Source organism: Nonomuraea sp. KM90 (genome assembly GCF_052246675.1).
GTDB lineage: Bacteria > Actinomycetota > Actinomycetes > Streptosporangiales > Streptosporangiaceae > Nonomuraea.
Window position 1 is genome coordinate 1 of the sequence record NZ_JBQQCB010000012.1, and the last position, 54,425, is coordinate 54,425.

Annotated in this window: 54 protein-coding genes and 1 pseudogene (1 of these 55 running past the window's edge); 31 read left to right on the top strand and 24 right to left on the bottom strand. The window is 72.7% G+C overall.

Features of this window, described 5'->3' with window-relative positions; translation table 11 throughout:
* Positions 1 to 646, top strand: a 646-nt coding sequence (locus ACTWPW_RS15735; RefSeq protein ID WP_443169111.1) for an alpha/beta fold hydrolase, incomplete at its 5' end; no start/stop codon positions are given.
* On the opposite strand, the gene ACTWPW_RS15740 is transcribed toward ACTWPW_RS15735, so the two are convergent.
* Positions 595 to 1,419 (bottom strand): patatin-like phospholipase family protein, encoded by an 825-nt coding sequence (locus ACTWPW_RS15740; RefSeq protein ID WP_443169112.1) that lies wholly within the window; start codon positions 1,417 to 1,419, stop codon positions 595 to 597. The genes ACTWPW_RS15735 and ACTWPW_RS15740 overlap by 52 nt on opposite strands.
* Before the next feature lie 161 nt (positions 1,420 to 1,580).
* On the opposite strand from ACTWPW_RS15740, the gene ACTWPW_RS15745 reads away from it, so the two are divergent.
* The 5 genes from ACTWPW_RS15745 to ACTWPW_RS15765 all read left to right on the top strand — a co-directional run bounded on the left by ACTWPW_RS15745 (position 1,581) and on the right by ACTWPW_RS15765 (position 6,072).
* Entirely contained in the window at positions 1,581 to 1,730 is a 150-nt protein-coding gene (locus ACTWPW_RS15745) for a putative ATP-grasp target RiPP (protein WP_375110579.1), read from the top strand.
* A 73-nt stretch (positions 1,731 to 1,803) separates the two neighbouring features.
* Positions 1,804 to 2,796: a hypothetical protein gene (locus ACTWPW_RS15750; protein ID WP_443169113.1), complete on the top strand. Its 993-nt coding sequence runs from the start codon at positions 1,804 to 1,806 to the stop codon at positions 2,794 to 2,796.
* Complete coding sequence (locus ACTWPW_RS15755) at positions 2,793 to 3,752, top strand: TIGR04500 family putative peptide maturation system protein (RefSeq protein ID WP_443169114.1); 960 nt, start codon at positions 2,793 to 2,795, stop codon at positions 3,750 to 3,752. Before ACTWPW_RS15750 ends, ACTWPW_RS15755 begins: the two co-directional genes overlap by 4 nt.
* Positions 3,749 to 3,931, top strand: coding sequence for a hypothetical protein (locus tag ACTWPW_RS15760; protein ID WP_443169115.1), 183 nt, complete (start codon positions 3,749 to 3,751; stop codon positions 3,929 to 3,931). The genes ACTWPW_RS15755 and ACTWPW_RS15760 overlap by 4 nt, the downstream gene beginning before the upstream one ends.
* Positions 3,928 to 6,072 (top strand): peptidase domain-containing ABC transporter, encoded by a 2,145-nt coding sequence (locus tag ACTWPW_RS15765; protein ID WP_443169116.1) that lies wholly within the window; start codon positions 3,928 to 3,930, stop codon positions 6,070 to 6,072. The genes ACTWPW_RS15760 and ACTWPW_RS15765 overlap by 4 nt, the downstream gene beginning before the upstream one ends.
* Here ACTWPW_RS15765 and ACTWPW_RS15770 read toward each other — a convergent pair whose 3' ends face one another.
* From ACTWPW_RS15770 to ACTWPW_RS15780, 3 genes are all read right to left on the bottom strand, one after another.
* The gene (locus ACTWPW_RS15770; RefSeq protein ID WP_443169117.1) at positions 6,073 to 8,283 is read right to left on the bottom strand and encodes a polysaccharide lyase 8 family protein; all 2,211 of its coding nucleotides are present in this window, start codon (positions 8,281 to 8,283) and stop codon (positions 6,073 to 6,075) included. It abuts the gene before it with no gap.
* A 23-nt stretch (positions 8,284 to 8,306) separates the two neighbouring features.
* Positions 8,307 to 9,530: a hypothetical protein gene (locus tag ACTWPW_RS15775; protein ID WP_443169118.1), complete on the bottom strand. Its 1,224-nt coding sequence runs from the start codon at positions 9,528 to 9,530 to the stop codon at positions 8,307 to 8,309.
* 78 nt (positions 9,531 to 9,608) lie between these two features.
* Entirely contained in the window at positions 9,609 to 10,589 is a 981-nt protein-coding gene (locus ACTWPW_RS15780; RefSeq protein ID WP_375110571.1) for an Lrp/AsnC family transcriptional regulator, read from the bottom strand.
* An 85-nt stretch (positions 10,590 to 10,674) separates the two neighbouring features.
* Here ACTWPW_RS15780 and ACTWPW_RS15785 point away from each other — a divergent pair, with 85 nt between their 5' ends.
* Complete coding sequence (locus tag ACTWPW_RS15785; protein WP_443169119.1) at positions 10,675 to 12,075, top strand: MFS transporter; 1,401 nt, start codon at positions 10,675 to 10,677, stop codon at positions 12,073 to 12,075.
* Here the strand turns inward: ACTWPW_RS15785 and ACTWPW_RS15790 are convergent.
* The gene (locus tag ACTWPW_RS15790; RefSeq protein WP_443169120.1) at positions 12,038 to 12,175 is read right to left on the bottom strand and encodes a hypothetical protein; all 138 of its coding nucleotides are present in this window, start codon (positions 12,173 to 12,175) and stop codon (positions 12,038 to 12,040) included. The two genes, ACTWPW_RS15785 and ACTWPW_RS15790, sit on opposite strands and share 38 nt — an antisense overlap.
* Positions 12,176 to 12,177: 2 nt before the next feature.
* A complete protein-coding gene (locus ACTWPW_RS15795; RefSeq protein ID WP_443169121.1) occupies positions 12,178 to 12,684 on the bottom strand; it encodes an ATP-binding protein in 507 nt (168 codons plus the stop codon).
* 156 nt (positions 12,685 to 12,840) lie between these two features.
* Between ACTWPW_RS15795 and ACTWPW_RS15800 the strand changes: the two genes are divergently transcribed.
* Both ACTWPW_RS15800 and ACTWPW_RS15805 read left to right on the top strand, forming a co-directional pair.
* A complete protein-coding gene (locus ACTWPW_RS15800) occupies positions 12,841 to 13,023 on the top strand; it encodes a hypothetical protein (protein WP_375110567.1) in 183 nt (60 codons plus the stop codon).
* Entirely contained in the window at positions 13,020 to 13,325 is a 306-nt protein-coding gene (locus tag ACTWPW_RS15805) for a DUF2795 domain-containing protein (RefSeq protein ID WP_375110565.1), read from the top strand. The genes ACTWPW_RS15800 and ACTWPW_RS15805 overlap by 4 nt, the downstream gene beginning before the upstream one ends.
* 84 nt (positions 13,326 to 13,409) lie before the next feature.
* Here ACTWPW_RS15805 and ACTWPW_RS15810 read toward each other — a convergent pair whose 3' ends face one another.
* Positions 13,410 to 14,111, bottom strand: a complete 702-nt coding sequence (locus tag ACTWPW_RS15810) for a DUF2267 domain-containing protein (protein ID WP_443169122.1) — start codon at positions 14,109 to 14,111, stop codon at positions 13,410 to 13,412.
* Positions 14,112 to 14,179: 68 nt separating this feature from the next.
* Positions 14,180 to 16,456: a xanthine dehydrogenase family protein molybdopterin-binding subunit gene (locus ACTWPW_RS15815; protein WP_443169123.1), complete on the bottom strand. Its 2,277-nt coding sequence runs from the start codon at positions 16,454 to 16,456 to the stop codon at positions 14,180 to 14,182.
* A 73-nt stretch (positions 16,457 to 16,529) separates the two neighbouring features.
* On the opposite strand from ACTWPW_RS15815, the gene ACTWPW_RS15820 reads away from it, so the two are divergent.
* Positions 16,530 to 17,000: an MSMEG_6728 family protein gene (locus ACTWPW_RS15820; protein ID WP_443169124.1), complete on the top strand. Its 471-nt coding sequence runs from the start codon at positions 16,530 to 16,532 to the stop codon at positions 16,998 to 17,000.
* 62 nt (positions 17,001 to 17,062) lie between these two features.
* On the opposite strand, the gene ACTWPW_RS15825 is transcribed toward ACTWPW_RS15820, so the two are convergent.
* From ACTWPW_RS15825 to ACTWPW_RS15835, 3 genes are read right to left on the bottom strand one after another with little or no spacing between them, the layout of a single operon-like run.
* Positions 17,063 to 18,523 carry a multicopper oxidase family protein gene (locus tag ACTWPW_RS15825; RefSeq protein WP_443169125.1) on the bottom strand — a complete coding sequence of 487 codons (1,461 nt, stop codon included), beginning with the start codon at positions 18,521 to 18,523 and terminating at the stop codon, positions 17,063 to 17,065.
* Positions 18,520 to 18,924 carry a hypothetical protein gene (locus ACTWPW_RS15830; RefSeq protein ID WP_375110560.1) on the bottom strand — a complete coding sequence of 135 codons (405 nt, stop codon included), beginning with the start codon at positions 18,922 to 18,924 and terminating at the stop codon, positions 18,520 to 18,522. The genes ACTWPW_RS15825 and ACTWPW_RS15830 overlap by 4 nt, the downstream gene beginning before the upstream one ends.
* A complete protein-coding gene (locus ACTWPW_RS15835; protein WP_443169126.1) occupies positions 18,921 to 19,967 on the bottom strand; it encodes a carboxymuconolactone decarboxylase family protein in 1,047 nt (348 codons plus the stop codon). Before ACTWPW_RS15835 ends, ACTWPW_RS15830 begins: the two co-directional genes overlap by 4 nt.
* Positions 19,968 to 20,159: 192 nt before the next feature.
* Between ACTWPW_RS15835 and ACTWPW_RS15840 the strand changes: the two genes are divergently transcribed.
* The 6 genes from ACTWPW_RS15840 (at position 20,160) to ACTWPW_RS15865 (ending at position 25,354) form a co-directional block, all read left to right on the top strand.
* A complete protein-coding gene (locus tag ACTWPW_RS15840) occupies positions 20,160 to 21,362 on the top strand; it encodes a sensor histidine kinase (RefSeq protein ID WP_443169127.1) in 1,203 nt (400 codons plus the stop codon).
* A complete protein-coding gene (locus tag ACTWPW_RS15845) occupies positions 21,359 to 22,021 on the top strand; it encodes a response regulator (protein WP_375110557.1) in 663 nt (220 codons plus the stop codon). The genes ACTWPW_RS15840 and ACTWPW_RS15845 overlap by 4 nt, the downstream gene beginning before the upstream one ends.
* A gap of 146 nt (positions 22,022 to 22,167) precedes the next feature.
* A complete protein-coding gene (locus ACTWPW_RS15850) occupies positions 22,168 to 22,767 on the top strand; it encodes a sulfite oxidase-like oxidoreductase (RefSeq protein WP_375110556.1) in 600 nt (199 codons plus the stop codon).
* Complete coding sequence (locus ACTWPW_RS15855) at positions 22,768 to 23,493, top strand: ferredoxin reductase (RefSeq protein ID WP_375110555.1); 726 nt, start codon at positions 22,768 to 22,770, stop codon at positions 23,491 to 23,493. It begins immediately after the preceding gene.
* Between the two features lies 1 nt (position 23,494).
* Positions 23,495 to 23,761: a DUF6510 family protein gene (locus ACTWPW_RS15860; RefSeq protein WP_375110554.1), complete on the top strand. Its 267-nt coding sequence runs from the start codon at positions 23,495 to 23,497 to the stop codon at positions 23,759 to 23,761.
* 189 nt (positions 23,762 to 23,950) lie between these two features.
* Positions 23,951 to 25,354 (top strand): LCP family protein, encoded by a 1,404-nt coding sequence (locus tag ACTWPW_RS15865; protein WP_375110553.1) that lies wholly within the window; start codon positions 23,951 to 23,953, stop codon positions 25,352 to 25,354.
* 3 nt (positions 25,355 to 25,357) lie between these two features.
* Here the strand turns inward: ACTWPW_RS15865 and ACTWPW_RS15870 are convergent, their stop codons facing one another.
* Positions 25,358 to 25,924, bottom strand: coding sequence for an NADPH-dependent F420 reductase (locus ACTWPW_RS15870; protein WP_364111822.1), 567 nt, complete (start codon positions 25,922 to 25,924; stop codon positions 25,358 to 25,360).
* 141 nt (positions 25,925 to 26,065) lie between these two features.
* Positions 26,066 to 26,662, bottom strand: a complete 597-nt coding sequence (locus ACTWPW_RS15875) for a TetR/AcrR family transcriptional regulator (protein WP_375110552.1) — start codon at positions 26,660 to 26,662, stop codon at positions 26,066 to 26,068.
* 65 nt (positions 26,663 to 26,727) lie between these two features.
* On the opposite strand from ACTWPW_RS15875, the gene ACTWPW_RS15880 reads away from it, so the two are divergent.
* The gene (locus ACTWPW_RS15880) at positions 26,728 to 28,008 is read left to right on the top strand and encodes a cytochrome P450 (RefSeq protein WP_443169128.1); all 1,281 of its coding nucleotides are present in this window, start codon (positions 26,728 to 26,730) and stop codon (positions 28,006 to 28,008) included.
* Here ACTWPW_RS15880 and ACTWPW_RS15885 read toward each other — a convergent pair.
* Positions 27,971 to 28,141 carry a DUF3073 domain-containing protein gene (locus tag ACTWPW_RS15885; RefSeq protein WP_375110548.1) on the bottom strand — a complete coding sequence of 57 codons (171 nt, stop codon included), beginning with the start codon at positions 28,139 to 28,141 and terminating at the stop codon, positions 27,971 to 27,973. The genes ACTWPW_RS15880 and ACTWPW_RS15885 overlap by 38 nt on opposite strands.
* A gap of 88 nt (positions 28,142 to 28,229) precedes the next feature.
* On the opposite strand from ACTWPW_RS15885, the gene ACTWPW_RS15890 reads away from it, so the two are divergent.
* Together ACTWPW_RS15890 and ACTWPW_RS15895 are read left to right on the top strand one after the other, a co-directional pair.
* Entirely contained in the window at positions 28,230 to 28,562 is a 333-nt protein-coding gene (locus ACTWPW_RS15890) for an ArsR/SmtB family transcription factor (RefSeq protein WP_090938046.1), read from the top strand.
* 130 nt (positions 28,563 to 28,692) lie between these two features.
* Positions 28,693 to 29,571: a 1,4-dihydroxy-2-naphthoyl-CoA synthase gene (locus ACTWPW_RS15895; protein ID WP_375110547.1), complete on the top strand. Its 879-nt coding sequence runs from the start codon at positions 28,693 to 28,695 to the stop codon at positions 29,569 to 29,571.
* Positions 29,572 to 29,600: 29 nt separating this feature from the next.
* On the opposite strand, the gene ACTWPW_RS15900 is transcribed toward ACTWPW_RS15895, so the two are convergent.
* A complete protein-coding gene (locus ACTWPW_RS15900) occupies positions 29,601 to 30,443 on the bottom strand; it encodes a hypothetical protein (RefSeq protein ID WP_443169129.1) in 843 nt (280 codons plus the stop codon).
* Between the two features lie 112 nt (positions 30,444 to 30,555).
* Between ACTWPW_RS15900 and ACTWPW_RS15905 the strand changes: the two genes are divergently transcribed.
* A complete protein-coding gene (locus tag ACTWPW_RS15905) occupies positions 30,556 to 31,470 on the top strand; it encodes an aminoglycoside phosphotransferase family protein (protein ID WP_443169130.1) in 915 nt (304 codons plus the stop codon).
* Here the strand turns inward: ACTWPW_RS15905 and ACTWPW_RS15910 are convergent.
* Positions 31,460 to 32,383 (bottom strand): NADP-dependent oxidoreductase, encoded by a 924-nt coding sequence (locus ACTWPW_RS15910; protein WP_443169131.1) that lies wholly within the window; start codon positions 32,381 to 32,383, stop codon positions 31,460 to 31,462. The genes ACTWPW_RS15905 and ACTWPW_RS15910 overlap by 11 nt on opposite strands.
* A 196-nt stretch (positions 32,384 to 32,579) precedes the next feature.
* On the opposite strand from ACTWPW_RS15910, the gene ACTWPW_RS15915 reads away from it, so the two are divergent.
* The 3 genes from ACTWPW_RS15915 to ACTWPW_RS15925 are packed head-to-tail and all read left to right on the top strand — an operon-like array spanning position 32,580 to position 39,984.
* A complete protein-coding gene (locus tag ACTWPW_RS15915) occupies positions 32,580 to 33,068 on the top strand; it encodes a hypothetical protein (RefSeq protein ID WP_375110543.1) in 489 nt (162 codons plus the stop codon).
* Positions 33,068 to 35,161, top strand: coding sequence for a flotillin family protein (locus ACTWPW_RS15920; RefSeq protein ID WP_375110541.1), 2,094 nt, complete (start codon positions 33,068 to 33,070; stop codon positions 35,159 to 35,161). Before ACTWPW_RS15915 ends, ACTWPW_RS15920 begins: the two co-directional genes overlap by 1 nt.
* Before the next feature lie 5 nt (positions 35,162 to 35,166).
* Positions 35,167 to 39,984 carry a DNA repair ATPase gene (locus ACTWPW_RS15925; RefSeq protein ID WP_443169132.1) on the top strand — a complete coding sequence of 1,606 codons (4,818 nt, stop codon included), beginning with the start codon at positions 35,167 to 35,169 and terminating at the stop codon, positions 39,982 to 39,984.
* A gap of 103 nt (positions 39,985 to 40,087) precedes the next feature.
* Here ACTWPW_RS15925 and ACTWPW_RS15930 read toward each other — a convergent pair whose 3' ends face one another.
* From ACTWPW_RS15930 to ACTWPW_RS15940, 3 genes are all read right to left on the bottom strand, one after another.
* Positions 40,088 to 41,695 carry a TlrC/CarA/OleB/SrmB family ABC-F type ribosomal protection protein gene (locus ACTWPW_RS15930; protein ID WP_443169133.1) on the bottom strand — a complete coding sequence of 536 codons (1,608 nt, stop codon included), beginning with the start codon at positions 41,693 to 41,695 and terminating at the stop codon, positions 40,088 to 40,090.
* Positions 41,696 to 41,852: 157 nt separating this feature from the next.
* Positions 41,853 to 42,323 carry a MarR family winged helix-turn-helix transcriptional regulator gene (locus ACTWPW_RS15935; RefSeq protein WP_443169134.1) on the bottom strand — a complete coding sequence of 157 codons (471 nt, stop codon included), beginning with the start codon at positions 42,321 to 42,323 and terminating at the stop codon, positions 41,853 to 41,855.
* 66 nt (positions 42,324 to 42,389) lie between these two features.
* Positions 42,390 to 43,250, bottom strand: coding sequence for a 4-hydroxy-tetrahydrodipicolinate synthase family protein (locus ACTWPW_RS15940; protein WP_375110537.1), 861 nt, complete (start codon positions 43,248 to 43,250; stop codon positions 42,390 to 42,392).
* 71 nt (positions 43,251 to 43,321) lie between these two features.
* Here ACTWPW_RS15940 and ACTWPW_RS15945 point away from each other — a divergent pair, with 71 nt between their 5' ends.
* Positions 43,322 to 44,191 (top strand): LysR family transcriptional regulator, encoded by an 870-nt coding sequence (locus ACTWPW_RS15945; RefSeq protein WP_443169135.1) that lies wholly within the window; start codon positions 43,322 to 43,324, stop codon positions 44,189 to 44,191.
* Between the two features lie 93 nt (positions 44,192 to 44,284).
* Here ACTWPW_RS15945 and ACTWPW_RS15950 read toward each other — a convergent pair whose 3' ends face one another.
* Positions 44,285 to 44,881 (bottom strand): TetR/AcrR family transcriptional regulator, encoded by a 597-nt coding sequence (locus tag ACTWPW_RS15950; protein ID WP_443169136.1) that lies wholly within the window; start codon positions 44,879 to 44,881, stop codon positions 44,285 to 44,287.
* Between the two features lie 81 nt (positions 44,882 to 44,962).
* On the opposite strand from ACTWPW_RS15950, the gene ACTWPW_RS15955 reads away from it, so the two are divergent.
* Entirely contained in the window at positions 44,963 to 45,916 is a 954-nt protein-coding gene (locus ACTWPW_RS15955) for a quinone oxidoreductase family protein (protein WP_375110534.1), read from the top strand.
* Between the two features lie 9 nt (positions 45,917 to 45,925).
* Here the strand turns inward: ACTWPW_RS15955 and ACTWPW_RS15960 are convergent, their stop codons facing one another.
* Together ACTWPW_RS15960 and ACTWPW_RS15965 are read right to left on the bottom strand one after the other, a co-directional pair.
* A complete protein-coding gene (locus ACTWPW_RS15960; protein WP_443169192.1) occupies positions 45,926 to 46,870 on the bottom strand; it encodes a serine hydrolase domain-containing protein in 945 nt (314 codons plus the stop codon).
* Positions 46,871 to 46,939: 69 nt separating this feature from the next.
* Positions 46,940 to 47,455: a flavoprotein gene (locus ACTWPW_RS15965; protein WP_443169137.1), complete on the bottom strand. Its 516-nt coding sequence runs from the start codon at positions 47,453 to 47,455 to the stop codon at positions 46,940 to 46,942.
* 240 nt (positions 47,456 to 47,695) lie between these two features.
* Here ACTWPW_RS15965 and ACTWPW_RS15970 point away from each other — a divergent pair, with 240 nt between their 5' ends.
* The 5 genes from ACTWPW_RS15970 to ACTWPW_RS15990 all read left to right on the top strand — a co-directional run bounded on the left by ACTWPW_RS15970 (position 47,696) and on the right by ACTWPW_RS15990 (position 50,956).
* Positions 47,696 to 48,247: an RNA polymerase sigma factor gene (locus tag ACTWPW_RS15970; RefSeq protein WP_443169138.1), complete on the top strand. Its 552-nt coding sequence runs from the start codon at positions 47,696 to 47,698 to the stop codon at positions 48,245 to 48,247.
* Positions 48,240 to 48,515: a hypothetical protein gene (locus ACTWPW_RS15975; protein ID WP_443169139.1), complete on the top strand. Its 276-nt coding sequence runs from the start codon at positions 48,240 to 48,242 to the stop codon at positions 48,513 to 48,515. Before ACTWPW_RS15970 ends, ACTWPW_RS15975 begins: the two co-directional genes overlap by 8 nt.
* Before the next feature lie 85 nt (positions 48,516 to 48,600).
* Positions 48,601 to 49,581, top strand: a complete 981-nt coding sequence (locus ACTWPW_RS15980; RefSeq protein ID WP_375110530.1) for a polyprenyl synthetase family protein — start codon at positions 48,601 to 48,603, stop codon at positions 49,579 to 49,581.
* 85 nt (positions 49,582 to 49,666) lie between these two features.
* Positions 49,667 to 50,338: a hypothetical protein gene (locus ACTWPW_RS15985; protein WP_364111782.1), complete on the top strand. Its 672-nt coding sequence runs from the start codon at positions 49,667 to 49,669 to the stop codon at positions 50,336 to 50,338.
* Between the two features lie 51 nt (positions 50,339 to 50,389).
* Positions 50,390 to 50,956 carry a hypothetical protein gene (locus ACTWPW_RS15990; RefSeq protein ID WP_443169140.1) on the top strand — a complete coding sequence of 189 codons (567 nt, stop codon included), beginning with the start codon at positions 50,390 to 50,392 and terminating at the stop codon, positions 50,954 to 50,956.
* On the opposite strand, the pseudogene ACTWPW_RS15995 reads toward ACTWPW_RS15990, so the two are convergent.
* Positions 50,925 to 52,367 (bottom strand): annotated as a pseudogene (locus tag ACTWPW_RS15995) (MFS transporter). The gene ACTWPW_RS15990 and the pseudogene ACTWPW_RS15995 overlap by 32 nt on opposite strands.
* Before the next feature lie 37 nt (positions 52,368 to 52,404).
* Positions 52,405 to 53,136 carry a class I SAM-dependent methyltransferase gene (locus ACTWPW_RS16000; RefSeq protein WP_443169141.1) on the bottom strand — a complete coding sequence of 244 codons (732 nt, stop codon included), beginning with the start codon at positions 53,134 to 53,136 and terminating at the stop codon, positions 52,405 to 52,407.
* Positions 53,137 to 53,286: 150 nt separating this feature from the next.
* Between ACTWPW_RS16000 and ACTWPW_RS16005 the strand changes: the two genes are divergently transcribed.
* Positions 53,287 to 54,425, top strand: partial view of an LCP family protein gene (locus ACTWPW_RS16005; protein ID WP_375110527.1) — the 5' portion only. It continues 241 nt past the right edge of the window; only the first 1,139 of its 1,380 coding nucleotides appear in the window; its start codon is at positions 53,287 to 53,289; its stop codon lies off the right edge, out of view.

A 54,425-nucleotide genomic window follows, 5' to 3' on the forward strand; every position in this document is an offset into this window, starting at 1 on the left:
GGGCATCTCGGGCAGCGTCCTGGACGACCCCACGCAGGACTCCACCCCCGAGCTGCGCGCCGACGACGTCGCCGCCATCCTCGACGCGATGGGGGCGGAGTCCGCCGACCTCTTCGGCAGCAGCGGCGGCGCGGTGACGGGGCTGGCCCTGGTCGCGCGGCACCCCGGCCGGGTGCGTACGCTCGTCGCGCACGAGCCGCCCTCGGTGGAGCTGCTGCCCGACGCCGCCGAGCAGCGGGCCGCGGTGGACGACATGATCGAGACCTTCCACCGTGCGGGGCTGGAGGCGGCCTTCGCGAAGTTCATGGGGAACGCGGGGTTCGGCGAGGGTGACGAGGGTGCTCCCGCCGAGCCGCCCGGGGAGCCTTCGGAGCAGGACCTGCTCGACGGCGCCCAACGCTGGCCGAGCTGCTCGGCACGGTGCCGGCGGAGTTCCCCGGGGATCACGGCGGGTTCATGGGGCAGCCCGAGGAGTTCGCGGAGGCGCTGCGGAAGGTCCTCGCCGGCGGGTGAGCCCGAAGGTCGTCGGGCGACGCGAAGGCCGCCCGACGACGCCGCCCCAGTGCCGCCCCCGGGTGCCGCCTCAGTGCCGCCTCAGTGCCACATCCTGGCGACCCGGGCCGCCGCGGCGCGGCCCTGGGCGTAGCCGGCCTCGGCGCTGGGCGTGCGGACCTCCGGCGCGAGCGGGTTGTCGCCGAACGCGCCCAGCGAGACCGCGTCCGGCTCGATCACCTCGACCGTGCCCTTCAGCCGCGTCCAGGACGGCTCCCCCAGCTCGGGCATGGGGGCCAGCACCAGCACGCGGTCGAACCCGGCCGCGAGGTCGGCGTTCGTGCTCGTACGCACCCCGCCGTCCATGTAGCGCGCCCCGTCGATGGTCACGCACGGCCACACGCCCGGGACCGCGCAGCTCGCCGCGACCGCGTCCACCAGCCCCACTCCCGAGCCGGGTCCGAACAGGCGCGGCTCGCCGGTGCGGGCGTCCACGGCCACGATCACCAGGTCCCGGGCGGGCCACTCGTGCACGGGCAGCCGGGCCTCGATCACCGTGCGCCGTCTGGCCTCGCTGACCGTGGACGCGGCCAGCGCCATCGCGCCGACCTCGCGCCGCTTCACGACGGGATCGAGCGGGCCCTCGTTGATCTGCAGGAGCATGGCCCACAGCTCGTCCATCGGCACCCCGCTGGGCAGCTCGGGAGTCTGCAGCGCGGGGTCGGCCTGCCGGGCCAGCAGGTCGGGCAGCGGCAGGCCGCTGGTGATCTGGGCGGCCACGGTGGAGCCCGCCGACGTGCCGATGATCCGGTCGGCGCCGGTGACGTCCACGCCGCCGTCCGCGAGCGCGGCCAGCACGCCCGTCTCCCAGGCGATCCCGGCGACTCCCCCGCCGCCCAGCACCAGTGCCCGCACGCTCTCGCTCATCAGCCCTCCACGTCGCCGCGACCTCTGCTCTCACGATCCCACCGAGGACGGGCCGATGGTGCGTTGCCTGTGGGTCCCAAGTGACTTCCAAGAGATCGTTCCTAGATTTCTCGTCGCGAGTCCATGAGCGCCGCCGCACGGGCGGCCGGAAGGAATGACGAATGTCGAAGATCTTGATTGACGACCTGCCCTTCGAGGGTGCCGAGCTCACGGACGCCGAGCTGGGCGCGGTGTCCGGCAGCGCCCGGAAGGAGTGGCAGGCCAGCGCCTGGACGCTCAACGACGTGCCCTACGAGTGGTGGCTGATCTAACGGGCGACCCGGCCGGGGTGAGCCGACAGGGCCCGCCCCGGCCCTTTTTTTGGAGTGGGCAGTGATTCTGATCATGAGCGAGCGTGGCGACGGGGCCGCCGAGCGGGTGCTGGCCGCGCTGCGGCGGCGCGGCGCCCACCTGGTGGGCTCCGGCGACGCGGCGGGCCGGTGGCCCGTGTTGTGGTGGGACAACGGCGACTTCCCCGGGCACAGCCGGATCACCGCCGCGTTCGCGGGGGGCGAGCGGCGGCTGCTGCTGGACACCGGCACCGAGCTGGTCGACCTGTCGCGGGTGACCGCCGTCTGGCGCAGCCGCCCCAGCGGGCCCCGCGCGAACGCCGTGGCCGACGCCACCCAGCGGGCGCACGCGGAGCTGCAGGCCGAGGTGCTGCTCGACGGCGTGTGGAGCCTGCTGGACGCCCGATGGCTGCCCGGGCGCCGCGCGGACGAGCTGCGCGCGCACAACAAGGTCTTCCACCTCGCGCGGGCGATCGAACTCGGCTTCACCGTGCCCGACACCACCTACACGAACGATCCCGAACGCCTGGCCACCGCCTTCGACGCGGCCGGGGGACGGCTGGTGGCCAAGCAGATCGCCGCCGAGCGGTTCGAGGTGGACGGGGCGCCGCACCGGGCGTACACGACCGTGATCAACCGCCGCCACCTCACCTCCCGGCACCGGCTCCGGCACGAGCCGGTCATCCTCCAGCCGTACGTGGACAAGGCCGTCGAACTGCGGGTGATCGTCGTCGGGGAGCGGGTGCTCGCGGCGGAGATCGACGCCTCCGACTCTCCGTCGGCGCATGAGGACTGGCGGCACTACGACAACGACCGCGTCAGGTACGGGCCGCACCGGCTGCCCGCCGAGGTGGCCCGGCGCTGCACCCGGCTGGTCGCCGCCGTCGGCCTCACCTACGCCGCCCTGGACCTCATCGTCACGCCCGGCGGCGAGTACGTGTTCCTGGAGCTGAACTCCAACGGAGCGTGGGGGTTCGTCGAACTCTGGGCCGGGCTGCCCGTCAGCGACGCGATAGCGGCCTGGCTCATGGACGGAGAAGAACGTTGACCCGATTCGCCGACGCCCTGGAGTCGGGAACCGAGCTGCTGCGCTCGCTGCCGCGCCGCCGCGCCGGCGTGCCCGACGCGCGCCGGGCCGCCGACGCGTACGCCCGGCGGTATCCGGACGTGCGGGCCCAGCTGATCGTGGATCGGCGGCCCGGCACCCAGGTCGTGGACTACGACCTGGTCCTTGACCATCCCGGCGGCGGCACGGTGGCGTTGACGGCGCCGCCGGAGGACGGGGTGCCGTTCCTGGTCGACCACTCCACGCACTGGGCGGCCGGGCACCTGGTCAGCGTGGACGACGTGGACCTGTCGGTGTCCCAGGCACTGACCATGCTGCGGTCGTTGTCGCGCGGGGGCGCCTCGCCATACCAGGAGATCGTGGACCAGTGCCTGCTGGCCGCGGCGGTGGACGAGGAGGCGCCGGTGGACCCGGCGGATCTGCAGGCCACGGCGGACGAGTTCCGGCGGGGGCGGGGGTTGCACGGCCGGGCCGCGACGCTGGCCTGGATGGCGGCGGCGGGCATGTCGGGGGAGCGGTTCGAGACGTACATCGCGGGAATCGCCCGGCGGCGGCGGTTCCGGCTGGACAAGGAGGCGGAGCTGGCGGGCGCGCATCTGGCCGCCCATCGGGCGGACTTCGCCAGGGTGCGGGCGGTCTGGGCGACCGGGCCGGAGAAGGTGGACCTGGACGGGGAGCCCTCGTCGTACGGGGAGGCGGTGGTGACCGTCGGCACCCGGTGGGAGGGCGAGCTGCCCGAGGCGCTGCGCGGCGCACCGGTCGGCCGGGTGGTCGGGCCCGAGGAGCTGCCCCGGGGCGGGTTCCTGACCGGGCGCGTGCTGTCCAGGAGCCCGGCCGAGGCGGACGCGGAGACGCTGGCCGCCGCGGGGCGGGCGGCGTTCGCCGGCTGGCTGGCCGGACGCCGCGCCGCGGCCCGGGTCGAGTGGCACTGGTCATGACCGGGCGCAGGCGGATCTACCGGGAGGAGGCGCTGCGCGGGCGGGAGCGGGCGCGTACCGGGGCGCGGATGCCACTGGTGATCAGCGGGCCGTCGTTCCTCGCGCTGTGGATCGCGGTGGCGATCGTGCTCGCGGCCGGGATCGCGGCGGTCGTGCCGGCGCTGGGGGCGCTGCGATGATGCGCCGCGTCCCGGTCCTGCTGCAGAACACCGACACCGAGTGCGGCGCGGCCTGCCTGGCCATGGTGCTGTGCCACCACGGCCACCGCACCACCCTGCACCAGGTCTCCGACCGGCTCCAGGTCGGCCGGGACGGGCTGACGGCGAAGGCCGTCGTGGACGGCGCCCGCGAGCACGGGCTCAAGGCGCGGGCCTTCTCCCTGGCGCCGGAGGACCTGGCGCGCGTGCCGCTGCCGGCGGTCGCGCACTGGGAGTTCGGCCACTTCCTGGTCGTCGAGCGCTGGTCGCCCGACCGGGTGGACGTCGTGGACCCGGCGCAGGGGCGGCGCCGGCTCACCGCCGAGGAGTTCGGCGCGGGCTTCACCGGCGTGCTGCTGGTGTTCGAGCCCGGTGAGGGGTTCCAGCGCGGGTCGTCGTCGATGGCGAGCGCGTGGCGGCGGGAGTTCGTCCAGACGTTGTTCCGGCGGCGCAGGGGGCTGCTGGCGCAGATCGTGGCCGCCTCGCTGCTGTTGCAGCTGCTCGGGCTGGCGCTGCCGCTGTTCTCCGGGCTGCTCGTGGACACGATCGTCCCGTCGCGCGGGGCCGAGGTGCTGTCGCTGCTGGGCATCGCGGTGCTGCTGGCGGGGGCGGCCCAGTTCGTGATCGGGTATCTGCGGGCGGCGCTGCTGGTCGCGGTGCGGGCCAGGGCCGACCAGGAGCTCACCGAGGGGGTGGTCGGTCATCTGGTGGCGCTGCCGTACCGGTATTTCACCCGGCGCGGCAAGGGCGACCTGATGACGCGGGCCGCCAGCGTGTCCCTGCTCGGCGACATCCTCACCGGGCAGGTCGTCGCGGCGCTGCTGGACGGGCCGCTCGCCGTGGGCTACCTCGTGCTGGTTTACCTCTGGGACCCCGTCTTCGGGCTGGCGCTGACCGGGGTGGCCGCGGTGCAGACGGTCCTGCTGCTGGGCACCACGCGCCGAATCGCCTCGCTCACCCAGCAGGAGCTGACCGCGCTGTCCGCCTCGCAGAGCAGCCTCATCCAGACGATCAGCGGGATCGAGACGCTGAAGGCGTCGGGGGCCGAGCGGCGGGCCGTGGAGCAGTGGTCGGCGCACTTCACCAGGCAGCTCAACGCCGACGTGCGGAGCGGGCTCACCAGGGGGCTGCTGGAGGCGGCGCTGTCGGCGATCCGGGTGATGGCGCCGCTCGGGCTGCTGTGGCTGGGCGCCTGGCGGGTGCTGGACGGGCAGCTCACGCTGGGCACGCTGATCGCGCTCAACGCCGTCGCGCTCGGCGCGCTGACCCCGCTGGGCTCGCTGATGACGGGACTGCAGAGCCTGCAGCAGGCGGGCGCGCACTTCGACCGCCTGTCGGACATCCTGGCCTCCGAACCGGAGCCGAGCGACGGCATCGAGGTGCTGCGGCTGCGCGGCGCGGTCGAGTTGCGCGACGTGAGCTTCCGCCACGACCCCCGGGGGCCGTGGACGGTGCGGAACGTCTCGGTCGCCATCCGGCCGGGGCAGAAGGTCGCGCTGGTGGGGGCGTCCGGCTCGGGCAAGAGCACGCTCGCCCGCCTGCTGCTCGCGCTGCACACCCCCGTCGAGGGCGAGATCAGGTACGACGGCGTCCCGGCTGCCGAGCTGAACCTGCGTACGCTGCGCCGCCAGTTCGGCGTGGTCACCCAGGACCCCTCGCTGTTCAACGGCTCGATCAGGGACAACATCGCGCTGAACGACCCCGGCGCCTCCCTGGACCGGGTGGTCTCCGCGGCCCGGCTGGCGGCCCTGCACGAGGAGATCATGGCGATGCCCATGGGGTACGAGACGATGCTCACCGACGGCGGCGGCCTGTCCGGCGGCCAGCGGCAGCGCCTCGCCCTGGCCCGCGCGGTGCTGTCGCGGCCCAAGGTCCTGCTGCTGGACGAGGCCACCAGCAACCTCGACAGCGCCACCGAGGCGGTCATCGAGGCCAACCTCGGCGCGCTCGTGCAGACCAGGATAGTGATCGCCCACCGGCTGAGCACGGTCAGGGACGCCGACCTGATCCTGGTGGTGGACTCGGGCCGGATCGTGCAGCGCGGCACCCATGACGAGCTGATGGCCGGAGGCGGCGCGTACGCCGAGCTCGTCGCCGCCCAGACCGTGCTCAGAGCGGGCTGATCAGAGGCCGAGCCGCACGGTGACCGTCACCGAGGCGCCCTCCAGACCGGCCGTCCGCCCGAACCTGAGCGTGCCGCCGGCCAGGAGGGCGTCGCCGTCCAGCACCTCCGCCACCGGCCGGGCCCAGGTCACGGCCAACTCGTCGAGGTCGCACCGGGGGTCGGCGACGGTCAGCTTGGCGGTCCCGCCGGGCCGCTCGCGGAGCAGGACCGCGCACGGGGCGGAGGCGGTCAGGTCGCCGGCCGTCCCCGCGGTCCAGAAGCAGGCCGCCGTGAGTCCCAGCGCGGGCACGTGGACGGCCTGCAGGCGTGCGGTGTTGGCCAGCACCCGCACCCGGCCGGGATCGGCGGCGCGGGCCCGCGTCTCCTCGCGGCTCGCGCCGGGCAGCAGGACGTAGGAGTAGCCCGCCGAGCGCGGATCGACCCCGTGCTCCAGCCAGAGCGTCACGTAGTCGCGGGTCACCCCGCCGCCGGTCCGGCTCTCCCTGAGCGTGCGCAGGGCCTGCCCGCCGGGCACCAGGTAGCCGCCGTGACCCTCGACGTGCGCCCACCCCGCCTCCACGGTGAGCTCCGCCCCGGTCCTGCGGTTGTCCACGACCGTCTCGACGGCCGCGCCGTCCCCGCCGGTGATGCCCGCGCCCAGGCAGACCACCGCGTCGTCCAGGAAGAACCACGACTTGAACGCCTCCATCGTGCTCTCCAGACCGCTCAGGTGCTGGCCGACGGCCGCGTACGTGCCGTCGGTCGCGCCGCCCACCCAGCGCCACGGCGTGCGGGTGTCGCCCCAGGCCGCGCCCGCCCCGTCGGGCAGCCGCCGGGTCGAGACCGTCGTGCCCGGCAGCCGGTAGGGGTCCACGGTCGGCCAGAAGGAGTCGGAGTAGTGGTCGCCGTGGCCCTCGGCCCACCAGTAGAGCATTCCCGAGCCGGTGTGCCAGCCGCGCAGGTTCTCGCCGTTGCCGTGCTCGTAGTGGCCGATCCGGTGCGAGGCCATGCTGAGCGCCGCGCACCAGCCCGGACCGCGGTGCACGGCCCTGGCGCTCATCGGCAGCAGCCGGTGCCCGAGCGGCTCGGCCGCCGCGGGCACGGCGTCGTCGTCCATGATCGCCGCCAGGCGGGTGTGGAAGGCGGGCCCCGCCTGCGCCGGCATCGACCGGTACGTGCCGCGCGCCGCCCACCCCTTGACCATGGCGTGCCAGCGCGCCCGCTGGACCGGCGGGGCGCTCTCCCCCAGCAGCAGCACCGCGGCGGCGATCTCCCGCCCGCGCTCGTGGTCGCCGAAGGGCCGCCGGCCGATCCCCCTCCCGCGTACGAGGTCCATGCAGGCCCCGTCGCGGACGAAGGGCGCGAACGACCGCTCGACCAGGTCGAAGACGCTCCGGTCCGCGATCTCCCACGGCGAGCCGCGCAGCACCGCGTACAGCGTGGCCAGCCCCGACAGCAGCGTCACCCCGTAGGCCCCCTGGTAGGGCACGTAGGAGTGCTGGATGAACGACCCGTCCCGGTAGAAACCGTCGCCCTCGGAGACCGTCGGGAACACCGGCGACAGCGCCGACACCGCCAGCGCGGCCTTGCCGTGGTCGTCGTCGAGCATGGCCCGCAGCAGCGTCACCACGCACAGGTCCACGCGGTTGGCGGCGGTGCTGTTGCCGCCGTAGCGGCCGAGACGGTTCTCCGGCACGAAGTGGTCGACGGCCTCCGCCAGGGCCGCGCTCCGGCTCCCGCCGAGGTCCGTCAGCACGGCGGCGTCGAGCAGCGCCTTCGGCACGCCGATCTCCCAGTGCCACCAGTTGCCCGGCGCGCCGGCGCCGGCCGGGTAGACGTGCCGCCGGTAGTGGTCCACGCCCTCGGCGACGGCCTCGGCGAGACCCGCGTCGCCGGTCACCCCGGTCCCCTCCAGCGCGTACGCCTGTGCCATGGTGCGTAACCGCCGCGGCGTGGCCACGAACGACGGGAACGCCTGGTCGGGCCAGAGCGAGGCGGGCCGGGGCGCCATGGTGTCGCGGTAGCGGGCGGCGGCCCGGCCCAGCGCGAGGTGCGGCGCCGCCGCGGGGCCGGGCGCGGGCCCCGCCGTCACTTCCCGCCAGCGGCGGCGCAGCAGCACGAAGGTGTCGTCGGGCGTGTACGCCGCCCGCGCGGGGGCCAGCGCCCCGACGGTCCCGGCCGCGGCCACGCCGCCGAGCCGGAGGAACGATCGCCTGGATGGCCGGCGCACGCCTCGATTATCACGTACGCCCGTCACCCACGGCGCAGGCCCGTGAACCAGTCGAGCACCTGTGGCAGCGAGCGGGACGCCGAGGTCATGTGATCGACGTCGCCGACATCGGTGAGCGACGCCTTGACCCCGCTCACCCGCAGGTCGCGCAGGCAGAGTCGGGAGTTGGCGATCGCCACGTCCTTGTCGCCGCGCCCGGCGAACAGCCGTACCGGCACGCCGGCCCGCCAGCCCGCGCAGGTGGCGTCGTTGGCCTCCGTCGCCCGCAGCACCGCCCCGGACGGCTTGGCGATCCGCTCCAGGTACGCGGCGGTGACCAGGTCGCGCGGCGTGGCGGGCAGCCCGGCCGCGATCTGGTCGAAGCTGTGGTGGCCGTCGAACAACTTCTCCACCCCCGGGTCGCGGAACACCTCCGACGGAGAGTCGTAGAAGTGGTGCAGCCGGTTCATCGAGACCGTCCAGTAGGCCAGGTAGAACGTCGCGCTGTGCGGGTCGAGGCGGCCGGCGAGCAACGCGGGGAGCTCGGCCCTGCGCACGTGGCACGGCCCCGCGATCGGCGCCGCCGCCCGCAGCCGGTACTCCGGGTCGTCACGCAGCGACTTGCCCAGTGCCATGGCCGCGTGCCCGCCCTGGGAGAAGCCGGTGACCAGCACGTCGCCGCTCAGCGTCCGTCCCTGCCGCCGGGCCAGCTCCCCCGCGGCCCGCAGCAGGTCGGCGGAGGCCGACGCCTCGGTGGCCGCGTCCATGTACGGGTGGAAGCCGGGCCCCGTGCCCAGACCGAGGTAGTCGGGCGCCACCCCGGTGAACCCCGCGGCGGCGAACATCAGCGGCACCGCCCGCCCGTCCCCGTCCGCCACCGACCCGGCGCCCGCCTTGGTGGGCAGCGTGCCGTGCCCGTAGCTGACCGTCCACAGCCCCTTCCTGGACCTGGCGGGCAGCGCGACGACGCCGCTGGCCGTGGTCGGCGTCCCGTCCACCCCGATGGTGCGGTAGACGACGGCGTACAGGTCGGCGCCCTGCGGCCGGGCGGGCACGGGGAACTTCGCGCCGGTCAGGTAGGCGGTGACCTGCTCGGCCGATAACCGGGCCAGCAGGTTCGCCGAGACGATCGAGCCCCTGTCGTCGATCGTCACGGTGTGCGCGGCGGGAGCGCCGGTCGCCGCCAGCGCCGCCGGGGCGGTCGCGGTGGCCAGCACGAGCCCGGCGCAGGCCAGGGCGAGCAGCCGGGTCTTCATGGAAGTCTTCATGGCTCGAAACGCTACGAATTCCGGCGATCGGCCCCCAGCCTGTGCTCCGCCCAACCGCCGGTAGTGCCTGCCCCACCGTCAGACGGGCAGCACGGCCCCCGCCCGCTTGATGGTCCTGATGATCGGCCCGGTCTCGATGTGCCGGATCGCGGGCAGCGCGCCCAGGCTGTCGGTCAGGTAGCGGTAGAGCTCCGCGTCGTCACGGCACACGATGCTGGCCGTCAGGTTGGTCGGCCCGGTCGTCGCGCCGGCGAACGCCACCTCCGGATGCCCGGCCAGCGCCCGCCCGGTCGCGTCGAGCTCGGCCGGCGGCACCGACATCCACAGCTGTGCCTCCACCCGGTAACCGAGCAGCGTGGGCAGCACGTCCATGTCGAAGAAGAGCGCGCCCGCGGAGCAGAGCTGCTCCATGCGCCGCTTGACCGTCGACTCCGACCAGCCCGTCACCGCCGCCAGGTCCGCGTAGCCGGTCCGGCCGTCCACCGAGAGCGCGTCCAGCAGCGCCTGGTCGCCGGAGCCGAGCACGACCCGCTCGCCCTCGCCCCGCCGCCGGTAGAGCCGCGCGCCCGCCAGGTGCGCCACCTGGTCCGGTGAGAGCGCGGCCAGGCCCGCCCAGCCGATCCGCCCGCCCACGAACAGGTGCAGGGTCCGGTGCGCCGACACCGACAGCACCCGGTTGGTCCGGGCCAGCTTGTGCAGCAGCAACGACTCGCGCTCCCGCGGCGTGCGCTGCAGCGTGCCGCAGGAGATCTCCGTGCCGCCGGACAGCAGGTGCACCCAGAACGTGTCGGGCCGCCTCCCGAGGGCCTCGGCGATCGCCGGCGCGGCGTCGGGGGTGCAGCGCAGCCTGATCGCCCACGACTCGTAGCCGAGCCGCCGCCCGTCCACGACGCCGACCACCCGCATCATGCCGCTGGAGCGCAGCCGCCGGTAGCGGCGGGCCACTCGCTGGTCGGACACCCCGAGCACCTCGCCGATACGGCTGAACGGGGCCCGCCCGTCCACCTGCAGCGCGTGCAGCAGTCCCCGATCCACCTCGTCCAGCTCGATGTTTTCCACCACCATAGGCTATGCCGTACGGAAATCCACCAGAATCCGGGCTTCGACTGGTGAATATCCGCCGTCAGGCCCGACCGTGGTCGCCATGACTCGAACGTACGCACCCGAGACCGGAACCGTCCCCTGGTCACCCCTGGTGGCCGCCTGCCTGGGCGCGTTCATGCTCCTCGTGGACGTGACCATCGTCATGGTCGCCCTGCCCGGCATCACCACCGACCTGGGCATGTCCTTCACCGGCGGGCAGTGGCTGCTGGACGGCTACGCGCTGGCCCTGGCCGCCCTGCTGCTGGCCGCCGGGTCGTTCGCCGACCACACGGGCCGGCGCAAGGTGTACCTGGCGGCGCTGGCGGTCTTCGCGCTGGCCTCGCTCGCCTGCGGCCTGGCGCCCAACGGCGGCCTGCTGCTGGCCGCCCGCGTGCTGCAGGGCGCCGCCGCCGCGGCCATGATGGCCACGACCCTCGCCCTCATCAGCGCCACCTACCACGGCAGGCAGCGCGGCATCGCGTTCGGCGTGTGGGGCGGCGTGAACGGGGCCGCCGCGGCCGTCGCTCCCGTGCTCGGCGGCCTGCTCACCGAGCACCTGCACTGGCGGGCCATCTTCCTGGTGAACCTGCCCCTCAGCCTGGTCGCCGCCTGGCTGACCCTGCGCGGTGTCGAGGAGTCGCGCCTGCCCGGCGGGGCCCGGCTCGACCGGGCCGGGATGGTCACGTTCACGGTGGCGGCGGGCGCGCTCACGTACGGGCTCATCGAGGCCGGCCAGCATGGCTGGGCGGCGGGTCAGACGCTGGTGCCGCTGGCCGTGGCGGCGGTGGCGCTCGCGGCCTTCCTCGTCGCGGAGACGCGCGGCGCGAACCCCATGCTGGACCTGAGGTTGTTCGCCGGGCGGTCGTTCAGCGGCATCATGGCGGGGGCCGCGCTGCTCATGCCGGCCGCGTTCGCCTGCCTGGCCTTCACCTCGATCTGGCTGCAGCAGGACCTGCGGCTCGGCCCCGTGATGGCCGGGCTGGCGCTGTCGCCGATGGCCGCCTCCTCCCTCGTGGTCTCCGTGGCCTCGGCCCGCCTGCTCCCCCGGCTGTCCCCGCGCGGCGCCGTCGGCGGCGGGCTGCTGCTGATCGGCGCGGGCGCGTTCCTGCAGGGCCTGCTCGGGGCGCACTCCGCCTGGACCGCGCTGGTGCCCGGCCTGGTCGTCACCGGCGTGGGCGTCGGCCTGGCCGTCCCGGCGCTCAGCTCGGCCGCCATGGCGTACGCGCCGCCGCAGCGCGCGGGCATGGCCGCGGGCACCGTCAACACGGTCAGGCAACTCGGGTACGCGCTCGGCATCGCCGGGCTCGGCATCCTGTACCAGGACGGCCCGGAGCAGGGCATGGCCGCGTACGCCGCGCTCAACGACGTCTACCGGGCCAGTGCGATCACCGGAATCGTGGCGGGCCTGCTGGTCCTAGTGGCCGTCACCCCGAGGGGGCGCCCGGCGGCGCCGCGCGCGTGACCTGGCGGGGCAGCTCGATCGCCACGCCGGGGTGCCGGTCGGAGACGCCGACCACGTCGTCGCGGATGTCGAGCCAGGAGATGGAGGACAGCGGCGACAAACCTAGACGCCGGCTCTGATCGGCACCACGTTGCCGGGCGTGCCCTGGCGCGGCAGCGCGAACCACGTGGCCTTCCCGACCAGGTCGGGCTGGGTGACGTAGCGCTGGGGGTGGCAGCCGTAGAAGCCGTCGGAGAGCCTGGCGATGATGCGCAGCCCGCGCCCGTGCTCGGCCGCCAGGTCGGGAGGCGCCGGGGCGGGCAGCAGCGGGCTGCTGTCGACCACCACGCACATGATCTCTTTCGCGTCCACGTGAAGACCGAGTTCGTACGGGCTGTCACCGTACATGAGGGCATTGGTGATCAATTCGCTCACCATGAGGACGGCGTCGTCCACGAGTTCGGAAGAAAGGGCGAGTTCCGACAATTCCGCGCGAATGATGGCTCGTGCGTGACGGACTGTCCGTGCGTCCTCGCGCAGCGGCCACGCGTACTGCTTCCGGCTCCGGTGAGTCGATCGCAGCCTGCTCATGGCTTCTCTCTCCTGGGCTGAGGGGCAGCGAATGCGCATTTCGCTCAACAAGAGGACCTACCTATGGGTTGACGTACACCGCTGTCGAAACGTGTACGTACGGGAAGGCGTTTTGGGTCGATTTTTCGGCGAGAAATCATCATTCTTTTGCCAGCCGCTCGAAACGGCAGCATCGGGCCGGGTACGGACACCCGCATGAGCAGTCCTGACGAGAACGCACCCAAGACCGACTCCAAGCCCCGCCAAGACGCCGCCCGCAGACCGGCCGAGCGCGGCCCGCGGCCCGCACCGCCCAAGCCCGCCGGGCGCATGGCGCTGGAGCAGGCGCTGTCGGAGGCGGGCAAGGACCTCGAAGACCTCACCAGGGGGTCAACATGAAGCTGCACGACACGCGTCCCGTCGCCGACGCGCTGAACAGTCTCGACTTCCCGGCCGACAAGGAGAGCATCGTGGCGCACGCCCGCTCCCACGGGGCCGTCGAGGTCGCGGAGCGGGCCCTGCGGTCACTGCCGCTCGGCGACTACGCGAGCATGGCGGAGGTGCTGCGCTCGGTGCCCGTCGACCCGGCGCCGGACCGTACCGTGAACGAGCGCGTCCAGCAGCACCGCCGGCAGGGCCGCAGGGCGGGGCTGGCCGAGAGCATGCGCCCGTCCCGGCCCAAGCCCATAGATGAGGTGTGACCTCCTGGGCCGTCCGAGCGACGACGGCCAGGGAGGTCGGAAGAGCGGGCGGCCGGTCAGGGCCGCCCCCATCAGCGCCGCCGGTCAGGGGCGGCCGATGCCGGCGCCGATCTCCTCGATCAGCGCGTCCACCCTCCTGGCCAGCGCCACGTCCAGCGCCGTGACCGCCCCGACCGACACCGTGCGCACCAGGATGGCCAGCCCGTCGGCGGTGTCGTGGAGCTGCGGCTGCCGGCCGTAGGTGACCTTGAGCCGGTCGAGCGCGCGCCGGACCGCGCGCAGGTTCTCCCGCGGCAGCGCGATGACCCGGCGCAGCCCGGACCGGTCGCCGCTCCACATCGGCAGTGAGCGCAGCGCCGAGTCGATCTCGGACGAAGTCAGCGGGGCGCTGTGCCCCTTGGGGCCGGTGATGCCGCCACCGCTCTCGGGCGGCGCGAAGAGCCCTCGTACCTGCTCGGGGATGTGCAGCCGGGCCACGAGCTCGGGGTCCTGCTCGGCCAGCGCCGCGAGCACGGCCTGCGCCCTGGTCCTGGCCTGCTCGGGCGGGCGGCGGCCGAGCAGGGCGGCCTGCCGGACGAAGCCCTCCTCCGTGCCGTCGTTGCCCGGGCGGTCCATGGGGAAGTCGTTGGTCAGCTCGGGCGGCAGCGCGTCGATGAGCTCACGCCGGTCCTCCTCGTCCAGCGTGCGGGCCAGCGTGGTCAGCGTGGCCTCGGCGGCCGCCCTGGCCGGTCCGGACCCCAGACCCGTCATGCGGCCGATCGAAGCCAGCAGCTCCTGGTATTCCATGGTGTCCCCCGATCCGGCGTTCAGGCTCCTCGTTCCCAGGTCAGGGCCCTCGACACCTGGACCCGCGGCTACAGCAGGGACCACACGACGGCCGGGGTCAGGGGCACGTCGGTGACCCTGCCGGCGGCCTCCGGGAGGGCGGCGGCGACCGCGTTGGCGATGGCCGCGGGCGGGCCGATCGTGCCGGACTCCCCGACGCCCTTCATGCCGCCCGGCGTGACCGGCGAGGGCGTCTCCATCAGCACGACCTCGATGTCGGGCACCTCCCGCGTGGTCGGCGGGTAGTAGTCGACGATCGGCTGGCCGTCGTCGGTGTAGACGATCTCCTCGGTCAGCGCCTCGCCGATCCCCTGGGCCACGCCGCCGCGAATCTGCCCCTCCACCACGGCCGGGTTGACCAGCACGCCGGAGTCGTTGACCACCCAGTAGCCCTCCACCTCGACGGCCCCGGTATCGGGATCGACGGCCACGGCCGCCGCGTGCGCCCCGTACGCGAACGTGTAGCCCGGCGGGTCGTAGCTCACCCGCTCCTCCAGGCCCGGGGCGACGCCCTCGGGCAGGTCCCAGCCGCGCCACGCGGACGTGGCCAGCTCCCGCAGCGTCACCGAGGCCCGCGGGTCGCCCTTCACCCGCACGGCCCCGTCGGCGATCTCCAGGTCGCCGGCCGCCGCCTCCAGCCGGTGCGCGGCGATGGCCAGCAGCTTGTCGCGCAGCCGCTCGGCGGCCCGGACGAGCGCCCCGCCGCCGAGCGGCAGCGAGCGGCTCGCGATCGACCCGACCGACGAGTACGGCGTCGCCGCCGTGTCGCCCAGCACCACCCGCACCCGTTCGATGGGCACCCCCACCCGGTCCGCCGCGAGCTGGGCCAGCGTCGTCTCGATGCCCTGCCCGATCGCGACCACGCCCGAGGACACGACCACCGACGCGTCCTGGTCCATGCGCAGGACCGCCGTCTCGTAGCCGCCCGCCGCCATGCCGATGGCCTTCATGTCCATCGAGGGCCCCATGCCGGTCGACTCGACGTGACAGGCGTAGCCCACGCCGCGCCGGCGCCCGTCGTCCTTGGTGACCGGCCGCACCAGGTCGCGCAGGGTGAGCAGGGCACGGGGGTAGTCGCCGGAGTCGTACGTCTGGTACACCCGCGTCGTGTACGGCAGCTCGTCCGGCCGCAACATGTTGCGCAGCCGCAGCTCGACCCGGTCGATCCCGAGCCTGCGCGCCGCCTCGTCGATCAGCCGCTCCCTGGTCAGGGTGCCCTCCGGCTGGCCGAAGCCGCGGTAGGAGCCGGTCGGGGTGGTCGTGGTGACGACACCGCGCACGCGCACCGCGAAGCGGTCGAACCGGTAGGGACCCGGCAGCAGCGTGGCCGTGACCGCGAACGTCGAGCCGCCGGAGTTCGAGGGGTGGGCGCCGAGATCGCCGAGCACGTCCACGTACATCGCCACGAACCGCCCGTCGCCGTCCAGCGCCAGCCGCGCCCGGTGCACCGCCTGCCGCGCCGGCAGCGTGGCGACCAGCCGGTCGCCCGGCGACTCCGTCCAGCTCACGGGACGGCCCGAGCGCATCGCGGCCAGGCAGACGAGCGCCTCGTCGGGGTAGACGTGCTCCTTGGCGCCGAACCCGCCGCCGGTGTCTCGGCTGATCACGCGTACCCGGTCGTGGGTGAGCCCGAGCGCGTCCGCCAGGTGCTCGCGCACGTGGTGCGGGGCCTGGGAGGAGATGTGCACGGTCAGCTCCTCGTCGGCGTAGGCCGCCACCACCCCGCGCGGCTCCAGCGGGTACGGCGAGACCCGGCCCGTCCTGAACGTCATCTCGACGACGTGCTCGGCCCCCTCCACGGCGGCCAGGCAGTCGTCGTCCCCCATCGTGTAGTCGGAGATCAGGTTGCTGCCCAGGTCGGGGTAGAGCAGGGGGGCGTCGCCGGCCAGCGCCCGCTCGGCGCCGACGGTCGCGGGCAGCTCGTCCAGCTCCAGGTCGAGCACGTCGGCGGCGTCCCTGGCGGCCTGCGGCGTGCGGGCGACGACGAGGACGAGCGGCTGGCCGACGTACCTGATCGCCTCGTCCAGCACCGGGTAGGAGGTGAGGCTCTGGCCGGGCATCACGTTGACGCACGGCAGGCGGAGGCCGGCGGCCTCAGCGGGGGTGATGACGTCGAGCACCCCGTCGACGGCCCAGGCCGCCTTGGCGTCGCAGCCGATCAGCCGGCCGTGCGCGATAGGGCTGCGTACGACGTACGCGTGGGCCATGTCCGGCAGCCGGACCCCTCCGACGTACCTGCCCTTACCGATCAGCAGTCTGGCGTCTTCCCGTCGCGGCGTCCGCGCGCCGACATACGCGTCTCCCATGGCCTGATTGTGAGCGCCACCTGCCAGGCGGTCTATACGATCCGCGAGAAGGAGCACGTCAGCGGGGGTACTGATGCAGACTTTCCTGCCATATCCGGACTTTGCGGCCACAGCTGCGGTCCTCGACCCGCTGCGGCTGGGCAAGCAGCGGGTCGAGACCCTGCAGATCCTGCGCGCCCTCACCGTCCCCGGGTACGGCTGGCGCCACCATCCCGTCGTCAAGATGTGGACCGGTTACGAGGAGGCGCTCGTACGCTACGGCCTGGAGATGTGCGGCCACTGGTGCTCCCTGGGCCGGGCCGACACCTGCGCCGCCACGATGACGGCGGACCTGGCCGCGCACCGGGGCACGGCCGGCGTGCGCCCGCAGGCCGAGCTGGCGGCGGCCGGCGAGCTGCCGCCCTGGCTGGGCGACGAGAAGCTGCACCTCAGCCACCGCTCGGCGCTCCTGCGCAAGGACCCGGGCTTCTACCGGCCGATCTTCGGCGACGAGCCGGACGACCTGGACTACGTCTGGCCGCGCTCCGACCGCCTCCCCGGCTGACCGCTCCGACCGGCTGACAGGCCGGCCGCTCTGACCTGCTGACCGGCTGACCGGCTGGCCGCTCACACCACCTCGAAGGCGGCCATCATGGCCATGTCCTCGTGTTCGAGGTTGTGGCAGTGCAGGACGTACCGGCCCCGGTAGTCGGTGAAGCGGGTGACGATCTCGACGGTCTGCGCGTCGCGCAGCTCGACGGTGTCCTTCCACTCGGGTGGCCCCTGCGGGCGCTCGCCGCTGACCGACAGCACCTGGAAGGCGTCGAGGTGCAGGTGCACCGGGTGCGCGACGTCGCTGGTCAGCCGCCAGACCTCGATGTCGCCGAGCTTGGGCCTGGCCTCCATCCGCTTGGCGTCGAACGGCCTGCCGTTGATCAGCCAGCCGGTCCCCCCGTGCATGCTGCCGCTGCTGAAATCGAAGTCCCGCGTCACCGTCGCCTTCGCCGGGTCGAGCGCCTCGACGGTGGACAGCCGCCCCGGCACGGCCGAGTCGTCGGCCTCGTCGCGGTCCACCGCGAACCGCATCACCCTGGCCTGCGCGCCCTCCCCCGCCAGGTTCCGCAGCTCGACCTGCTGGCCCACCTTGTACGCGGAGAAGTCCACGACCACGTCGGCCCGCTCGCCCGGCGCCAGCCTGAGCTGCCGCACGGTGCGCGGCGCGGCCAGCAGCCCGCCGTCGCTGCCGATCCGCACCATCGCCCCGCCGGTGGACAGCTCGTACGCCCGCGCGTTGGAGGCGTTGCACAGTCGCAGCCGGTAACGCGCCCTGGCCACCCGCAGCTCCGGCCACGGCGCCCCGTTGACCAGGATCACGTCGCCGAGCACGCCCCCCATGTACGCCTCCCGCACCCCCGGCCGCCCCTCCTGCGCCGGGTACACCATGGTGCCGTCGGCCGCGAACGACCGGTCGCAGATCAGCAGGGGCAGGTCGCGCTCCCCGGCGGGCAGCGGCAGCGCCGCCTCCTCCGCGTCTCCGATCAGGAACATCCCCGCCAGCCCCCGCCAGACCTGCGGGCCGGTGTAGTCCATGCGGTGGTCGTGGTACCAGAGCGTGGCCGCCCGCTGCTCCAGCGGGAACACGTACTCCCGGGAGGCGCCCGGCGCCACCAGGTCCGTGGGGTAGCCGTCGGACTCGGGCGGGGTGTGACCGCCGTGCAGGTGCAGGACGGTCGGCTCGCCGAGCTGGTTGATCAGCTTCACGACCGTGCGCCGCCCGCTGCGGGCCTGGATGGTGGGGCCGGGGAACGTGCCGCCGTACCCCCAGATCGGCGTCCGCAGCCCCGGCAGCAGCTCCGCCTCGGCCGCCCGCTCGGTCAGCTCGTAGAAGTCCACCCCGCCCGAGCTGCGGACGGGCTTGGCGACCTCGGGGACCGGCAGCGGCACCGCGTACGGCTTGGGCAGCGGCGCCGCGCTGGTCAGGAGCTGCGGCTGCGGGGTGCCGGCGATCAGCGAGCACCCCTGGGCCGCGGTCGCCGTCAGGGCGCCGAGCCCGAGCAGCCGTAGCATGTCGCGCCTGGTGGGGGTCATGCCGTTCCCGGCCGGGCCATGACCCGGAAGAGCTGGGCCACGCCGCCGCCGAACAGCAGCACCCCGAGAGGCAGGTGAACGGTCTTCACATGCATCTCGCCGAGGATCGCCGCCACCACCGTGAACAGCAGCAGCAGCGCGGCCGGCGCGATGAACCTGCCGGACCCGCGGCCCGGGCGCCAGACCAGGATGGCGGCCACCAGGTGGAGCACTCCGATGACGGCCAGGGCCATGCCCGAGGCGGCGTGCAGCGCGCGCCCGCCGGGCGTGGACAGGAGCATGCCCGCCGTCACGGCCTGGAACAGCAGGGCGACGACGTGCAGGACCACCACGGCCTTGAGCGTCTGTACGGTCCAGGACGTCGGTGCGGGCCGGGCGGCGAAGGTGTGTTGCGCGGTCATGATCGGTCTCCCAACGGTGCTTCGGTGCTTGCGGTAAGGCGGGGCTCCGCGTGCGTGGTGGCCGTGATGGCGCCGAACGCGCAGAGCCGTACGAGGTCCTCGTCCGGGCGGGTGCCAGGCCAGGCGGCCACGTCCTCGTCCGGGCGGGCGCCGCGCCAGGCGGCCACGTCGGCGTCCGTCACCCGGTACGGGGCGAGCGCGGCGAGCAGGGCGAGCCTGGCCCCTGCCCGGCCGTCGGGCAGGGCGGCCAGCGGCCCGTCCAGCCAGGCGTTCCCCATCGGCGGATGCTCCCCGTCCCAGTCCGCCACCGTCTCCCGCACGAGAGCCCGCGCGGCGTCGGTGAGCAGCTCGCCGCCGGACTCCGCGACGGCCCGGAGGGCGGCGTAGGCGGTCCCGGCCGGAGCACCCGCGGCCCAGGCCGGCTCGGGCCCGGCGGGCAGGCCCGAGATCAGCGGCAGGCTCGCGCCCGGAGGCAGCCGCCTGCGCACCAAGCGGGCCATCGCCCGGCCGCCCACGCTCCTGACCAGGCGTGACTTCTGCAGGTTGGCGGGCAGCAGGTTCTCGGTGAGCAGCGCCGAGGCGATGCGGTTGATGAAGTGGAAGGCCAGCGCGGTGCCGACGTACTCGGGCGCGAGCTCGGCGGGGAACGGCGGCGCCCCGCCGCCCCGAGCCCAGGCCAGCAGCGCGGCGTGTACCGGGTCCTCCGGCGTGTCGCCCCGGGCGATGCTCTCCCCCAGCCGGTGCTCGCCGGTCGCGTGCAGCAGCGTCGTGTGCGCGGCCACGCAGTACGGGCACCGGTTCGCCATCGACACGCCCAGCGCCACGACCTCCTTGCCGGTCCTGGGCGCCCGCCCGGCCAGCAGCGACTCGCGCAGCAGGGCCCACGTCGCGGCCAGCACCTCCTCCGCCGGCGACAGGGTGAGGAACACCGGCATGCGTGCCAGGCCGAAGTCGTTCGCGAGCTGCGCGTACACCCCGGCGATCCGGCCGGTCGCGGCCTGCGGCGCAACCGGGGTGACGTAACGGAAGGAGCCGGCCATCATCGGCCCCCGAGGTGGATCGTGTCCATAAGCGCACATCGTGCTGCCGGCACCCGCCGCCGGTCGTCGTGCGCGAGGCGTCTTCTGCCCTACCGCCCGGGGCGCAGGATCGGCGCGGGTACATCCCCGGGAGTAGTGCCGAAATCCGCCCGGGCGCCGAGGGACGTTTCCCCGTACAGGCTCTAATGTGCAGGAATGAGCTTTGTGCGCGGATGGCGCCCTCTCGCCACGGACGCGGCTCTGGCAGTCGTCGTGGGCACCATGTTGTGGCTCACCGTGGTGGTCAACCCCAGCGCGGGGACCATCGACTTCGTCGCCGTCCTGATCGGCTCGGCCGCACTCGTCGGCTGGCGCCGGGCACCTCTCGTGCCGCTGGTGGTCAGCACGATCTGCATGCTCGTCTACTCGGCTCACGCGCAGCCGGGCCCGCCCGTCGCCTTCCCCGTGCTCGTGGCGGTGTTCGGCTCGGTGCGTACGGGCCGCAGGCTGCTGCCCACGCTGGCCGGCGTGGCCTTCCTGGGCACCACCCTGGCGGTGAACCTGGCCAAGACCCCCGGGGGCGACCCGCAGACGATCGTGCAGAACACGACGCTGCTGCTGGGCTGGTTCCTGGCCGCCGCGGTGATGGGGACGGTGACCAGGCACCGGCAGGCGTACCTAGAGCAGGCCGAGCAGCGCGCGGCGGAGGCCGAGCGCACCCGGGAGGAGGTCGCCCGCCGCCGGGCGGGCGAGGAGCGGTTGCGCATCGCCAGGGAGCTGCATGACTCGCTCACCCACTGCATCTCGGTCATCAAGGTGCAGGCCGGGGTGGCCGTTCATCTGGCGCGCAAGCGCGGCGACGAGGTGCCGGCGTCGCTGCTGGCGATCCAGGAGGCCAGCGGGGACGCCATGCGCGAGCTGCGCGCCACGCTGGAGGTGCTGCGCGACACCGACGACCGGGACGGCCTGGAGAGCGACCCCGGCCAGGAGGACGGCGTGCCCGCGGCCAGCGGCCTCGACCGGCTCGACGACCTGGTGGACCGGGCCCGCTCGACCGGCCTGCCCGCCACGGTGACCGTCTCCGGCCGGCGCCGGGAGCTGCCCGCCGAGGTGGACCGGGCCGCGTACCGGATCGTGCAGGAGGCGCTCACCAACGTCTCCAGGCACGCGGGCGGGGCCGCCGCCTCGGTGCGCATCGACTACGGCGGCGACGAGCTGGTCGTGCAGGTGGACGACGACGGCACGGCCAGCGCGGAGGCGCCGCCCGCGCCCGGCGTGGGCCTGCTGGGCATGCGCGAGCGCGTCACGGCCCTCGGCGGCCGGCTGCGGGCCGAGCCTCGCGCCGAGGGCGGCTTCACCGTACGCGCGGAGCTCCCGCTGCGGGTGCCCGCGGAGCTCACCATGGGGGACCCGACGTGATCCGCGTGCTGCTCGTGGACGACCAGGCGCTCATCCGCGGCGGCTTCCGCGCGCTGCTGGAGGCCGAGGACGACTTCGAGGTGGTGGCCGAGGCCGCGAACGGCGAGCAGGCCATCGCCCTGGCCCTGGAGCACCTGCCCGACGTGGCGCTCGTCGACGTGCAGATGCCCGTGATGGACGGCATCGAGGCGACCCGGCGGATCGCCGCCGACGAGCGGCTCAGCGACGTCCACGTGGTGATCCTCACCAACTACGGCCTCGACGAGTACGTCTTCGACGCCCTCCGGGCGGGCGCCGGCGGCTTCCTGGTCAAGGACACCGAGCCCGAGGACCTGCTGCAGGGCGTCAGGGTGGCGGCCCGCGGCGACGCCCTGCTGTCCCCCGCGATCACCCGCCGCCTGATCGGCGAGTACGTCGCCCGCCGCCCGGAGCCGGAGCCCGAGGGGCTGGACGTGCTCACCAACCGCGAGCGCGAGGTGACCGCGCTGGTGGCCCGCGGCCTGTCGAACGACGAGATCGCCGCGCACATGGTGATCAGCCCGACCACCGCCAAGACGCACGTCAGCAGGGCCATGACCAAGCTGCGCGCCCGCGACCGCGCCCAGCTCGTGGTCTTCGCCTACGAGTCCGGCCTGGTGACGCCACGAGCGGGTCGTTGACCGCACGGGCGGGTTGGTGACGCCACGAGCGGGTCGTTGACCGCACGGGCGGGTTGGTGAGGCCACGGGCGGGTCGGTGACTCCACGGGCGGGTCGGTGCCGCCCTTCCGCGGCATGCGTGGTGAAATGGGGCTCGGGGAGGCGACGTGGGCATCATTTCGCGGGGTTTTCAGGGGAAGCGCAGAGACGCGGGCGACCGGCTGCCGCCCGGCCAATACCTGGTCGAGGACTTCCCCGTGCTGTCGGCGGGGCCGACGCCACGGATCCCGCCGGACCGGTGGGAGTTCGCCATCGACACCGAGGCGGGGCAGACGCACCGGTGGTCGTGGGCGGAGTTCATGGCGCTGCCCAGCGAGACTCCCACGGTGGACATCCACTGCGTCACCAAGTGGACGAAGCTGGACACCACGTGGGAGGGCGTCTCCCTCGACGTGCTCTTCGAGGACGTCGAGACCGCCGCTGAATACGCGCTGGTCCACTCCTACGGCGGCTACACCACGAACCTGCCCCTGGAGGACCTCCTCGACGGCCAGGCGTGGATCGCGCACCGCTTCGACGGCGAGGAGCTGGAGCCCCGGCACGGCGGGCCGGCCCGGCTGATCGTCCCGCACCTGTACTTCTGGAAGTCGGCCAAGTGGGTGCGCGGCATCCGGCTGCTGAACGAGGACTGGCCCGGCTTCTGGGAGACCGCCGGATACAACAACTACGGCGACCCGTGGCGCGAGCAGCGCTACGAGGGCGACTAGGTGCGCCGCCTGGTCTGGCGGCCGGCCGAGCTGGTCGAGAGCGTGGCCGAGACCTCCAGCGCCCGCACGCTGCGCTTCCGGATGCCCGGCTGGCCAGGACATCTGGCGGGCCAGCACGTCGACGTGCGGCTGACGGCCGACGACGGCTACACGGCGCAGCGCAGCTACTCGCTGGCCGCGCCGGCCGACGGCGACCTGGTCGAGCTGACCGTGGAGACCGTGCCCGACGGTGAGGTGTCGCCGTACCTGACCGACGTGATGGAGGTCGGCGACCAGATCGAGATCCGCGGGCCCGTGGGCGGCTGGTTCGTCTGGCGTACGGAGAGCAAGGCGCCGGTGCTCCTGGTCGGCGGCGGGTCGGGGATCGTGCCGCTGATGGCCATGATCAGGGCGCGCCGGCTGGCGGGCAGCCGCGTGCCGTTCCGCCTGATCTACTCCCTGCGCGACCCCGAGCGCCGCTACTACGCCGAGGAGCTGCGCCGCCCGGACCCGGGGCTCGACCTCACCTACCTCTACACCAGGTCGGCGCCGGACGGGCTGTCCCGCCCGGCCGGCCGCATCATGCTGGACGACCTGGCCGAGGGCGGCTGGCCGGCCTCGTTCGAGCCCGACTGCTACGTCTGCGGGCCCACGGCCTTCGTGGAGGCGGCGGCCGACCTGCTGCTCGCGCTCGGGCACGCCCCCGAGCGCATCCGAACCGAACGTTTCGGTCCCACCGGAGGCTGACATGACCGCAGAACACCTGGACGGCAACGTGCTGGCGGGCCCGCTGGGCGAGATCTTCGCGGTGGACGTGACCTCCGCGACCGGCCGCTGCGCGAGCTGCGGCCTGACCGGCCCGGTCGCCTCGCTCCGCGTGTACGGCCCCGACCCCGGCCTGGTGGCCCGCTGCCCCGGCTGCGAGGAGGTCGTCCTCAGGCTGGTACGCGCCCCCGGCACGGCCTGGCTCGACCTGCGCGGCACGGTGTCCCTGCGGATGAACGTCCCCGACTGAGTCGACCGGCTGAGCCGACCGGCTGGGTTGACCGGATGGGTTGACCGGATGGGTTGACCGAGTGAGCTGACTGGGGACGCGGGATCGTGCCCGACCGAGTACGATCGGGCACGTTCAATGGCCGAGATCTGTACGGCGAGGCTCTTGGCCATGGGCGGCGGCCCTCGGCCCCGTCCCTGTTGGAGTCACGTGAGCAGCGGGCTTGTCGACGCGCCGCCTTCCGAGCCCGGCGCGCCCCGGCGGCGTCGCCGTCCCTGGCTGCGCTGGGCGATCGCGGTCACGGTGGCCGTGGTCCTCCTGGTCGTCGGCGCGGCGGTGGGCGTCTTCGCCCGGCTGACCGGCAACATCAAGCACGACGACGTCACCGCCGAGGATCTCGGCGCCACCCGCCCGCCCAAGGTCGCCGGCACCGCCATGAACGTCCTGGTCGTCGGCTCCGACCAGCGCGACGGCAAGAACGCCAGATACGGCCGGGTCGCGGGCGAGCGCACCGACACGATCATGCTGGTCCACGTGTCGTCCAAGCGCGACAACGCGATGGTCGTCAGCTTCCCGCGCGACTCGCTCGTCCAGCTCCCGGCCTGCCGCGCCACCGGGGCCTTCCCGGGGCAGCGGGCGCACCTCGGCATGATCAACGAGTCGTTCAACTCCGGCGGCATCGGCTGCACCTGGAAGACGATCGAGTCGCTCACCCACGTCCACATCGACCACTTCGTGAAGGTGGACTTCACCGGCTTCAAGGGCATCGTGAACGCCGTCGGCGGCGTCGAGGTCTGCCTGCCCGAGCCGGTCAACGACAAGAAGGCCCTGCTGCACCTGCCGGCCGGCCGGCAGACGCTCGACGGCGAGCAGGCGCTCGGCTACGTACGCGCCCGCTACAGCCTCGGCGACGGCTCCGACATCGGGCGCATCCAGCGGCAGCAGATGTTCATCGCCTCGATGGTCAAGAAGGTGATGAGCGGCGAGACGCTCACCGACCCCGCCAAGCTCTGGGGCATCCTCGACGCGGGCACCAAGGCCGTCACCACCGACCGCGGGCTGACCTTCGGCGTCATGAAGGACCTGGCGACCAGCCTTCAGGGGATCGATGCCGGCAAGATCCGCTTCATCACCACGCCGTGGCACTACTCCCTCACCCAGCCCGGCCGGGTGGAGTGGGTGCAGCCGCAGGCGGGCCGGCTCTTCCAGATCGTGGCAAAGGACCAGAGCGTCGAGGGCGTCAAGGGCGGCCAGGCCAAGGTGGGCCGCTCGAAGATCCAGGTCGAGCTGCGCAACGGCACCTGGCGCACGGGGCTGGGCACCCAGGTGGCCGCCTTCCTGGAGCAGCGCGGCTATCACATCTCCAAGATCGGCGACACGGCCCGCAAGCCGCAGGCGAAGACCACGATCCTCTACGGCCCGAACGGCGAGACCCGCGTGCCGACGCTCTCCGGCGACCTCCTGAAGGCCGCTCCCAGGCAGGTGGCGGCCGCCCGTACCAACCGGCTGGTGCTGGTCGTCGGGGACGACTGGCAGGGCCTCAAGCCCCTGCGCGCCGACGACACGGAGGCGATCAAGGGCTTCGACGCCACCCACGACACCTGCGCGACCTGACGGTCAGAGGGCCTCGGACAGGCCGCCCCCGTCGATGGCGGTGAACCCGGCGTCCTCGATCAGCGGCACCACGGCCTTCTTGGCCCCGTCGTCGTCGCCCCAGTAGGGCATGTCGGCCCGCGGACCGCCCCGCTGCCCGGCGGTGCCGAGCTCCAGCAGTTCGTTGGGGTATTTGGTGTTGAACGTACGCACGAGGCGCACGTCGGTGCCGAGCACGTGCTGCTGGTACTGCGGGCTGGTCAGCCCGCCGGGCACGGCCACCACCACGGCCGCGCCGTCCCGCTCGCCGATCGGGTTGCTCGGGTCGACGACGATCTTGCCCGCGAGCGCGTCGCCGAGCTCCTCCACCACGGCCGGGAACGCCTCCCACCCGACCGCCAGGACGACGACCTCACCGAACCGGATGGCCTCGAGCGGCGAGCCGCCCCGGGCCTGGCCGTCGGCGGCTCCCGCGGCGGCCGCCACCCGGGCGGGCTCGGCGTCGCTGAAGAACACGTCGTGGCCCGCCACCGCGAGCAGGCGGCCGAGCGGCGAGCCCAGCCTTCCGGAACCCACGATTCCTATGCGCATGTCTCGATCTCCTCGTCATCCGGGGATCTGCCCAGACCCGCCGGTGACATTCCTCACAGGAGAGACCTTTGCCCCGCGCCTCCCATCAGGTGATGGGAACGCCCGGCGGGGCTGCCTGCCGACGACGGCCAGGGCGCCGGCTCAGGTGACGAGAGCGCCCAGCGCGCCGAGGGCGTCGACGACCTGGCGGGAGTCCGGCGTGGCGGCCGGGTCGAGGAGCCACTGCAGCATCAGCCCGTCCGAGATCGCCACCAGCACCGACACCATCACCTCGGGCGCCATCGGCAGCTCGACCCCGAGCTCCGCCGCCGCCCGCCGCATCATGTCGGCGCCCGCCACGCGGCTGCGCGTGTAGGCGTCGGCCAGCTTCTCCCGCAGCACGGGCGCGCGCAGCGCCGCCGGGTAGCCCTCGACGCAGAGCACGAGCAGCGGCCGCAGCTCCTCGAACGCGTCGACCAGCTCGGCCATCGCGCGTTCGAGCATCTCCCTGGGGCTGCCCAGCTCGGCGCCGAAGACCGACTTCTCCACCCGCTCGGTCCACTGCTCGAAGACCGTGGCGATGGCCTCGTTGAGCAGCGCGTCCTTGCCGCCGAAGTGGTAGCCGATGGAGGCCAGGTTGGTGCCGGAGGCGGCCACCAGGTCTCGGGCGGTCGTGTGGGCATAGCCCTTCTCCTGCAGGCAGCTCACCGCTCCCGCCAGCAGCCGTTCGCGGTATCCACCGGCGTCTGTTCGTGCCACGGGATCCATGCTACAGATGTATACGAGCGTCTATGACGTACGTACATCTATAAGAGGAGACGACGATGATCCCTCCGGGACCGAGGCTGCCCGCGGTCGTGCAGACCGCGTGGTTCATGGCCGACGCGCCGCGGGCGTTCGAGCGCTACCACCGCAAGTTCGGGCCGATCTTCACCGTCCGCTACTCCGGCTTCCCGCCGGAGGTCTACGTGACCACAGGCGAGCTCGCCGAGCAGGTCTACCGGACCGACCAGGGCGGCGGCCGCGCGGGCGAGGCGCGGCGGGACTTCCTGGAGCACATGGTGGGCGCGCATTCGGTGCTCACGCTGGACGGCGACCCGTGGTGGCGGCACCGCAAGACGCTGAACCCGCCGCTACGCGCCAAGCAGGTCGCCGGCTACCACGACGACATCGCCGCGATCGCGGCGGAGAAGATCGGGACCTGGCCGCTGGGCAGGCCGTTCGCCCTGCGCGACCGCATGCAGGAGATCACGCTGGAGATCATCATCCGGCTGATCTTCGGCATCAGGGACGCCGGCCGCATCGGCCGCCTGCGCGCGCTGCTGCCCGAGCTGATCGAGACCGGCGGCTCCATGCAGTCGACCATGCTGCCCGAGCGGCTGCGCGGGCCCGTGGGCCGGGTGCCGTTCCTGTCGTACGGCCGGTTCCTGCGGCTGCGCGCCGAGGTGGACTCGATCCTGTTCGACGAGATCCGCCGCCGCCGTGCCGCACCCGGCGGGACCGACGTGCTCGGCCGGCTGCTGGAGACCGAACTGGACGACCAGGAGATCCGCGACGAGCTGATCACCATGCTCATCGCCGGGCACGAGACAACCGCGACCGGCCTGGCCTGGGCCTTCGAGCGGCTCCTGCGCATGCCCGAGATCCTGCGGCGGCTGCCGGACGACGAGCCCTACCTCGACGCCGTGGTCAAGGAGGTGCTACGGGTGCGGCCCGTCGTCTACGAAGCGCCGAGGCTGCTCGACGCCCCGCTGCGGCTGGGTGACTACGAGATCCCGGCCGGATGGTACGCCGGACCGTACATCCCACTCGTGCACCGTGATCCCGCCGCCTTCCCCACGCCCGGACAGTTCCGTCCTGAACGCTTCCTGGAAGGGCACCAGAGCAGGGCCTGGATGCCCTTCGGCGGCGGGCGGCGCTTCTGCGTCGGAGCGCAACTGGCGCTCCTGGAGATGCGCGTCATCATCCGCGAGGTGCTGAACCGCCTGGAGCTCACGGCGCCCGATCAGGCACCGGAGGCCAGGCGGCTGAAAAACGTCACCCTGGCACCCGCGAAGCTGACCCGAGTCATCGCCCGCGCTCGGACTCCTGCTCGGACGGCGTAGGCGGGTAGCGGTCCTCGCGTCGCGTGTCCGCGCCCAACTCCTCGCGAAGCCGGTCGTAGTCGATGTTGTGGTTGGTGTACTTCAGCTGGCGAGCGACCTTCGTCTGCTTCGCCTTGGCTCTTCCTCGGCCCATGGCTACTCCCTAGTCCCCGCTGTCCATGCTATCCAACAACGTTACGACTTGAAGAATTATGCAACTGCGCTGGATTAGTCTGGGCTATATGCACGTGGAGGTCCACCAGGCCAAGGCCGACTTCTTCCGAACGCTCGGCCACCCCGCTCGCATCCGAGTGTTGGAGCTACTCCAGGAAGGGCCGCTTCCCGTCAGGGACCTGCTGGCCCAGATCGACATCGAGGCCTCGAGCCTCTCCCAGCAGCTCGCAGTCCTGCGCAGAGCAGGAATCGTGAGCGCCATCCGCGAGGGCAGCACCGTGGTCTACACGCTGGCCACGCCCGAACTGGCCGATCTGCTCGGCGCCGCCCGGCGCATCCTCACCGACATGCTGGCAGATCAGGGGGAACTGCTCGCGGAGTTGCGGGCCGAGGTCACCTAGCCGGCGTCCCGGTGTCAGGGGTCTCCCTGGCACCTCTGGGCGAACGGCTTCCGGAGGGCTGCCGGCGTGTCCCCGTCCGTGCCCGGGCGCGGACGGGGGGCCGGAAGCCGGATCCGTTAGGCTCTCCGCCATGGTCTCCGAGCTGTTCGATCCCAAGGCGTGGCAGGCGGTCGAGGGATTCGACTTCACCGACATCACCTACCACCGGGCTGTCGACCAGGGCACCGTACGCATCGCCTTCGACCGCCCGGAGGTCCGCAACGCCTTCCGCCCGCAGACGGTGGACGAGCTCTACCGCGCGCTCGACCACGCCCGGCAGACCACCGACGTCGGCTGCGTGCTGCTGACCGGCAACGGGCCCTCGCCCAAGGACGGCGGCTGGGCCTTCTGCTCCGGCGGCGACCAGCGCATCAGGGGCAAGGACGGCTACCAGTACGCCGACGGCACGCCCTCGACCGGCCGCCTGCACATCCTGGAGGTGCAGCGCCTGATCCGCTTCATGCCCAAGGTCGTGATCTGCGTGGTCCCCGGGTGGGCCGCGGGCGGCGGGCACAGCCTGCACGTGGTGGCCGACCTCACCCTGGCCAGCGCGGAGCACGCCCGCTTCAAGCAGACCGACGCCGACGTGGCCAGCTTCGACGGCGGCTTCGGGTCGGCCTATCTGGCCCGGCAGGTCGGGCAGAAGTTCGCCCGCGAGATCTTCTTCCTCGGTGACACCTACACCGCGGCCGACGCCCACCGCATGGGCATGGTCAACGCCGTGGTGCCGCACGAGGAGCTGGAGCAGACGGCCCTGGAGTGGGCGCGCAAGATCAACGGCAAGTCGCCGACGGCGCAGCGGATGCTCAAGTTCGCCTTCAACGCCGTCGACGACGGGCTGGTGGGGCAGCAGGTGTTCGCGGGCGAGGCGACGCGGCTGGCGTACATGACGGAGGAGGCCGCCGAGGGGCGCGACTCCTTCCTGGAGAAGCGCGAGCCCGACTGGTCGCCGTTCCCCTGGCACTACTGATCCCGCCCGCGCCGCGCCCCTGTCCCGGGTCAGGCGCAGGCCTTGCCGATCGGGGTGGCTACCGTGCGGTGGCGGAGGTAGCGGTCGATGGCGTGGGGTGCGTCGTGGTTCTGGACCTCGACCTGGCTGAGCGGCGTGCCCCAAGGCGGATCCAGCGGGTGGCCGAGCGCGACGATGTCGTTCACGTCGTACGTGGTCAGCCACGGCACGCCCGGGTGCTTGGTCCCCTTGGCCAGCAGGTTGCGCTGGACCGTGGGCAGCCCGAGCGGCGAGCCGGCCGTCACCCAGAGCGCCACCCGCTGCCGCAGCCCCTCCTCCACCAGCAGGTCGCGCGCCACCACCGTGCCCAGGCTGTGCGAGACCAGGACGACGGGGCCCGAGGCGGGCAGGGAGCGGCGTACCTCGGCCAGGACCGGCTGCCGGCCGTGGCTGAGGTACACGGCGACGTCCTGCAGGAAGATCTTGATGATCTCCTTGTCCACGCTGGTGCGCTGGGAGACCCACGCGAGCATGCGGCGGGCCAGCGCCCACGTCAGGACGTCCTCGATGCCCAGCGCCGCCGGCGGCGCCCCCGAGGTCATGGCCAGGTCCGCGATGAGGCTGCGTTCGAGCTCCCCGACCTCCTGCGGCAGGAAGGGGTGGAACGGCATCTCCTCGGTATCGCCCTCCGGCAGGCTCTCCAGGACGTCGGCGCGCCTGGCGGCCTCGGCGGTGACCCGGTGCAGGACGTTGCCGTAGTAGGGCAGCACGGCCCGCGTGGTCAGCGCGGCGGTGCCGAGCCCGGCGCACAGGGCGGCGCGCCACTCCTCCAGCAGCACCAGGGGGTCCCTGCCCTCCTGGCCCCGCCCGTGGATGAACACGATCGTCGTCATGGCCATCCCCTCCATCCATGATGGCTGCAGCGTAGGCACGGGGTTTCCGGGCGCGCCTCAGGGTGCGTATTGGGGGAAGCCCTAGACCCGCGGCCCTTGGCAGACTGGGGGCATGAGGATCAAGGTTCCGGAGGCGCTGGCCGCGTCCCACCTCAAGTACGACGAGGACGCCGGGCCGGCCTGGACCGCCGGGCTGCCGGCGCTGGCCGAGCGCTATCTCGACGAGTGGGACCTGCGGCTGGACGGCGAGCCCGCCCATGGGATCGTGGCCCTCGTCCTGCCCGTCGTACGCGCCGACGGCACCAGGGCCGCGCTCAAGCTCCAGCCCGTCACCGGCGAGACCGCCGACGAGGCCGTGGCCCTGCGCGCCTGGGCGGGCGACGGCTGCGTGCGGCTGCTCGACGCGGACCCGGAAACCGGCACCCTGCTGCTCGAGCGCCTCGATGCCGGCCGGTCCCTGGCGGCCGTGCCCGACGTCATGGAGGCCCTGGAGACCGTGGCCGGCCTGCTGCGCCGGCTGGCCGCCCACCCCGCGCCCGAGGGCGTGCGCCGCCTGGGCGACATCGCGCGGGACATGCTGGACGACGTCGGCGAGGCACTCGCCGTGCTGCCGCGGGAGCGGGACCGGCACTGGCTGCGGTGGTGCGCCTCAGCGGTCGCCGAGCTCGTCGCCGAACCCGGCGACCGGCTGCTGCACTGGGACCTGCACTACGACAACGTGCTGGCCGCCGACCGGGAACCGTGGCTGGCCATCGACCCCAAGCCGCTGGCCGGCGACCCCGGCTTCGACCTGATGCCCGTCCTGTGGAACCGGTGGGACGAGGTGGTCGCGACCGGCGACGTGCCGCGCGCGGTGCTGCGGCGCTTCGACTTCATGGTGGACGGGCTCGGCATGGACCGGCGGCGGGCGGCGGGCTGGACGCTCGGCCGGGCGTTGCAGAACTGCCTGTGGGACGCGCAGGACGGCGACCGCGAGCTGAGCGAGATCCAGCTCGCGATCGCCGAGGCGGTGAGCGTCAGATGGTGATGACGATCTTGCCCTGGCCGTGGCCGGTCTCGATCTCCCGGTGCGCGTCCGCGGCCTCCTCCAGCCGGTACGCCCGGCGCACCGGGAAGGTGAACGCCCCCTCGGCGTACAGCCGGGCGTAGCGCCCGAGCCGCTCCGCGGAACGGTCGCCCTGGACCAGCCGCACGCCCAGCTCGGCCGCCTTGGCATGCTCGACCAGCGTGACGATGCGCCCCCGGTCCCGGACCAGCTCGATCGAGACCTCCAGCGCGTGCCCGCCGGCCCCGTCCAGCGCCGCGTCGATCCCGGAGGGCGCCAGCGCGCGCACCCGGTCGGCCAGCCCCTCCCCGTAGACGACCGGGATGGCGCCCAGGGCGCGCAGGTAGTCGTGGTTGGCCTCGCGGGCGGTGCCGATCACGGTGGCCCCGCGCCTCCTGGCGATCTGCACGGCCGCCGTGCCCACCGACCCGGCCGCGCCGTGCACGAGCAGCGTCTCACCCTCGGCCAGGCCCATCCGGTCGATGGCCAGCTCGGCCGTCTGCACGCCCGCGGTCAGCCCGCCGGCCACCTCCCACGGCACCTCCGCGGGCTTGGCCGCCACGTTGGCCGCCGGCACGACGGTGTACTCGGCGTAGGCGTTCAGCGCGGTGAACCCGAGCACCTCGTCCCCCACCGACACCCCGGAAACGCCCGTGCCCACCTGGTCCACCACGCCGGCGAACTCGTTGCCGGGAACGCGCGGGAAACCCGGGTCCTCGATGTACGGCGGCAGCCACCCCGCCCGTACAGCCGCGTCGAAGGGTTGCACACCGGCCGCCCGCACACGCACCCGGACCTGCCCGGGACCCGCCTGGGGCGCGGGCAGCTCCATCACCTTCAGCACCTCGGGACCGCCGGGTTCGGCGAACGCCGCCGCTCTCATCACTTCGCTCATGGAGCCGAGCCTGCTACCTCAAGCACAGTTGAGGTCAAGTCGCAGACCGTTTGGGGAACTTTCCCCTTTAGCTGCGCTTTATCTGTATATAGTCCGACAGGACATCACAGGGGGACGGGTACACCGAGGCGGGATGACCGACTTCTTAGACATCGCACTGAGCTTTCCGACAGTCATTTTCACTTTCCTTCTCGTGGTGGTCGCCGGCTATTGGCTGGCCGTCATCACCGGCCTGTTCGAGCTGGATGACGACGCCGCGTGGCTGGGACTCGGGGGAGTCCCGGCGGGGGTCGCGCTGTCGCTGCTCGTCGCGCTGGCCTGGCTGCTGTGCCTCATCGGCGGCGTGGTGGCGAGCGGCGGCCTGCTGGTCGCCGTCCCCTTCGCCGCACTGGGCCTGGCCTGGCTCGCCACGAGGGCGCTGATGCCACCGCTGAGCAGGCTGTTCCCCGAAGGAGACCGCCGCTCGCGCGGCGACTTCGTGGGCCAGATGTGCGTGATCCGCACGGGCACGGCCACCCCGGACTTCGGCCAGGCCGAGGTCACCGCCGCCGACGGCTCGTCCGCGGTCGTGCAGGTGCGCACGACCGGCCAGGACCGCCTGGCACGCGGCGACAACGCACTCATCTTCGAATACGACAAAGACGGCGAATTCTTCTGGGTCATGCCGTACGAAAGTGAGCACTGATGGACGTCATCTCCACCGGCTTCGGCGTATTCCTCGCCGTCATCCTGGTCATCGTGATTGGCCTGCTCCTCGTCATCGGCCGCCTTTTCCGGAAGGTGGAGCAGGGCAAGGCGCTCATCGTGTCGAAGGTCAACAAGGTCGACGTGACATTCACCGGTGCCGTGGTCCTGCCCGTCGTCCACAAGGCCGAGATCATGGACATCTCGGTCAAGACCATCGAGATCGAGCGGACCGGCCGCGAGGGTCTGATCTGCCGGGACAACATCAGGGCCGACATCAAGATCACGTTCTTCGTCCGCGTGAACAAGACCGCCGAGGACGTCATCAAGGTCGCCCAGGCCATCGGCACCGCGCGGGCCAGTGACGAGACGACGCTGCAGGAGCTGTTCAACGCCAAGTTCTCCGAGGCGCTCAAGACCGCCGGCAAGCACCTCGACTTCGTCGACCTCTACACCAAGCGCGACGAGTTCCGCGACGAGATCGTCCGGCTGATCGGCACCGACCTCAACGGCTACAGCCTCGAGGACGCCGCCATCGACTACCTGGAGCAGACCGCGCTGGCCCAGCTCGACAAGAGCAACATCCTCGACGCGCAGGGCATCCGCAAGATCACCGAGCTGACGGCGATCGAGCACGTGCGCACGAACGAGTTCCGGCGCAACGAGGAGAAGGAGATCACCCGCCAGAACGTGGACGCCCGCGAGGCCATCCTCGAGCTGGAGCGCCGCCAGGCCGACGCCGAGCTCAAGCAGCGGCGCGAGATCGAGACCGTCAAGGCCCGCGAGGAGGCCGAGGTCGCCCGCGTGCAGGCCGAGGAGCGGCTGCGCGCCCAGGCCGCGCACATGAAGACCGACGAGCAGCTCGGCGTGCAGAACGAGAACCGGGCCCGCGAGATCGCCGTCGCCGAGAAGAACCGCGAGCGCGTCATCGCCATCGAGACCGAGCGCATCGAGAAGGACCGCCTGCTGGAGGTCATCGCCCGCGAGCGGGAGACCGAGCTGTCGCGGATCGCCAAGGACAAGGAGGTCGAGACCGAGAAGCGCTCGATCGCCGAGGTCATCCGGGAGCGCATCGCGGTCGACAAGACCGTGGCCGAGCAGGAGGAGTCCATCAAGCGGCTGCGCGTGGTCGAGGAGGCCGAGCGCACCCGCCAGCAGGTGATCATCGCCGCCGAGGCCGAGGCCCAGGAGAACCTGGTCAAGGACATCAAGGCGGCCGAGGCCGCCGAGGCCGCCTCGAAGTTCCGGGCCCGCGAGGAGCTCGTGCTGGCCGAGGCCCGGCAGCAGGCCGCCGAGCTGGAGGCGCGGGCCAAGATCCGGCTCGCCGAGGGCGTGCAGGCCGAGACGGCCGCGAGCGGGCTGGCGCAGGTCCAGGTCAGGGAGCGGGACGCCGACGCCATCGAGAAGGTGGGCCGCGCCGAGGCGCTGGTGCTGAAGGAGCGGCTGGCCGCCGAGGCGGACGGCGCCCGGGCCATGGCGCTGGTCGAGGGCGACCGGCTCAAGGCGCAGGCCGAGGGCCAGCAGGCGATGGCGCTGGCCGGGGCCGCGGCGGTGGGCGAGAAGCTCAAGGCCGAGGCCGAGGGTCTCACCCAGAAGGCGGCCGCCATGGCGGCGCTGGACGACGCCAGCAGGGGGCACGAGGAGTACCGCCTGCGCCTGGAGGCCGACAAGGAGATCCGCCTCAAGCACATCGACGTCACGCGGCAGGTGGCCGAGTCGCAGGCGAGCGTGCTGGCCGCCGGCCTGGCCAAGGCCAACATCGACATCGTCGGCGGCGACACGATGTTCTTCGACAAGGTGGTCGGCTCGATCACCGCGGGCAAGGTGGTCGACGGCTTCGTGGACCACTCGGCGGTCGCGGGGGCCATCGTCTCGCCGTACCTCAACGGGAGCGCCAGCCTGGCGGCCGACCTCGCCGGCGTGATCGGCGGCGTGAGCACCGAGGACCTCAAGAACGTGACCGTGTCCGCGCTGCTCATGCGGCTCATCCAGGACGGCGGCCCGCAGTCGCCGGCGCTCGGTGAGCTGCTGGAGACGGCCCGCCGGCTGGGCGTGGCCGACTCGCCGGTGGCGGCGCTGGCCGGCGCCAAGTGAGCGCTGTGACGTCTCAGCTGGAGGGCGCCCTGGAGGTGGGGCTGGAGGCGGGGACGTACGAGGTCCTCAGGAACCGCCTCCAGGCCCAGGCCAAGGCCCTCGCGGCGGCGGCCGAGGCGCTCAACGGGGAGCGGCTGAAGGTCTTCGGCGGGGCGGAGCTGCGCCTGCTGGGCACCGAGCGGATCCGTACGGAGAACAACTGCGTCCCCAGGGACATCGTCTCCCTGGGCGACGTGATGTTGTTCGGTTACAACGTCTTCATCGGGCTCAAGCCGGAGACGACGGTGGCGGACGTGTTCGCGGTGCACCGGTTCTCCCGGGACGGCGACGCCTTCAGGTTCGACGCCGACAGGCTGGAGACGCTGGACGACCCGGCGTTCAGGAAGGACTTCGTCGAGCTGTACCGCTATTACAAGGAGACCCGGCTCCAGCAGCTCAGGCGGGTCGAGGGCAAGCTGCTGGCCGTCTTCCGGACGGGCCCGGCGGACACGCGGGTGCTGCGCTGGACGGTCAGCAACGGCGGGGTCCCGAAATATCATGACAACCGGGGGGAGCGGGACCACACCTTCCCCCCGTCCCACGACTTCGAGTGGACGCCCACCACCCGCGACGACCACATCCTCGGCCGCCACCCGCACATCTCCATCGGCGGCGAGGTGTTCGTCGAGACCGTCGGCGGCGACCTCACCATCAAGGTCGAGGACAACACGGAGACCGGGGCCGGCATCTACTCGGAGCCGGTGGCCGAGCCGCTGCAGAGCCTCGCGGACGCCGACGTCGAGTACGCCCGCGTGGGGCCGCTCATCCTCATGCGGATCAGGCCGTACAAGGAGACGGACCGGCGCCACCTGGTCTTCAACACGCGCACCAAGGCCGTCGTCCGGCTCGACGGGCTCGGCCAGGCGTGCCAGCGCCTGCCCGAGGACCAGGGGCTGATCTTCCCCGGCGGCTACTACCTGGCCACGGGGGTCAGCAAGACGTTCGACACGGACGTGTCGGACCTGGAGTTCGAGCGGGTGGTCCGCTCCCCCAACGGCGAGGACGTCCTGTACGTCTTCCACGCCAGGGGCGACGGGCGCTCGTTGCTGCTGCCGTACAACGTGATCAGGAAGGAGGTGGCCACCCCCATCGTCTGCCACGGGTACTCGCTGTTCGACGACGGCACGATGGTGGTCTTCCGGGCCACCTCCGAGGAGCCGACCCGGGTGCACCCGATGCAGGTGTGGCAGACGCCGTACGTGTCGGACACCTACGCCGCCGCCCAGCCCACCGGGACCGGCCCCCTGGAACGCATCGGCAACGCGGAGCTCGTCCGCGGCATCTCCGACAGCCTGTCGGTGGCGCGGATGGTCGAGGAGATGGCGCCGTCCGCCGGGACCTTCGAGGGCCTGATCGCCGCCTGCACGCGGACGTTCGACTCCTACCACTGGCTCGGCGAGCACGGCCTGCGCGGGCCGCTCGCCGACGTGCGCGCCACCGCCGAGCAGGTCCTCGACGAGTACGAGAACGTCGAGCAGCTCACCCGCCAGGCCGCCCGGACTCTGGCCACGGCCGAGGAGGAGACCACCCAGCTCGTACGGAGGTCGAAGGCCGACGACCCGGCCACCGCCGACGCCTGGGTCACCCTGCTGGCCACGCTGCGCCGCGCCCAGGGGCACCTGGTGACGCTGCGCGAGGTCCGCTACATCGACCTGACCGCCCTGGACGCGCTGTCCGCCACGGTGACGGAGGAGGTGGCCTCGGCCGGGAGGCGGGCCGTCACGTTCCTGTCCGGGGAGGAGGCGTTCACCGGCTACCACGCGGCCGTCGACGGGCTCGCCGCCGACGCGGCCGCGATCGGCACGGTGGCCGAGGCCGCGCCCGTCGCCGACCGGCTGGCGGAGCAGGCCGAGGGGCTGGAGGTGGTCACGGAGGTCGTCGGGTCGCTGGACATCGCCGACGCCACCGTACGCACCTCGATCCTGGGCCGGATCGCCGAGGTGCTCGGCGGCGTGAACCGGGCCAGGGCCGTGCTGGACGGGCGCAGGCGCGAGCTGCTCGGCACGGAGGGCCGGGCCGCGTTCGCCGCCGAGTTCGCCCTGCTGGGCCAGGCCGTCACGGGCGCGCTGGCGATGGCCGACGCGCCGGAGAAGTGCGACGAGCAGCTCGGCCGCCTGATGCTCCAGATCGAGAACCTGGAGTCCCGCTTCGGCGAGTTCGACGACTTCGCGACGCAGCTCGCGGCCAAGCGGGACGACGTCTACGAGGCGTTCTCGGCCCGCAAGCAGACGCAGCTCGACGAGCTGGCCCGGCGCGCCGACCGCGTCTTCGCCTCGGCGGAGCGCATCCTGGGCAGCATCACCCGCCGGCTCGCCGCGCTGGCCTCGCTCGACGACGTCAACACCTACTTCGCGACCGACCCGATGGTGGCCAAGGTCCGCTCGGCGGCCGGGGAGCTGCGCGGGCTCGGCGACGCCGTACGGGCGGAGGAGCTGGACGGACGGGTCAAGTCGGCCCACCAGGAGGCCGGGCGCGCCCTGCGGGACCGCCAGGACCTGTTCTCCGACGGCGGCGAGATCCTGCGCCTGGGCCACCACCGCTTCGCCGTCAACACCCAGCCGATCGACCTGACACTGGTGCCGCACGACGGCGCGATGTCGTTCGCGATCACCGGGACGGACTACCGCTCCCCCGTGCCCGACTCGTTCGCCGACACCCGGCCGTTCTGGGACCAGCTGCTGGTCTCGGAGTCCGCGGAGGTCTACCGGGCCGAATACCTGGCCGCCTCGCTGCTCGACTCGGTCACCGCCGGGGCGCCGCTGGAGGAGCTGGTCCGCCGGGCCGCCGAGGAGCGCTACGACGAGGGATACGAGCGTGGGGTCCACGACCACGACGCCACGGCCATCCTGGACACGCTGGTGCGGTTGCGGGAGGGCGCGGGGCTGCTGCGCTATCCGGCGGAGGTCCGGGCGTCCGCGCAGCTCTACTGGGCGTTCGGGGTGGAGGAGGTTTCACGTAAAACATTCGTCACCAGGGCCGTGTCGCTGGTCCGGGCCCGTACGGTCTTCGGCATCACGCCCGCCCTGGGCTCGCTGGCCGACGAGCTGGAGACCTCGATCGCGCGGTTCCTGGCCGGCCTGGGCCTGCCGCCGGTCAGCCTCGCCGGCGAGTACCTCGTCGAGGAGCTGGCCGCCACGCCCGCCGGTTTCGTCACCGCCAAGGCGGCCCGCGACCTCCTCGACGGCTTCCGCCACGCGCTCGGCCCCGCCAAGGTGCGGGAGTTCGAGGAGGACCTCAGCGCCCTCCCCCTCCCCGAGCGCCTCCAGCTCGCCCGGGCCTGGATGACCGCCTACCACCAGGGGCCCGAGGCCGCCGAGGCCGTCGCCGTACTGCTGTGCGACCTGCCCCGCCACGAGTCCAGCGCCACCATCACCGAGACCGTGGACGGCCTGCTGGGCACCCACCCCCGGGTCAAGGACCGCAAGCTGGAGATCCGCCTGGACGAGCTCCTCACCAGGACCCGCCGGTTCGGCCAGGAGCAGGTCCCGGCCTACCGGGCCTACCAGCGGCGCAGGACCGAGCTGGTCGAGGCCGAGCGCCGCCGCCTGCGCCTGGACGAGTACCGGCCCAAGGTCATGAGCGCCTTCGTCCGCAACCGCCTGCTGGACGAGGTGTACCTGCCGCTGATCGGCGACAACCTGGCCAAGCAGCTCGGCGCGGCGGGGGCGGGCAAGCGCACCGACCAGATGGGCCTGCTCCTGCTCATCTCCCCGCCCGGCTACGGCAAGACGACCTTGATGGAGTACGTGGCCAGCCGGCTCGGCCTGGTCTTCGTCAAGGTGAACGGCCCGGCCCTGAGCCACGAGGTCACCTCGCTGGACCCGGCGGACGCCCCGGACGCCACGGCCAGGCAGGAGGTGGAGAAGATCTCGTTCGCGCTGGAGACGGGCAACAACACCCTGCTCTACCTGGACGACATCCAGCACACCTCGCCGGAGCTGCTGCAGAAGTTCATCTCCCTGTGCGACGCCCAGCGCCGCATCGAGGGTGTGTGGAACGGCCGGACGCGGACGTACGACCTGCGGGGCAAGCGGTTCGCGGTGTGCATGGCGGGCAACCCGTACACCGAGTCGGGGCAGCGCTTCCGCATCCCCGACATGCTGGCCAACCGAGCCGACGTGTGGAACCTGGGCGACGTGCTCTCGGGGAGGGACGAGCTGTTCGCGCTGAGCTACGTGGACAACGCGCTCACCTCCAACCCGGTGCTCGCACCCCTGTCGGGACGCGACCGGGGTGACGTGGAGCTGCTCGTCCGCTTGGCGAAGGGCGACACGACGGTCCGGCCGGACCAGCTCCAGCACCCCTACAGCAAGCCGGAGCTGGACCAGATCCTCAGCGTGCTGGCCAAGCTCGTCCGGGTCCAGGAGGTCGTGCTGGCCAACAACCAGGCGTACATCGCCTCGGCCGCCCAGTCGGACGCCGCCCGTACGGAGCCCCCGTACCGGCTGCAGGGCTCCTACCGGAACATGAACAAGCTGGCCGAGCGCATCGTCCCCGCCATGAACGACGCCGAGCTGGAAGCGGTGATCGACGACCACTACCTGGGCGAGGCCCAGACGCTGACCACCGACGCCGAGGCCAACCTGCTCAAGCTGGCGGAGCTGCGCGGCCGCCTGGACCCCGCCCGGGCGGCCCGCTGGGCGGCGGTCAAGGCGGCCTACCTCAAGGCCAAGGCCCTGGGCGGTGCCGAGGACGACCCGGTGGTCCGGGCGGTGGGCGCGATCGGCCTGCTGGCCGACCGCGTCGGCGAGGTCGGCACCGCCATCAAGGAGTCGGGCCACTAGACGCGGCCCTGGTCGCGGTCGAGGCGTCCGCGACCAGGGTCGTCACACTGCCGCGACCCCGCTCACCATCGCCGCGCCCGCGACTCCGCACTCGCCGCGCCCGTCACATCGTCGCCGTGCCGGCCCTCAGCTCCAGGTGGGAGCCGGTGAAGCCGGCGCGCAGGCGGCGGTCGTGCGTGACGATCACCAGCGCGCCCCCGTAGGAGCCCAGCGCCTCCTCCAGCTGCTCGACGAGCACCGGCGACAGGTGGTTGGTCGGCTCGTCGAGCAGCAGCAGGTCCACCGGCTCGCTGACCAGGCGGGCCAGCTCGATCCGGCGGCGTTGCCCGTACGACAGCTCGCCCAGGCGCAACCCCAGGTCCGAGGGCCGGAACAGCCCCAGCGCCAGCAGCGCGTCCGCATGGTCGTCGAGGGAGCCCGGCCGCCCGTGCGCGTAGGCCCGCAGCACGGTACGGTTCGGCGGCCCCGCCTGCTCGTCCTGCCGCAGGTGCCCGACCCGGCCCGCCCGCCGCACGGTGCCCGCGTCCGGCCGCAGCTCACCGGCCAGCACGCGCATGAGCGTGGTCTTCCCGGCCCCGTTCGGCCCGGTGACCAGCAGCCGCTCGCCGGCCCGTACGGTGAGGGTCTCCAGGCACAGGCGCCCCGTCACCCGCACCCCGTCGAGCACAACCGCCGCACCGGCCGCGACGCCGCCCCTGATGTCGGCGGCGAAGCGCAGCGGCTCGGGCGGCGGCGACACCGGGGCGTCGGTGAGCGAACGCACCCGCTGCTGCGACTGCCGGACGCGTCCGGCCGCCCCGTGCGTACGCGAGCGCGCCCGCCAGGCCCCGGTCCCCATCCCCGCCTTGACCATCTTGCGCGGCACGGCCGCCAGCCGGGCGGCGTTGGCGGAGACCAGCCCCGAATGCCGGCCGAGCTCCTGCTTCCACTCCTCGTACGCCCGCAGCCGCGCCGCCCGCTCGGCCGCCTTGGCCGTGAGGTACCCGGCGTACCCGTCGCCGTAGCGCCGCACCTGGCCCTCGGCGACCTCCAGGATCGTGGCGGTCACCCGCTCCAGGAACACCCGGTCGTGCGTGATGGCCACCACGGTGCCCCGGTGGGAGCGCAGGTGCCGTTCGAGCCAGGCCACGGCCTGGTCGTCCAGGTCGTTGGTCGGCTCGTCGAGCAGCAGCAGCTCGGGATCGGCGGCCAGGGTCGCGGCCAGGGCGAGCCGGGAGCGCTCGCCGCCGGACAGCGTGGCCACCGGGCGGGCCCGGTCGAGCCCCGGCAGCCCGAGCCCGTGCAGCGCGGCGTCCACCCGGGCGTCGGCCTCGTACCCGCCGCGCGCCTCGAACTCGGCCACCAGCCCCGCGTAGACCTCCGCGTCCCTCGGGGTGTCGAGCGCGCGCTCGGCGGCCCGCATCCGGCTCTCCAGGTCGCGCAGCTCGGCCAGGGCCACGTCGATGGCGTCGGCCACCGTCGCGTGCGGCGGCAGCTCCGGAGACTGCGGCAGGTAGCCGACGCCGCCGGGCGCGACGACGGTGAGCTCGCCGTTGTCCGGCCGCTCGGCGCCCGCCATGAGCTTGAGCAGCGTGGACTTGCCCGACCCGTTGTCCCCGATCACCCCGATCCGCTCGCCGGGTCTGACGGTGAAGGACACGCGGTCCAGGACGACGCGGGTGTCGTAACGCTTGGTGATCTCGGCGAATGCCAGTTGGGCAGCAGTACGCATAAAGGGCCCACCTCCTCTTCTCGGCGCGGAATTGACCAGAGCGAGGCGGCGCAGGCGGAGCAGTCAGCTCAACGCGTGCGCGCCTCGGGCGCGAGAATCACAGGGAACCCATATCGGCGGAGACGTTATCCCTTGATCAGACGGGATGTCCAGCCCTTTATCGCTCGGCCAGCTCCCGGGTGGCCGCCCGCTGCAGCGCCGTGGACCGCCGCAGCCAGTCGAGGATCACCTCCAGCTCGTCGTCGGTGTAGCGCTCGTACAGCCGGGACAGGCCGGCCGCGAACGGCTCCAGCAGCTCCGCGAACCCGGCCACCCGCTCGTAGTTGATCTCGACGATGACCCGCCGCCGATCCCTGGTGTCACGCAGCCGCCGCACCAGCCACTTGGCCTCCAGCCGGTCGATCAGCCCGCTGACGGTGGCCGGGGCCAGCCCGGTGTGCTGCGCGATCTCCCCCGCCGTCAGCGGCCCGTGGCGCCGCAGCAGATCGAGCGCCTTCTCCTCGGTCGGCCCCAGACCGAGCCGCTCGCCCATGGCCCCGTGGTACGCGACGGCGGCGTCGCCGTGGTCCCGCCCCGCACCGACGAGCGCCTCCAGCAGATCCTTTCGCCTCTTCGAAATATCCCTCAACCTCCACAGATATATTTCGTTCGCCCGAACGAAACATTAGTGGCTTTTGACGGGATAGGCGCGGATCTACGCCAGGAGAGCCCGTGACACCGACTCGTGGCTCGCGGGCAGCAGCGGCAGGCGTACGTCCGGGGTCGGGATCAGGCCCCGGGCGTGCAGCACGCCCTTGATCACGGTCGGGTTGGGCTCGGCGAACAGCGCCGCCGAGAGCCGGGCCAGCCGGTTCCCGAGCGCCCTGGCCCGGGCGACGTCCCCGGCCTGCCAGGCGTCCGCCAGGTCGGCGAAGCTCCTGGTCTCCAGGTGCGCGGAGGCGAGGATGCCGCCCGCCGCGCCCAGGGCGAGCAGCGGCGAGACGCAGACGTCGTCCCCGCCCAGCACCGCGAACCCCTCGGGCAGGTCCCCGAGCAGGTCGATCGCGTCCTGGTCGATCCCGCCCGCCGCGTACTTCACCCCCGCGATCATCGGATGCGCGCCGACCCGGCGCAGCGTGGCCGCGCTGACGGCCTGCCCGGTCCGGTAGGGGATGTGGTAGACGACCAGCGGCACCGGCGTCTCCTCGGCCAGCGCCTCGAAGTGCGCGACGACCCCGCGCTCACCGGGCCGCAGGAAGTACGGCACCATCACCAGCGCCGCCCCCACCCCCGGCGGCAGCTCCCGCAGGGCCCGCGCCGTCGAACGCGTGTCGTTGCCCGTCACCCCCACCGTCAGCAGCGCCTGCCGCTCGGCACAGACGCGGGCGCACACCTCGATCACGCGCGCCCGCTCCGCGGGGTCGAGCGCGGCCACCTCGCCGGTGGTGCCCAGCGCCACCAGGCCGGCGGCGCCCTGGTCGAGCACGTGATGGCCGAGCTTCTCGATCGTGTCCACGGCCACCGCGCCCGACGACTCGAACGGGGTGACCAGCGGTACGTGGATTCCTCTCATCATGCTTCGAGCCTGACCTCCCGGAACCCGTTAGGTCCAGCGCGAGTTTCTTCGTTCGAGATTAAGCTGAGCTTATGCTCGATCCGCGCAAGCTCCACCTGCTCCGCGAACTCGCCAGGCGCGGCACCATCGCCGCGGTGGCCGAGGCGGTCACGTTCACGCCGTCGGCCGTCTCCCAGCAGCTCAGCGCGCTGGAGCGGGAGGCCGGGGTGCCGCTGCTGGAGCGCACCGGCCGCACGGTGGCGCTGACGCCCGCCGGGCAGCTCCTCGTGGAGCACGCGCAGGCCGTGCTCGAACAGCTCGAACGCGCCTCGGCCGCCCTCGCCGCCGCGCGCGGCGGACCCTCGGGGCCGCTGCGGATCGGCGCCTTCCCCACGGCCGCCCGCGTGCTCCTGCCGCCCGCCCTCGCCGGCCTGACCGGCGCGCACCCGGGGCTGCGGCCGATGGTGTCCGAGATCGACCCAGCCGACGTCTCGGCCGCGCTGGGGGCAGGGGAGCTGGACGTGGCGCTCGTCCACGAGTACGACTTCGTCCCGCCCGTCACCGACGCCTCGGTCGAGACCGAGCCGCTGTTCAGCGAGCCGATCTACCTGACCGACCGCCCCTCCGTCGCCGCCGCCCGCGACGACGCGTGGATCACGAACAAGCCCGGCACCCTCTGCCACACCATGGCCGTCAGGGCCTGCCAGGCGGCCGGGTTCGAGCCGCTCGTCCGGCACCACATCGACGACTTCGACACCGTGCTGGCCTTCGCCGCGGCCGGTCAGGGCGTCGCGCTCGTGCCCCACCTGGCGGCCACCAGCCCGCCGGGAGGCGTACTGCTCACCCGCCTGCCGCTGAGCCGCCGCACGCTGGCCGCGTTCCGGAAGGGGAACGGCGAGCACCCGGCGATCAGGGCCGCCGTCGCCGCCTTCCGCACGGCCGTCCCCCACCTCCCCCTCTGACCAGCCCCTCCCTGATCAGCCGCGACCGTCCACGCCCCCGTGATCGCCCGTGAGCGCGCCGCCCTCCCCACCGAACACCCGCGAGCGCCCCCGTCACCGGCCTCCCGCTCCGAACAGCCCTCTGACCAGATCCGCGAAGCTCGCCGCGAGCCGCTCGTGCTCCCCAGCCCGCAACTGGCTCGCGATCGGCTCCATGTGCAGGGTGCCGAGCAGCATGTGAGCGATCTGCCCGGCATCCACGTCCGGCCGCCCTTCGGCGATCAGCCCGGTCACGTGCCGATGCCAGGAGACGTAGATCGGATTGGCCTCCCTGGGCTGCTCGGCGGCCCCCTTCCTGGTCACCATGGCGTGCTCGTGCGCCGCCATGAGGTTGCCGTTGCGCGCCGCCAGCGCGGCCACCGCGGCGAAGAACGCGACCAGCCGCTCCCCCGGCTCCGCCCCCGGCCCGAGCGGCGGCGGCCCCTCGGCGACGGCCACCTCCAGCTCGCGGGCCCGCTCGGCCATGAGCTCCCGCATGAGCCCCGTACGACTGCCGAACCGGTGGAAGACCGTCCCCTTCCCCACGCCGGCGGCGGCCGCGACCCGCTCGACGGAGACCTGCTCGGGCGGGTGCCGCCGCAGCAGCTCCTCGGCCGCCCGCAGGATCGCCTGCCTGTTGCGCGCGGCGTCGGCCCGCTCTCGACGTTCCATCCGGTCATTCTTTCCCATGGACAAACTTGACCAGTGGTCCATATATTAACTGGACCACTGGTTCGGTTATCTGGAGGAAGAATGCGCGCGATCGTCCTGACGGCCAAGGGCGGGCCGGAGCGGCTGGAGCCCGCCGACCTGCCGCGCCCGCGGCCGGGAGAGGGCCAGGTCCTCATCCGCGCCCAGGCCGTCGGCGTCAGCTACGCCGAGACCCAGATCCGCGCGGGCACGCTGCCGTTCCCGCTGCCGCTGCCCGCCGTACTCGGCGCGGAGGCGGTGGGCGAGGTCGTCGAGGCGGGCGCGGGGGTGGACGGGAAGCTGCTCGGCAGCACGCTGGTCGGGGTCACGGGCGGGCTGGGCGCGTACGCGGAGTACGTGGTGCTCCCCGCCGCCATGGCCTGCCCGGTGCCGGACGGCGTGACCCCGGCCGAGGCGCTGGCCGTGGCCGCCCCCGGTGCCATCGCCCTCGCCCTGCTCCACCGGGCCAGGCTGGAAGGCGGGGAAACGGTGCTGGTGGAGGCCGGCACCAGCGCGGTCGGCGGCCACCTGGTACGCCACGCCAAGGAGTTCGGGGCCGGCCACGTGATCGCCACCGCCGGATCGCCCGCCAAGCGGGACCGGGCCGTCGAGCTGGGCGCCGACACCGTGCTCGACCACGGGACGCCCGATTGGCCCTCCGGCCTGCCGGACGTGGACGTGGCCTTCGAGTCCATCGGCGGCGCGTCGGCCGGGCAGGTGCTCGGCCGCCTCACCCCCGGCACCGGCCGCCTGCTCTACTACGGCCTGCTGAGCGGGGAGCCGGCCGCGTTCACCGCCGCCGACCTCATGGAGCGCGGCGTGACGGCCATCGGCTGCAGCGGTCCCGGCTGGGCCGGGCAGGTCTTCGGCACGCACTACCCGGAGATGCTGGCCCGGCTGGCGGCGGGCCGGAGCGGCGCGTCCATCGCCCGTACGCTGCCCCTGGAGGAGGCCGCCGAGGCCCACCGCCTCCTGGAGAGCCGCACGCTGACGGGCCGCGTCCTGCTCGTCCCCTGAAGGCCGCCGCTACCGGTCGAGCACGGCGTCGAGCACGGCCTGCGCGCTGACCTGGCCGGAGTCGTACTCCCCGGCCGTCACCGCCACCACCAGCCCCTCCTCCGGCGCCACGAGCAACCGCTGCCCGCCGTTCCCGATGGCCTCGGCCCACCGGCGCTCACCGGTGCCGAGATACCACTGGTAGCCGTACTCGAACCCGTCGTCGATGACGACCCGGGGCCGCAGCACCTCCCGGAGCCAGTCGCCCGGCACGATGTCCCGGCCGCCGTCGAGCACGAGCTGCCCGATGGCGGCCAGGTCGACCGGCCGCAGCCGCAGCCCGGACGCGGCCCGCGTCGCGCCGTCGTCCCCCCTGGACCAGGCGTACGCGCTGATCCCCAGCGGCCGGAAGAGCCGGTCCGCCGCGTACTCGTCCAACGGCCGCCCGGCGCCCCGCGTGATGATCTCCCCGATCAGCGCGGAGGCGCCGCCGCTGTAGTTCCACCGCTTGCCCGCCTCCTCGACGACGGGCCGCTCCAGCACGTACCGGTGCCGGTCGGGAGCCAGCTCCATCGCGATCTCGCCGTTGGCCGGATCCGTGTAGGGCAGGTCCTCCCGCCACTCCAGCCCGAGCGTCATGGTCAGGGCGTGCTCGACGGTGAGGTGCGCCCGCCCGGGATCAGCCACCAGATCGGGATATTCCGGGAACTGCCGCACCAGCGACTCCCCCGGCGCCGGCACCAGCCCCTCGCGCAACGCGATGCCGTACACCAGCGCCACCACGCTCTTGGACACCGACCTCAGGTCGTGCAGCGTGTCCCGGTCGAACACCACCTGCCCGAGCGCGTCACCCAGGTGGTAGTCGGCCCCCGCGCCGTACCGCTCGATCACCACCTCCCCGCCCCGCATCACCACGAGCCCGTGCAGGTTGGGCGCCTTCCCCGCATGCAGGACCTCGTCCACCCGCTCCGACATTCCCACGATGTACCTCCCGAAATCGGCACATCCTGGCATACAGCCTCACACGGTGTCAGGGACAAGCTCTCAAGGCGTCCGCTTCCTGCCGCCGAGCTCCGCCAGCGCGCGTTCCCAGGGGTAGGGCTCCGAGCCGCCGGCGCCGAGCACCACCCGTACGCCGTCCGCGCGCAGGTCCGCGACGCTGCGCCGGTACGGCGTGCGGGCGGCCAGCGCGCTGTTCACGAACGGCAGCACGACCACCGGGATGCCCAGCCCCGGCGCCTCGGCCAGCACGCCCAGCGCGTAGGTGTCGGCGATGCCCTGGGCGAACTTGTTGATCGTGTTGTACGTGGCCGGCGCCACGACGATGGCGTCGGCCCGGGGCGGCTTCGGCTCGTACGGCTTGCGGTAGCGGCTGCGCACCGGCCGCCCGGTCTGCCGCTCCAGCGCGGCCACGTCGATGAAGTCCAAGGCGGACGGGGTCGCCACGATCTGCACGATCCAGCCCTCCTCCTGCGCCAGGCCGACGAGCCGCCCGACGTCGGCCGCCGCCCCGGCGGCGCAGACGACGAGATAGAGCACCTCACCCGATGATTCGGTCACGCGACGCACTCCCATGAAGTCGGGTTCACTGGCTCCAAGGATCCCCGCCGCCGGTTCCCCGGTTCCACGGACCCCCGCCGCCGAATCCTTTCCGGCGGTCGCCGCCTCTCATACACGTGTGCCGGCGACAGCGCCGGGACGGGAGACTGGAGATTGTCATGCTCATCGCCGGAATCGCGGTCGCGGTCCTACTTGTCTGCGCGTGCAGCGTCGTCCTGCTGCGCAGGAGAGGCCGCTCGCGTGGCTGACCGGACCTGGCCCGCCGAGCGGCTGATCGTGGCGGCGCAGCGCGGCGACGCCGAGTCGATCTCGGCGCTGGTGTCCGGGTCGCACCCGCACGTACGGCGCTTCGCCCGCTCGCTGTGCGCCACGCCCGAGGACGCGGAGGACGCGGCGCAGGAGGCGCTGATCATCCTCTACCGGAAGATCGGCACGTTGCGGGCCACCGGTGCGCTGGCGTCGTGGATGTTCCGCATCGTCCGCAACGAGTGCCTGCGCCGCGCCCGGCTGACGGTGCGGCGGCCGGAGCTCGTCGAGGACACCCGCGCGATCTCGGCCGAGGACGAGGTCATGCGGCGGCTGGAGGCCGATCGGGTGGCCGCGGCCATCGCCGCCCTGCCCGCCGACCAGCGGCAGGTGCTGATCATGCGAGACGTCCAGGGCCTCAGCGGCCGGCTGGTGGCCGGCGCGCTGGGTCTCAGCGTCTCCGCGATGAAGTCGCGGCTGCACCGCGCCCGCGCGACCGTCCACCGGACCCTGGAGAGCACTCCCGAAGGAGGCGCGGATGGCTGAGGACCGCGGTTTCGCCAGCGCGTCGCTGCCCCGGCATCTGCTCCGGGGCGCGGCCGGCTTCGGCGCGCTGATCGGCTCGGTGGCGCTGCTGCCGGCGCTCGGCCCGGTGAGCCTGATGCTCGTACCGGCCGGCCTGCTGGCCCTGCGCGGCTGCCCGACCTGCTGGGCGATCGGGCTGGTGCAGACGATCTCGCGGGGCCGGCTGCGGCGGCGATGCGTGGACGGCCGGTGCGAGCTCACCCGGGCACCCGGATCCCGGACGGGCTGAGGGATGCTCCTCGGCAGCGCAGGGCTGAGAGGCTCCTCAGGGTCTCTCAGGTGCGGCACAGCGGTCGGCGAGCATGCTGGAGGACATGGATCAACTGTTGCGCAGCCCCGCCATCGCCGCGGGGCTGACCAAGGTCGAGGCCAGGATCCGGCGGCTGAGCGGCTCCTCCGCGCTGCCCGGCATCAACGTCGGCGCCGGGCGCATCGTCGCGGCGGGCGGCAAGCGCTTGCGGCCCGCCCTGACCCTCGCCGCCTCCCTCGCGCTCGGCAAGGCCCCCGACCGCCGCGTGATCACGGCCGCCGCCTGCGTGGAGCTCATCCACGCCGGGTCGCTCGTGCACGACGACCTGATGGACCGGGCCACCGAGCGCCGCGGCACCAGCACGCTCAACGCCGAGCTGGGCGACGGCAGGGCGCTGGTCATCGGGGACTTCATGCTGGCCAGGGCCGGGCTGGCGGCGATCACGAGCGTGTCCAGGCCGGTGGCCGAGGTGCTCGCGGCCACCATGGTCGAGCTGGCCGAGGGGCAGTATCTGGAGACGGCCGGCCTGTTCGACCCGGCCCGTACGCGGGAGAGCGCCCTGAGGTCCATCACCGGCAAGACCGCCGCCCTCTTCAGGGCCGGATGCCTGGTGGCGGCGGTCTGCGCGCACGCCACGGCCGAGGACCGGGCGCGCATGGCGGCGTACGGCGAGAAGTTCGGGCTGATCTTCCAGGTGCTCGACGACCTGCTGGACCTGACCGCGTCCACCGCGCAGCTCGGCAAGCCGGCCGGGAACGACCTGCGGCAGGGCGTCTACAGCCTGCCCGTGCTGCTCTCGGGGGCCGACCTGACCGGGCTGCTCGGCCGCGACATGAGCGACGAGCAGGTGGCCGAGGCGCTGCGCAGGCTGCGGGCCGGCCGGATGACGACTGAGACGATCAGCTACTGCCGGGGCCTGGCCTCCGACGCGCTGGCCGCCCTGCCGGTGATCCACGACGAGGAGATGGCGGCCCTCCTGTACGGCCTCCCGTCCGCGTACATCGACCGGGTTGAGCGCATGACCGCCTTAACCGCAGTGAGTTGAGATTTGTTGGAACAATTGGTAATAATCACCGGCAAATCCCAGAAAGAGTGCTCATACTGGAGGTACTCACACCAGGAGCACGCTCATGCGAAAGACACCCCCTCGCATGGCCAGGGAGGACGACCTGGCGCCGAGCCAGTTCCTCCAGCTAGCCGCAGTGGACTTCACCGGCATCTACGCGGTCCACCTCGCCGCCAAGGAAGAGCGCCTGAAGATGACCAGGCTCGCGCTGAGCCTGCTGTCCGGCCCCTTCCTCGCGGCCATCGCCCTGGCCAGCGCCAAGGTCGTCGACCCGCAGAGCCTGACCCGCTGGCAGGACGTGCCGTGGTACCTGTTCGCCCTGGTCACCGCGTTCGGCCTGCTCAGCGTCCTGCCGTTCCTGCGCCTCATCGAGGCGGTCAACGCGCACGCCAGGACGGCCCGGGCGATCAACAACTTCCGCCTGCTGTACGCCACCAAGCTCAGGGACGACCTCGACTGGAGCCCGAACCTCCCGATCGACCCGCGCTTCCCCGAGACGTACGCGCCCCTCGCGTGGCCGGGCATCAACGTCATGATGCTCGCGACGGTCAACTCGACCTACCTGACCGTCGGCGTCACCGGCCTCAGCGGCCAGGAGCCCAACCTGCTCCTGCTCATGACCGGCATCCTGCTCGTGGCGCTGGTCCACTACGCCGTCTACTACATCCGCTGCAACGTGACCAGACGGCGCCGGCTTCCCCGCAACCCGTACCGATTCCCGTATTTGGAGAGCTGAATGCCCGGCCCGGCACTTTGGGCGTCGTGTGGGGAGGCGTGGATCTGGTTGATGCGCCATGTCTGGTCGGCGGGCACCCTCGCCGACGACGACCGCGGTCCCGTCATCGAGGGGCCGTCCGTGCTGTTCGAGATCGCGCGCGTCAGCGGCGACGACCCGATCATCGCGCGGTACGGCGACGCGGACCGGCTGGCGCTGTACCGCAGGAAGTTCACCGAGGACGTGGTGGTGCCGCCGTTCAAGTACAGCTACGGGGCCAGGATCGGGGGGCAGCTCAGGTGGGCGGCCGACCTGCTGCGGGTCAAGCCGTACAGCAAGAGCGCGTGGATCTCGCTGACCGTTCCCGGCGAGCCGTACGACGCGGTGCCCTGCCTGATCGGGGTGGCCTTCCGGATCAGGGAAGGCATGCTCGTCATGACCGCGACCTTCCGCTCCCAGAACGCCTTCACCAGCTACCTCAACTACCTGCCGCTCTCGGAGGTGCACGCGGCGATGGCCGCGAAGCTGGGGACGGAGCGCGGCCCGATGCGGGTGTTCGTCGACGTCCCGCACCTCTACCTGGCCGACAGCACCCACGTGCTGAAGGTCATGCGGCCCTCGCTGCCCCGGCTGTCGTGAGCGGCGCCGCGATGTCCTCCAGCCCCCTGCGCTCGGCCTTGACCCCGAGGAACAGCTCGACCAGGCCACCGGCGATCATCACCAGGGCCCCGATCGTGAACGCCAGCGCCGTGTCCCCCGGCACCCCGGTCTCGACCAGCGAGGCGAAGACGAGCGGCCCCGCGATGCCGCCGGCGGCCGTCCCGATCGCGAAGAAGAACGCGATGGCCATGGCCCTGGTCTCCATGGGGAAGATCTCGCTGACGGTCAGGTACGCCGAGCTCGCCCCCGCCGAGGCCACGAACAACACCGCCGACCAGCACGCGGTCAGCGTCACCGCGTTGAGCGCGCCCTCGTTGAACAGCCAGGCCGTGCCCAGCAGGAGCAGCCCCGACCCGATGTACGTGGCCGAGATCATCGGGATCCGGCCCACGGTGTCGAAGAGGTGGCCGAGCAGCAGCGGGCCGAGGAAGTTCCCGACCGCGATGACCGCGAAGTAGTAGCCCGTGTTCGTGTCGATCTTGAAGAACGTGGACAGGATCTGGGCGTAGCCGAACGTGATCGCGTTGTAGAGGAACGCCTGCCCGATGAACAGCGACAACCCGAGCACCGTCCGCTTGGGATAGAGCGCGACCATCGTGTGCGCGATCCGGCCGAAGCCGATCGACTTGCGCTGGTGCACGGTCATCGTCTGCTTCGGCTCCGGCAGGTCGTCCCTGCCGATCTCGTGCTCGATGTCGTCGACGATCCGCTCGGCCTCCTCGCCCCGGCCGTGGATGAACAGCCAGCGCGGGCTCTCCGGCACGTGACGGCGGACGAGCAGGATGGCCAGCCCCAGCACCACGCCCAGCCCGAACGCGACCCGCTAGCCGATGTTGACCGGCAGGTCGTTCAGCAGCGGCACGGTCAGCAGCGCGCCGCCCGCGGCGCCGAGCCAGTAGCTGCCGTTGATGATGATGTCGATGCGCCCCCGGTGGCGGCTCGGGATGAGCTCGTCGATGGCCGAGTTGATGGCCGCGTACTCGCCGCCGATCCCGAACCCGGTCACGAACCTGAACAGGAAGAACCACCACGCGCTGAAGGAGAACGCGGTCAGCAGCGTCGCCGCCAGGTAGACGACCAGCGTGATGATGAACAGCTTCTTGCGGCCGTACCGGTCGGTCAGCCAGCCGAAGAACAGCGCCCCCGCGCAGGCGCCCGCCACGTAGAGCGCGGCGGCCAGGCCCGCGACCTGGGCCTGGGTGATGTCCACGACGCTGCCCGGCTTGGCCAGCTGCGCGGACAGGTTGCCGACGATGGTGACCTCGAGCCCGTCGAGGATCCAGACCGTGCCGAGACCGATGACGATCATCCAGTGCCAGCGGGACCACGGCAGCCGATCCAGCCGGGCGGGCACCTTCGTACTGATGGTGCCGGTTTCCACGTCGCTCATAGGATCACCCCGATACCCGGCGAGCGATCGGCAAACGTTACGGGGCGGCAGGCTTCCTGGCCTCCAGGATGCCGGTGGCGGACCAGGGACCGCCGTACCAGAACCGCCAGCCCGCGTCCCGCCGCCGCACGTCGATCACGCCGAGCTCGCGCAGCGTGTCCTCGTACGCGGGCGTGTGCCGGAAGTCGGCGATCAGCATCAGCCCGCCGGGCCGCAGCACGCGGTGCGCCTCGCGCACGGCCCGCTCGCGCCCCTCCGCGCCGGGGATGCCGTGGATGGCCTGGCTCGACACGACCACGTCGAACGCGTCGTCGCCGAAGGGCAGCTCGCGCATGTCGCCGGTGACCAGCTCCACCCGCTCGGACACGCCTTCCGCCTCGGCGTTCGCCCTGGTCACCGGCTCCTCGTTGCCCGACCTGTCCCGGGAGCGCCACAGGTCGACGCCGGTCACCCGCCCGTGCTCCAGCCGCTCGGCCGCCAGCAGCAGCACCGCTCCCCGGCCGCAGCCGAGGTCGAGCAACCGCTCGTCGCCGCTCAGCCGGCGCAGCTCCTCGGCCCAGACGGCGAACCTGCCGCGCCGCGTCGTGTAGACGTGGCTGGCCGCGCTGGCCAGCGTGTAGAGCCCGCCGAAGAGGAAGGCGAGGCCCGCGGCGAGGACGTCGAGCACGAACGAGACCGCCGCCAGGCCCAGCAGCACGATCGCTCCGAAGAGCAGACCGGCCAGGGCCCATGGCGCGTCGAACCCGTAACTACCGTGTCGCTTGCTCACATTCACGTTATATCTCAAGGTGGTCTTGACGGGGATTTGACCGAACCATTCCCTTCGTACCGCCTCTCACGCACAACGCATTACTAGGGTGACTTGGATGGGCAGGCGCAACACGGCCATCAGGCATACGTAATGGGGGTTTGACCAGGCATGACGGGAGACGAGCGACGATTCGGCCTCGGCGCGGGCATCGCACTGACCCTGGCCTCGACCGTGTTGTGGGGAGTCGCGCACCTGGCCGCCGAGCGCCGCAAGACCGGCCTGGCGCTCATGGTGGCCTATGTGCTGATGCTGGCCGCGGTGCTGACCGTGTTCACCGCCTTCAGCGCCAACCTGCTGTCCCTGGCCGTCCAGCCCAGCTGGCTCATCGTGCTCACCGTCGCGCTGGTGGTGATCGCGCTGGCCTGGACCGGCGTGATCATCTGGTCCTTCCTCCTCGTCCGCCCCCCGCGTTCCGACACCGTCGGCCGCTTCCTGTCCACCACCCTGGCCGTCGCCCTCTGCGCGCTCATCCTGGCCCCCACGGCGTACGCCACCAGGCTCGCGTACCTGTCGCGCGACGTCGTGCACACCCTGTTCGCCGGCAACAGCGGCACCGCGCCCATCATGGCCCAGGACCCCTGGAGCGGTGCCGACCGGGTGAACTTCCTGCTCCTCGGCGGCGACTCCGCACCCGGCCGGCCCGGCGTGCGCACCGACAGCATGACCGTGGCCAGCGTGGACGTCGAGACCGGCGCCACCGTCCTGTTCGGCCTGCCGCGCAACCTCCAGCAGGTCCAGCTGCCCGCCGGCCCGGCCAGGGACGCCTTCCCCTGGGGCTTCACCGGCAGCGGCCCCGACACCCCGGGCCTGCTCAACGAGGTCTTCCAGTACGCCGAGGACCACCCGGAGCTGGTGCCCGGCGTGCACAAGGGCAAACGCGGCTCGACCCTGCTCAAGCAGACGATCAGCGACATCCTCGGCATCCCGGTGGACTACTACGCCATGGTCGACATGAAGGGCTTCGCGGAGATCGTCGACGCCATGGGCGGCGTACGGATCACCATCAAGGAGCCCATCGTGTACGGCAAGCACCGCGAGGGCCTCCTCCCCGCGGGCACCCGCAAGCTGACCGGCGAGGACGCCCTCTGGTACGGCCGCTCCCGCACCGACAGCGACGACTACGTCCGCATGGGACGCCAGAAGTGCCTGCTCAACGCGGTCGCCAAGCAGGCCGACCCGATGACCGTGCTCAACAGCTTCGAGCGCCTGGCCGCCGCCACGAAGCGGGCCATCTCCACGGACCTGCC

What these genes read in the sequence shown, in the direction of transcription:
- ACTWPW_RS15920 (WP_375110541.1), top strand. Translation starts at nt 33,068, where the DNA reads ATGGACGTCATCTCCACCGGCTTCGGCGTATTCCTCGCCGTCATCCTG.
- ACTWPW_RS15745 (WP_375110579.1), top strand. Translation starts at nt 1,581, where the DNA reads ATGTCGAAGATCTTGATTGACGACCTGCCCTTCGAGGGTGCCGAGCTC.
- ACTWPW_RS15795 (WP_443169121.1), bottom strand. Translation starts at nt 12,684, where the DNA reads ATGCGCATTCGCTGCCCCTCAGCCCAGGAGAGAGAAGCCATGAGCAGG.
- ACTWPW_RS15825 (WP_443169125.1), bottom strand. Translation starts at nt 18,523, where the DNA reads ATGACCCCCACCAGGCGCGACATGCTACGGCTGCTCGGGCTCGGCGCC.
- ACTWPW_RS15890 (WP_090938046.1), top strand. Translation starts at nt 28,230, where the DNA reads ATGCACGTGGAGGTCCACCAGGCCAAGGCCGACTTCTTCCGAACGCTC.
- ACTWPW_RS15775 (WP_443169118.1), bottom strand. Translation starts at nt 9,530, where the DNA reads ATGAAGACTTCCATGAAGACCCGGCTGCTCGCCCTGGCCTGCGCCGGG.
- ACTWPW_RS15820 (WP_443169124.1), top strand. Translation starts at nt 16,530, where the DNA reads ATGCAGACTTTCCTGCCATATCCGGACTTTGCGGCCACAGCTGCGGTC.
- ACTWPW_RS15815 (WP_443169123.1), bottom strand. Translation starts at nt 16,456, where the DNA reads ATGGGAGACGCGTATGTCGGCGCGCGGACGCCGCGACGGGAAGACGCC.
- ACTWPW_RS15910 (WP_443169131.1), bottom strand. Translation starts at nt 32,383, where the DNA reads ATGAGCGAAGTGATGAGAGCGGCGGCGTTCGCCGAACCCGGCGGTCCC.
- ACTWPW_RS15740 (WP_443169112.1), bottom strand. Translation starts at nt 1,419, where the DNA reads ATGAGCGAGAGCGTGCGGGCACTGGTGCTGGGCGGCGGGGGAGTCGCC.
- ACTWPW_RS15880 (WP_443169128.1), top strand. Translation starts at nt 26,728, where the DNA reads ATGATCCCTCCGGGACCGAGGCTGCCCGCGGTCGTGCAGACCGCGTGG.
- ACTWPW_RS15985 (WP_364111782.1), top strand. Translation starts at nt 49,667, where the DNA reads ATGCGAAAGACACCCCCTCGCATGGCCAGGGAGGACGACCTGGCGCCG.
- ACTWPW_RS15900 (WP_443169129.1), bottom strand. Translation starts at nt 30,443, where the DNA reads ATGACGACGATCGTGTTCATCCACGGGCGGGGCCAGGAGGGCAGGGAC.
- ACTWPW_RS15835 (WP_443169126.1), bottom strand. Translation starts at nt 19,967, where the DNA reads ATGATGGCCGGCTCCTTCCGTTACGTCACCCCGGTTGCGCCGCAGGCC.
- ACTWPW_RS15905 (WP_443169130.1), top strand. Translation starts at nt 30,556, where the DNA reads ATGAGGATCAAGGTTCCGGAGGCGCTGGCCGCGTCCCACCTCAAGTAC.
- ACTWPW_RS15750 (WP_443169113.1), top strand. Translation starts at nt 1,804, where the DNA reads ATGAGCGAGCGTGGCGACGGGGCCGCCGAGCGGGTGCTGGCCGCGCTG.
- ACTWPW_RS15810 (WP_443169122.1), bottom strand. Translation starts at nt 14,111, where the DNA reads ATGGAATACCAGGAGCTGCTGGCTTCGATCGGCCGCATGACGGGTCTG.
- ACTWPW_RS15860 (WP_375110554.1), top strand. Translation starts at nt 23,495, where the DNA reads ATGACCGCAGAACACCTGGACGGCAACGTGCTGGCGGGCCCGCTGGGC.
- ACTWPW_RS15945 (WP_443169135.1), top strand. Translation starts at nt 43,322, where the DNA reads ATGCTCGATCCGCGCAAGCTCCACCTGCTCCGCGAACTCGCCAGGCGC.
- ACTWPW_RS15760 (WP_443169115.1), top strand. Translation starts at nt 3,749, where the DNA reads ATGACCGGGCGCAGGCGGATCTACCGGGAGGAGGCGCTGCGCGGGCGG.
- ACTWPW_RS15800 (WP_375110567.1), top strand. Translation starts at nt 12,841, where the DNA reads ATGAGCAGTCCTGACGAGAACGCACCCAAGACCGACTCCAAGCCCCGC.
- ACTWPW_RS15930 (WP_443169133.1), bottom strand. Translation starts at nt 41,695, where the DNA reads ATGCGTACTGCTGCCCAACTGGCATTCGCCGAGATCACCAAGCGTTAC.
- ACTWPW_RS15785 (WP_443169119.1), top strand. Translation starts at nt 10,675, where the DNA reads ATGACTCGAACGTACGCACCCGAGACCGGAACCGTCCCCTGGTCACCC.
- ACTWPW_RS15975 (WP_443169139.1), top strand. Translation starts at nt 48,240, where the DNA reads ATGGCTGAGGACCGCGGTTTCGCCAGCGCGTCGCTGCCCCGGCATCTG.
- ACTWPW_RS15805 (WP_375110565.1), top strand. Translation starts at nt 13,020, where the DNA reads ATGAAGCTGCACGACACGCGTCCCGTCGCCGACGCGCTGAACAGTCTC.
- ACTWPW_RS15955 (WP_375110534.1), top strand. Translation starts at nt 44,963, where the DNA reads ATGCGCGCGATCGTCCTGACGGCCAAGGGCGGGCCGGAGCGGCTGGAG.
- ACTWPW_RS15840 (WP_443169127.1), top strand. Translation starts at nt 20,160, where the DNA reads ATGAGCTTTGTGCGCGGATGGCGCCCTCTCGCCACGGACGCGGCTCTG.
- ACTWPW_RS15940 (WP_375110537.1), bottom strand. Translation starts at nt 43,250, where the DNA reads ATGATGAGAGGAATCCACGTACCGCTGGTCACCCCGTTCGAGTCGTCG.
- ACTWPW_RS15870 (WP_364111822.1), bottom strand. Translation starts at nt 25,924, where the DNA reads ATGCGCATAGGAATCGTGGGTTCCGGAAGGCTGGGCTCGCCGCTCGGC.
- ACTWPW_RS15950 (WP_443169136.1), bottom strand. Translation starts at nt 44,881, where the DNA reads ATGGAACGTCGAGAGCGGGCCGACGCCGCGCGCAACAGGCAGGCGATC.
- ACTWPW_RS15885 (WP_375110548.1), bottom strand. Translation starts at nt 28,141, where the DNA reads ATGGGCCGAGGAAGAGCCAAGGCGAAGCAGACGAAGGTCGCTCGCCAG.
- ACTWPW_RS15765 (WP_443169116.1), top strand. Translation starts at nt 3,928, where the DNA reads ATGATGCGCCGCGTCCCGGTCCTGCTGCAGAACACCGACACCGAGTGC.
- ACTWPW_RS15980 (WP_375110530.1), top strand. Translation starts at nt 48,601, where the DNA reads ATGGATCAACTGTTGCGCAGCCCCGCCATCGCCGCGGGGCTGACCAAG.
- ACTWPW_RS15895 (WP_375110547.1), top strand. Translation starts at nt 28,693, where the DNA reads ATGGTCTCCGAGCTGTTCGATCCCAAGGCGTGGCAGGCGGTCGAGGGA.
- ACTWPW_RS15960 (WP_443169192.1), bottom strand. Translation starts at nt 46,870, where the DNA reads ATGTCGGAGCGGGTGGACGAGGTCCTGCATGCGGGGAAGGCGCCCAAC.
- ACTWPW_RS15990 (WP_443169140.1), top strand. Translation starts at nt 50,390, where the DNA reads ATGCGCCATGTCTGGTCGGCGGGCACCCTCGCCGACGACGACCGCGGT.
- ACTWPW_RS15830 (WP_375110560.1), bottom strand. Translation starts at nt 18,924, where the DNA reads ATGACCGCGCAACACACCTTCGCCGCCCGGCCCGCACCGACGTCCTGG.